Raw genomic sequence first — 57671 nt, forward strand, 5'->3', positions numbered from 1 at the left:
GATCCGGCGAACTCCACCAGCAGCTCGTTGACCGCCTCCGGCTCGTCCACGTGGGCCGGGTGCCCGGCCCCCGGGACCACGGCTGAGCGCGCGAGCGGGCTGAGCGCGGCGGTGGCGGCGGCGTGCCCGGAGGGCCAGAACTGGCTCTGCTCCCCGGCGACGATCAGCGCCGGGACGGTGATCCGGGCGACCACGTCCCGCCAGTCCTGGCAGGCGTGGTCGAACATCAGCGGGAAGGTGTCCGGGGTGATGTCCCGCTTCGCGCCCTTGCCGCCGGCCGCGCGGATCTTCGCGTCCAGCTCCTCCTCGCTCTGCCAGGCCCGGCCGTGGCCGGTGCCCAGGAGGTTCGAGGGGTCGAAGAAGAAGGTCCCGAGGTTCTCCAGGGTCAGCCCGTAGAAGCCGTTGCTCCAGCTCGGGTCGTTGATCATCTTCGGGCTCTGGTCGATCGTCACGATCCCGGACAGCAGGTCGCAGCCGAACAGGCTCGCGTACGCCCAGGCGTGGCTGGCCCCCATCGACTGACCGACCAGCAGCACCCCCTCCAGCCCCAGGTGCACCAGCAGCTCCCGCACGTCCTCGCCCCCGCGCGACATCCGCAGTCCGTACGGCGGCCGGTCCGAACTCCCGGCCCAGCGCCGGTCCAACGACACCACCCGGTACCCGGCCCCGCGCAGCGCCCCCCACTGCAGCGCCCAGTCGTCGGCCGGCTGCCCGTAGCCGGAGACCAGGACGACCGGGCGTCCCTCGCCCTCGTCGTAGTAGTGCAGCGAGACCTCGTCGTTGGTGGTGAATCGCGGCATGGGACGGCCTCCGGTTCGTGTGCGGTGAGCGCGAATCGAGTCTGGAACACGAACCGGGGGCCCGCCACGCGTCGCGTCCGGTGGCGGGACACCCGATCGGGCCCGCGGCCGGGGCCGTACGGCGTAGCCTTCGGGCATGGCAGAGAGCAAGGCCGTGCGGGCCGCGAAGCCGAGGAAGCCGGAGACGCACCTGGGGATGGTGCGGCGGGCACGGAGGATCAACCGGGCGTTGGCGGAGGTGTACCCGTACGCGCACCCGGAGCTGGACTTCGAGAACCCCTTCGAGCTGCTGGTGGCCACGGTGCTGTCGGCGCAGACGACGGACCTGCGGGTGAACCAGACGACCCCGGCGCTGTTCGCCAAGTACCCGACGCCGGAGGACATGGCGGCGGCGGTGCCGGAGGAGCTGGAGGAGATCATCCGGCCGACGGGCTTCTTCCGGTCCAAGGCCAAGTCGCTGATCGGGCTGTCGATCGCGCTCCGGGACGACTTCGGCGGTGAGGTGCCGGGCCGGCTGGCGGACCTGGTGACGCTGCCGGGCGTCGGCCGCAAGACCGCCAACGTGGTGCTGGGCAACGTCTTCGGTGTTCACAGTTCAGCACGACACATCTGCAACCGCGCAGGCCGCCCGGCCAGGGCCCGGCGCTGCATCCTCGGGGAGGCCCAGGGGGTTCGTACATCAGGTCGATAGACTCTCGCGAGTGAACGCTCCCGTACGAACCATCCCTGGCCGACGAGTCGAGGTCGACCCCGAGCTCATCGAGGCGATCAACCGGATCGCCGTGAGCTACGTCCGGCAGTCGTCGGCCAAGGCGGACAGTACGGAGGCTTCACCCGAGACCCAGCGGACGAAGAACGAGGAGGAGTCCCTGCGCTGGGGCACCTTCCGGCGCCACTACGAGGACATCGGCATCTCCGGCTGGGACGCCGACGCCGAGCGCGAGGGCTTCGAGGCGATGCTCGCCGACGCGCGGGCCGGCCTCTTCCAGGTCCTCATCGTGTACAATGTCAGCCGCTTCTCGCGGCGCGAGGTGGCCGACGCCATCCCGGTCGTCGCGGAGCTGCACCGCCTCGGGATCACCATCGTCAGCGTGATGGAGGGCGTCTTCGCGCCCAGGGACAGCATGGCGCTGATCTACCTGATCATGCGTCTCGACGCCTCCCACCAGGAGTCCGAGAACAAGAGCCAGGCCGTCCGGGACGTGAAGGCCGCCCAGCGTGATGCGGGGAGTTGGCTCGGCGGTGCCCCGCCGTACGGTCTTCGCGCCGAGAAGGAGATCCACGGCAAGCTCGCGATCTACCGGCTCTTCCACGAGGACGAGGAGACGGCGAACCTGCGCCAGATCTGGTCGACGATCAAGCTCCACAAGGACAAGCCGATCAAGCCCGGGAAGAAGCACCCCGGCTCCCTGTCAGGCATCTGCACCGACATGAACGAGAAGGGCATCCCGACGAGGGGGCAGCGCACGGGCAAGGAGCGGGCCGACTCGCAGTGGCACAGCCGGACCCTCAAGGGCATCCTCCTGAACCCCGCGATCGCGGGCATGAGCTACGAGACGCTCTACAAGGTCAAGGAGGACGGGACACTGACCAAGACGGTCGAGGGCTACCGGATCAACCGGGACGACGAAGGACGCCCGATCATGATCTGTGAGCCGATCATCCCGCCGGCCGAGTGGTACGAGCTGCAGGACTGGCTCGCAGGCCGAGGACGCGGGCAGGGACTCTCCCGCGGCACCTCCCTGCTAGCCAGCCTGAAGAACGAGGACAAGGAGCCGATCCTCACCTGCGAGTGCGGACGCCCCATGACCAGCCTGAACGCGGCAGCCACAGACCCGAAGGTCAAGCCGGTCTACCGCTGCACCCGGGCGCCGGGGGCGGCCACCGAGGATGAGCACCAGGGCGGCAACGCCATCATGATGCGGCACCTCGACGAGTTCGTGGCTCGGCGCATCTTCGCGCTGATCCTGGCGTCCGAGGACGACCCGGAGGTGCTTCCCGTGATCGCGGCTGCCACCAAAACCTTCGCGCGGTCGCAGGAGAGTCCGGAGGTCGCTGCCGAGCGCAACGCCCTGGTGGCGGAGCGGGCGGACGCCACGAGGGCACTGGTAGAGCTGTACGACGACCTCGACGCCAACGTCTACAGCGGCAGGATGGGCCGCGACCGGTTCCTCTCGAAGAAAGCCAAGGTCGAAGCCCGCATCGACGCGGCCGAGACCCGACTGGCAGGCCTGCGCGTACCGGAGGAGGTGGTCCTGCCGCTCTCCGAGTGGCTGTCTGCCGATCCGGAGGCCGACCCCGTGGGGGAGGGGTCGTGGTGGCAGGGCGCCGACCGCAACGCCCGCCGGAGCTTCGTCAGCCTCTTCGTCCGGAGCATCGTCGTCTCCAAGGCCGAGAGCCGCTGGGGGCACTCCCGCACAGCGGCGTACGACGTCGAGCCGCGCGTTGGCCTGGACTGGGTGCGGGTCACGGGCGACGGTGAGGACGACCACCTCGCCGGGCAGGAGTAGCCGCTGGTGAACGACAAGGAGGGCAGCCCCGTTCGGGGCTGCCCTCCTTGTCAGCCCCAAGGGCCGAGCACGGTGAGGACCGGTATTCGGTAGGCGAGACAGGACCCGCCACCGACAGGGACATCCACGCGCCGGATGGCCAGCTCACAGAGAGCTGCTCCCTCGATGGCCGCGAGCTTGGCCCGCACCCCGGGCAGGGACTCGGCGAACTTCCAGGAAGCGGACTGGAAACGGAACTGGCCGAGGGCTGGCGCCTGGGCCAGGCGGAACCTGACGGTCGCACTGGGGTGCGGGCCACGTCCCGCCTTGGCGAGCGCCTTACGCTCCGCCATCAGCGCCGGACAGCCGCAGAGCTCCCCGGAGACCGACGCCGGCGACAGATGCACGATGCCGTCGCAGTGGTGGGTGAGCCGGCCTTGGCCCCAGAGCCGCATGTCGGCGGTGACCGCGCTGTTGGCGGCGAGGACGATCCGCACCTCGGACGCGCGGGTCTGCACGTCTACCGCACCGATGGCGCCGGGCGCACTTGGCGCGGGGGCAGTGCCGAGCAGCTCGGCGACGCCGGACCCAACTGCGAGATGGGACGTCGCGATGCGCCACGTGGCCAGGGACTCGGGGCGGTTGTCGAGCCTGCGGCCCATGTAGAACTGCCCTGCGGCTGGTTCCACTTCGGTGCGCCGATCCGCTGCGCCTGGGCTCGGCGCAGACGTAGTGACGACGTGGGACTTCCGCGCGATGGCGGTGGTGGGCATGGGTCTCCCGCTGGGCAGTCGGCGCTCGGGCTGATTGGCAGGCAGCACGTGCGTCGTTGGTGAAGGAAGGGGTGGTGTTCGCTCCAGAACCGGAGCAGGGGTGGCGCGAGCAAGGCGTCAGCGCCGCGGAGCCGGGCCACGCGCCGGTGGCGTGGTGGGGCGGCGGAGGAAGCTGGGCCCGGAGCGGAGCAGGGTGGAGCTCGGCGCGTGCGGGCGGCAGCTGGGGAAGACCGTCAGATCGGTCTGTGAAGTTCGGCGATGGAAGCCGGGTCGGTGGGGCCGTGCTGTGGCCGAGATGGCTCGACAGTCACGCGGGGCAGGGCTGCGGGACGGGTGGGGTGAGTGGCGGGCGGCTCCCTTCTTGGTGGTTAGTGGCCGGGCGGGGGCGGGTGCTCTGTTCTCGGTGGTGATCGAGTGGCGGACCGCCGTCCACTAAGTCGGCACAGTAGACGACACACCACTCGGACCGGAGAACGATCTTGGCCTTCTGCGGGCTGGCCGGTGGCTATCCCTGGGATGCAGGGCCTTGTGGCTGGTCTGCCTGCTGTTCGGCGTGCCGGAAGGTCGGGAAGCGGAGGAAGATCAGGGGGCTGGCCCGGACGGGGCCGCGTCGGCGGTTCTCCTCGGTGATGGCGCGGGCGATGCGGTCCTCGAGCTCCTTGGCGTGTTGGGGGAACGTCTGGCTGTACTGGTCGACGATCTGGAAGGCCGCGTCGGTGTTCTTCATCAGGTCCAGCAGCCTGCGGTACATGGCGGCCACGGCGTTGGTCATGTCGGCCATGTGCCGCTTGGAGGAGGACTCGGGCGGGCCGAGGAACTCCTCCAAGGTGAGGCCGAAGACCTTGGCGAAGCCGATCGCCTCGTCGAGGTTGATCCGCCGACGGGGCTCGCCGCTCTCGATCCGCCAGACCGACGACTGGTTCATGGGGTAGCCGGCGGCGGTCATGCGCTTGGCGAGTTCGCCGGTGCTCCAGCCGAGGTACTCGCGCTCCAGGCGGACCCGCTCGGCGGCATGCTCCTCGCTGAGCACGGGAGCTGCAGGGGAGCTCTCGGGCTGGCCCGGCTGGTCGGTCACTCGATTCACCTCGCATCGAATTTAGCTTGTTCTTGCATCGTCGCTAGGGTGAAGCTACAGTCATCCCTGGCGGATGGCAAGTCCATCCGAAATGCATCATCCCCTTGAGCCCCCGGAGCCCACCACGACCCCCGCTGCCGCGATACTCCCCGCCCGCCTTCCGTCCCCTACCCGGGCTGCCCGGGTGACCGCCTGGGACCGGCTCGCCGTCGCCCTGATCGGCGTGGCCGGCTTCGCCCTGTCCTTCGACGCGCTGCAGCAGATGGCCGTCGCCATCCACGTGCGCGGCCCGCTGGCGTACGTCTTCCCGCTCACGGTCGACGGGTTCATCGCCTACGGTGTGCGCGCCCTCTTGGTCCTGCGGGCCGCGCCGTGGCAGGCGCGCCTGTACGCCTGGTTCCTGTTCGCCGGTGCGACCGCCGCCAGCGTGTGGGCCAACGCCCTGCACGCCGTGCGCCTGAACCAGGTGCTCGACCAGGGCGACGGGCTGCAGCTCGGCGACGGCGTCGTCGCCGTCCTGTCGATGCTCTCCCCGCTCGCCCTCGGCGGCGCCGTCCACCTCTACATCCTCATCGCCCGCCACGCCGTCACCCCGCACCCTGCCCCGACCGGAGCGTCCGGTGGGACTTCCGCCGACCCCACGTTCTCGGAGCCCGGCGCGCCGGACCGGCCTATCGGTGGTCCGGTTGCACCCGCCCGGCCGTCCGCCGCTACCGGACCGTCTGGACCATCTGGCGGTCCGGAGGGTCCGGACGAGACTGCGGTCCGGTCCGCGCCCACCTTCTCCTCCGCGCCCGACGAGGTCGGTGGTCCGCTCTCGTCCGTCGCGGACCCGGTGCTGGTCCGGGCTGCCAGTGGTCCGGGGGTGGGGTCGGCAGAACTCTCCGGCTCCGAGGCGCGGACGGACGGCGGCGGTCCGGATGCCGATGGTGTGACCGAGCCGCCTCCTGCTGCTGGGGGTGGTCCGGGGCGGCGGACGGGTCGTCCGGCGGGGGTGTCGATGGAGCGGTTGCTGGAGGTCAGTCGGCCTGCGGTCCGGGCCCATGGCCGCCCGAGCCGTCCGGTGGTCGAGCGCGCGGTCCGAGAGGCCAACCTGCCCATGGGCAGTACCCGCTTCACGGTCCTGATGGACGAGCTCCGCAAGGAGTTCCCGCACGGTCCGGTCCGCGAGCACCCACCGGTCGACTGACCCCACCCCGGCGAACCGGTCCACGGTCCGGTGAGTCCGCTCGGACTTCTGCCGATGCGCAGAACTCCTTGGTCCTTCGGTCCGTCCGCAGGTGACCTGGTCGCTGCGGACGGACCGCGTTCCTTCGCCGTGCGCACGCCGGACCATCCCGCCTCTGGAGCATGGCGGCCTGCTCGCGAAGCCTTCCGCCCTCGTGCTGGGCATGGTCCGGACGCCGGCCAACCCGACCCCGACAACCCCTGGAGCATGCCCTGACCAACATCTTTCCCGCGCCTGACCGCCACCCTGCCGGTGGTGTAACCCCGCTCGACCGCACCGGAGTTGACCACCCACACGTCAACGGCGGAGCAAGCGAGTGCGTGCGGGGCCCCTACGGGGCCCCGCACGCGGACGCCCACGCCCAGGGGGGCGTGGACGTGCCGGTGCTGCCGGGGGCGGCAGCACCGGAGCTTCACCGCGGGGGCGCGGCGAAGCAGGAGAAGACGCCCGCCGTCGAGCCGCACCCGTCCGCCCGATCCGCCGAGCGCGCCCCGCGTGCCGACGTTCGCCGTACCAAGCGCCGCCGGCGCGACAACGACAACCCGAAGACGAAGAAGCTCGGCTTCCGGTGCACCGCGGAGCGGGAAGCGCAGATCAAGCGGCTCGCTCAGGAGGCCGGCCTGAACGTGGCCGACTACCTGGAGCGCCAGGCCCTGACCCCGGGCGGCGCCGGGACAGTGACCCGCGACGAGCAGCTCGACCAGGCCGTGCAGGCGCTGGACGCTGCCCGCTTCCAGGTCAGCCGACTCGGCGTCAACGTCAACCAGATCGCCTTCCAGCTCAACGCCGAGATCGGCGTCGAGCACGGCCCGGCGCAGGCCACCCTGGCCAGGGCCAAGGAGGCGGTGGCCGAGGTCCGCAGGGCGGTGGCCGGGGTGGACGCCACTGCGATGCGGGTGGCGAAGGCCGCCCGCCGGTGATCACCACCGCCCGCTCCGGGGCGGACACGCTCAAGGCGCTCAAGTACCTGTACGGTCCGGGCCGGCGCAACGAGCACACCGACCCGCACCTGGTGGCCTCCTGGGACGGCTTCGCCCCCGACCCGGGCCGCGACAGCGAGGCCACTCTGGCCCAGCTGCGAGACGCCCTTGACCTGCACGTCGTGCGCTACGGCCGTCCGGTCGCCAAGCACGTCTACCACCGCATGGTCCGTGCCGACCCCACCGACCGGAACCTCAGCGACGCAGAGTGGGGCGCGATCGCGCGCCGGGTCGTGGCCGCCGCCGGCATCGCCCCCGACGACGATCCGGACGGCTGCCGGTGGGTTGCCGTCCACCACGGGGACAACCACATCCACATCCTCGCCACCGTGGTGCGCGCCGACCTGACCCAGGCCCGCCTGCGGGGCGACCAGTACCGAACGGAGGCCGAGCTCACCAGGATCGAGCGCGAGTTCGGGCTCAAGGACTGGTCCGACACCCGAACCCGCGACTACCGGGCGGCGATCCCCAAACGCCCCAAGAGCCCGGAGCTGCGCAAGGCCGAGCGCCTCGGTCAGGAGGAGACGGGACGGGCCCGGCTGCGAACCGGGGTACGGCGAGCCCTCGCGGGGGCTGTGGGGGAGGAGGAGTTCCTCGCCCGCCTGGCCGCGCAGGGGATCCGGTGCGAGGTACGCCGCCTGCCCTCCGGCGACGCCAGGGGCTACAAGTTCGCCCTGCCCACCGGCGAGCCGGGCCCTCCGGTGTGGTTCTCCGGCAGCCAGCTGGCGGCCGACCTGACCCTGCCCAAGATTCACGAACGGTTCGCCGCCGGCATCGACCAGCCCGCGTCCCGCGACCCGGTCGGCCAGGGGAGGCCGACTGCTGTCAGGTACCGGGCCAGCACCAGCCTTGACCGAGCAACCGCCACCATCGACGATGACCCGCGTGCCGGTCAGGTCAGCGCGGTGGTCAGCGGCACGATCGAGGTCCTCGACACCCTCGCCCTTACCAGCCCGGTCCTGTCACGGAAGGAGATCAACCAGGCCGCCCGGGCACTGGAGTTCACCGCGATCGCCCGCACCCGAGCTGCCCGGGCCGAGGCCCGGGCGATGCGCTCGGCGGCCCGCGAACTCCTCTACGCCGGCACCACCACCGGCCGGGGCGAGGAGGGCACGGCCGCAGCCACGATCCTGGCCAGCCTGATCCTGCTGGCGATCGTCATCGCCAAGTGGCACGCCGCCCAAGGCCACCAGCACCAAGCCGCCGCCGCACGGGCAGCGGCACAGCACCTGCGGACCGCCTACGGCAGGCACGCGGGGCGGCCGATTGCCGTCCTCGACACCCAAGGCCGCCAACTGCCCCAGCCCATCCGGGAGCGGCACGAGACACAGGCCCGCCAGGCACTGCCCGCTGGCTTGGCCGTCCGGGTGCTCGCGGACCAGGGCTGGGCGGCGCTCGCCGCCACCCTGTCCGAAGCCGAGCAGGCCGGTTACGACCCAGAGGCCCTGCTCGCCCAGGCCGCCGGGCAGAGGGAGCTGGCCAGCGCCGACTCCCCAGCCACGGTGCTCACCTGGCGCATCCGTAGGGGCGCCCGCCTTCCGGTACCCGCACCGGCGGTCACCCCGGAGGAGCGCCGCACCGGTGCGGCCCTGTCCCGCACGGCTGGCAGCCGCTCCACCGGCACGCCGGCCGCCGCGGTCACCCCACCGCCGCCTCCGGCGCCGTCCGGCCCGGAGACTGCGCGCCGCACGCGGTGACCAACCCCGGTGGGCTGGGCGGGAAGTCCCTTCCCGCCCAGCCCACCGTGCCCTCCCTGCCGGCACCGAGGTGGCTGGCAGTCCCTTCCTCCTGTTCGCCTTCCACCCGATGGTGGCCGGGCAGATCCCTACCCCCAACCAAGTGCTGGAGACTTCTTCTTTGCGTTCGATCCCTGTTGTGCAGCGCACCGTGTTCTCGACGTCCCGCACCGCGGAGTTCCTGGACTGGCGGGCCCTGGAGTCCCAGACCGGCCAGTCCCGCGACCGGTTCGGCGATGTCGTGATCAAGGAACTGCTCGACAACGCCCTCGACGCGGCGGAGTCCGCCCGCGTCGCCCCCGAGATCGGTCTCGCGGTGTCGTCGGCCGATGGCGTGGCGCGCGTGTGCGTGAGCGACAACGGTCCCGGCATCCCGGCCGCAGTCATCGAGCGGATCCTGGACTTCACCCGCAACGTCTCCGACAAGGCGAGCCTGCGCTCCCCGACCCGCGGCATGCAGGGCAACGCGTTCAAGACCCTGCTCGGCATCCCCTGCGCGCTCGGCGTCACCGAGCCGGTGGTCATCGAGGCGCTCGGGGTGCGCCACGAGATCGCCCTGTCCACCGACCCCTGCGCGGAGGTCGCGATCCGCCACACGAAGGCGCCCTCCGTCCGCACCAGCGGCACGTCGGTCACGGTGCCGCTGCCGACCGGGCAGGTCACGGCTGCCAAGGCGGCCCGCTGGCTGCGAAAGTTCGCGCTCGTCAATCCGCACGCCCGCTTCGTTGACCACGGTCAGACCGAAGGCGGCGAGGGGGCCGGAATTTACGAGCCCACCGCGCCCGAGGGGTGGCGCAAGCCCTGGCCCACCGACCCGACCAGCGCACACCACTACGACGAGGCCGCGATGAAGAAGCTGGTCATCGCCCACATCAGCGAGCACCGCCTAGGCGGGGCGGACCTGACGGTTCGGGCGTTCACCAACACCTTCGCCGGGCTGACCGGCTCGGCCAAGGCCAAGAAGGTCGCCGAACAGGTCCCGGGGATCACGCACCTGTCCGGGTTCGAGGAGAACCTGGAGCAGGTGGCGGTGCTGCTGGCCGCGATGAAGGAGAACAGCAAGCCGCCCACCCCTTCCGACCTCGGCAAGGTGCCCCGCGACCACTACACCCATGTCCTGGACCAGGCGTTCGGCGTCGAGGAGACGTGGTTCGCACGCAAGCAGCTCACCGACGGGGCCGGGATCCCGTGGAGCATCGAGGTCACCGTCGCCCGCACCAAGCGCCCCGGCGCGGTCAGCTTCGCCGTGAACTACTCGGCGACCTTCGGCGACCCGCTGGCACGGACCCGCCTGGCGGGCGACAAGATCGCCGACACCGGGGCGCTCTCCTTCCTGACCCAGGCCGACGCCGTCCCCGACCCGAGCAACCAGCTCCAGCGCGCGGCGATCGTCCACCTGGTCTGCCCGGTGCCGCGGTTCACCGACAAGGGCAAGACCACGCTCGTCGTCCCGCGCGAGGTCGCCGACGCCTGCGCCAAGGCCCTCACCGACGCGAGCAGGGTGCTGGCCAAGGACAAGCGCTCCCGGCAGAGCACGGAGCGACAAGAGGCACGGGAGGCGGCGCGTCAGCGCGAAGCCGACGCCCGGGCCGCCACCCAGGCCGAGCCGACGGTGACCAAGAAGGACGCCGTTTTCGCGGTCATGCGCGAGGCCATCGCGCAGGCCCGGGGCGCGGATGGCCTGTCCTTCTCCTCCCACACCCTCTTCTACAAGATCCGCCCGCTCGCGCTGAAGCTCCTGCCTGCCGGCTCCAAGCTCAAGGCCCCCTACGTCGAGCAGACCCTGATCCCCGAGTGGGAACGGGCCAACGGCCCCATCCTGGGCCTGTACCGCGAACCCCGCGGAACCCTCCACCACCCCCACGACCCCGACGGGACGAAGGACGTGCACCTGGGCACCCGCGAGGTCGAGCGCTACCGGCCGCCGCAGTGGAGCTACAACAAGATCCTCGTCATCGAGAAGACGGGCCTGTGGCTACCGGTGCGCGAGTCCGGCATCGCCGACCGGTACGACATGGCGATCATCACCAATGAGGGCTACAGCACCGAGGCGTGCCGCGCTCTGCTCGCCAAGATGCCCCCAGGTGACGTGCAGATCTTCGTCCTCCACGACGCTGACCCCGCTGGCTACAACATCGCCCGCACTCTCGGAGAGGAGACCGCCCGCATGCCCGACCACCGCGTCGAGGTCATCGACCTGGGCCTGAGCGTCGATGACGCCATCGCCAAGGGCCTGGAAGCCGAACCCGACACCCGCCAAGCCGCTCTGCCCGCCCGGATCCTCCCCCACCTCACCGATACCGCCCGCACCTGGTTCACCGGCACGGCTTGTGACTGGAACCGCAAGGGCGGGCCCCGCAAGTGGCGTTACCAGCGCGTCGAGCTGAACGCCTTCTCCTCCCCCGAGCTCATCGCATACATCGAGGAAGGGCTCGCCCGCCACCACGCCACCGGCAAGGTCATACCCCCCGACAGCTGGCTGTCCGCCACCGCCGAAGGCTCTCTGCGCCACCGTGCCGCCACGGCCGTCGGAGAGGCGATCGACGCCATGTTCCCCAAGGACAGGCTCATCGACGAGATCCTGGCCGGCCTCGACACCGACCAGATCACCGCCATCAGCTCGACCGACATCGCCCAATTCCACACCCATCGTCCCGCCCTCTCCTGGGCGGACGCCGTCCCGATCCTCGTCGGCCAGCGCCTGTCCGACCACCCCGGCCTGCCCGCCCTCGCCCGCCAAGCCGTCATCAACTACCAGGCCACAGAACGCCAGTAGTCGGCACCCCGCACGGCTGCTACCCCCACCAGGGCGGCAGCCGTGCGGGCGTGGAAGGGTGCACCGATCGTCGTGCCGGTCGGGCGCCGAGGCGAACGCAGCCGAGGCGACCGCCCAGGTCGGCACCGCCAACTGGCTTGCGGAGAAGGTGTGATGTCGGTTCGATGTCTTCTTCGAAGTCCGGGAAGGGTGTGCCCGCCGGTCGTCTTGTGGTGCTTGCAACCGACACGGAAGGGCGCCGCATGACCAACCCCGCCGACCGCAACACCACCCTCGCCGTCCCCCACCCCGGCCCCCTCAACCCCCGCGGCATCACCATTACCTGCGCCGCCTGCAATGCCGCCTGCGACTGGCTGCTGATCCACGTCCACCCCGACCTGGTCTTCGTCCGCTGCCGCTGCACCCACGAATGGCTCGAACACGACCTGGAGTCCGCCGACGTCACCGAGGCCCGCGACGACTCCTTCGAGGAACGTGAGTGGGCGTCGTTCGAGGAGATGTACCGAGGACTCGGCTTCGACGGCCTCCTCGCTGGCACCATCTGGCACTAACGGGTCGAATTGCATCTGTTGCAACAATTCGGCATGCGCCGGTCAGGTGGCTGACGTGCAGCTCAGCCGGGGTTCGGGCCTTCAGCCTACGCCCCGACTGAGGTCGTTGACCTGCGCTGCGTAACCGATGCAACGATGTTGCGTTAGATGCAACATGGGAACGAGGTCGGTGGATCTCCCCGGCGCGGCGCATCTGGTGCTGGCCGCCGGGGTCATCCACCTTGATCCTGAGTCAGCTGTCTTCGACGCGATGGTGGACGGCTGGGGTCTGCAGCAGCGGGCGCGGTTCCTCGACGAGGACGACACGATCAAGCCCCGGCTGCGGTTGATACGCCGGTTCGCGGAGTTCACGAACCAGTACCCGTGGCAGTGGACGCCGTTGGAAGGTGAGGCGTTCCTGGATCACCTGCGACAGCGCGGGAAGCTCGCTTTCTCCACGGCTCGGACCTACCAGAACGCCCTTCGGATGTTCTGCGAGTACGTCACCGATGCCCGCTACGGCTGGCCCGATCGGTGCCACGAGCGGTTCGGGCAGCTGCCCGCGCAGATCTTCCACGAGCTGAACCAGATCACCCACGTCAGCCCGTACGAAGGCGATCCGCGCCGCCGGCCGCTGACCTACGACGAGGTCCAGGCGCTGTTCGACGCGGCGGACGGGATCGTGGAGGAGATCCGCGCCCGGCACCGCAAGGGATCGCTGGCCGCGATGCGCGACTCCGCGGTGCTCAAGACGGTCTACGCCTACGGGCTGCGCCGTCAGGAAGCCTGCTTCCTGGACCTGGCCGACCTTCGCCGCAACCCCAAGGCTGCCGACTACGGCCGGTTCGGCGCGCTGTTCGTGCGCTTCGGCAAGGCGTCCAGGGGCAACCCTCCCAAGCGCCGCACCGTACTCACGGTTCCCGAATTCGACTGGGCTGCAGGTGTGTTGGAGCACTACCTGGAGGAGGTCCGGCCGGGGTTCCTCCCGGACAGGCATCCGGCACTGTGGGTGACCGAGCGCAGGGGCCGGCTGTCGCTGCGGCGGCTGGACGCCGCGTTCGAGACCGCCCGCGAGCGGGCCGGGCTGCCCGAGGAACTCGACCTGCACTGCCTGCGGCACTCCTACGTCACGCACCTGGTCGAGTTCGACTACCCGGAGCTGTTCGTCCAGCAGCAGGTCGGCCACGAGTACGCCTCGACGACCGCGATCTACACCGGCGTGTCGGACGAGTACCGCAACCGGTTAGTGGAGAAGGCGTTGAAGGCACGACACGCCAACTTGTGGGAGGGGAAGCCGTGATCAAGAAGATGGGGTGCCACTGGCACCTGCGCCAACTGATGGCCGCCAAGGGCATGTTCCAGACCTCGGACCTTATCCCGCCGCTGGCCGAGCGGGGCGTTCAACTCTCCCGCGAGCAGGTGTTCCGGCTGGTCACCCAGACACCGCAACGGCTGTCGGTGGACACCCTCGCGGCCTTGTGCGACATCCTGGGCTGCGGCGTCGGCGACCTGCTCGAGGTGGTCGTCGTCAACGAGGAGGTCCGCAAGACCGGCACCGGTCCGGCCGCGCCAAGCGCCCCGCAGGTCCGCCGCACGACGATCCGCCGCCCGGGGACACCGTGAACCGGGACGAAGCGCTCGACGACGTGACCGCGATGGTCGCCGGGCTGCTGCCCGGCATACCGGCCACGGCGGTCCGGACGGTCGCCGACCGGGCAGGCGCCGGTGCCATCTGCAACGTCCGCGCCCACCTGCGGCGCCACCCCGACGCACTGACCTCGGGAGACGGCCGGATCCCTGCGGGAGTCATGCGCCTGGCGGTTGCGCTGAGGGAACTCGGCGCCGCGCAGGTGGTCGTGCCGGCCTGCGCCGACTGCGGGCAGCATCGGCCGCTCGACTACCGCCGTCCCGACCAGGCCAGGATCTGCACGCGCTGCTCGGAGAAGCGTCGGGTCAAGTTGTGCTCCCGCTGCGGCGAACTGGGAAGACTCCAAGTCCGTCTCGCAGAAGGCGGATTGTGCTCCCACTGCTACCGAACCGACCCCGCCCGGCGTGAGAGGTGCGCCGACTGCGGCAAGGCGAAACACGTCGCCACCCGCCGCCCCGACGGCACCGTTCTCTGCAGCGAGTGCTACCAGCCGCCCCAACACACCTGCGGGACCTGCAGGAAAGTCGGTCCGGCGAAGGCGTTCAACGAAGCCGGCGCGCTCTGCAAATCCTGCTACCAGCGGGCGCCGCGAGCCTGTGGCGGCTGTGGCCAGCAGCGTCAGATCGTCATCCGAGCCCGCGACGGCCGTCCGGACCTCTGCGCGTCCTGCTACAACGGCCCCATCCGCACCTGCTCGTCCTGCGGCAAGGACCGGCCCTGCCGCGGCCTCCGGACCGGCCGCTACCTGTGCTTGTCGTGCGCCCCGCGCTCGCAGGACACCTGCGCGCTCTGCCACAGGATGGCCGGAGTCAAGACCCGCTGGCCGCTGGGCCCCGTCTGCCAGCCCTGCTACAGCCGGACCAAGCGCCACCCCGGCGAGTGTCCCCTCTGCACCGCGGTCCGGCCGCTGATCGGCCTCGACACCAAGGACCGCCGAATCTGCGGCCCGTGCGCCGGCACCGACAAGCACTACAGTTGCGCCACCTGCGGCAACAGCGGCGACAACCGCCGCAAGAACCAGTGCCACCGATGCGCGATGCCCGACGAACTGCGGGCCGCCTTCGGCCAGACGGCCTGCGAGACCTTCCTCGCACCCCTGGTCGACGCCCTCCAACAAGTCGGCAACCCGCCCGCGGTCATGAACTGGCTCCACCGCGAAAACAGCGGCGCCGCCCTCCTGCGTGAACTGCTCGCCAGCGGCTACCCGCTCACCCACGAACTCCTCGACACCTTCCCCAACCGGGTCTCCGCCCTCTACCTGCGCAACCTCCTGGTCCAATCCGAAATCCTGCCCACCCGCGACGAGCGGATGGCCCAGGCCGAAGCCTGGATGAACCGCGTCCTCGAAGCGGTCCCCGACCGCCACCGGCTGATCCTCCAGCCGTATGCAACCTGGGTCGTCCTTCGACGAGTACGCCAACGCGCCCGCGACGGCCGCCTCACCGCCTCCGGAGCCAGCCACGCACGCACGCAGATCAACTGCGCACGCAACTTCCTTGCCTGGGTCGACAGTTTGAACCTGCAGCTGCGGACGGTCACCCAGACTGAGGTCGACTGGTGGATCGCCGACGGCGCCACCAGCCGTCTCCGTCTACGCGACTTCCTCCGCTGGACCAGCAGGACCCGCCTCAGCCAGGACCTCTTCGTCCCCGGCTGGCCAGACAGCGAGCCCGTCAACTTCCTCGACCAGGACGAGCACATCGCCCAACTCACCCGCTGCGTCAACGACGCCGGTCTACCGGCGGACGTCCGCGCTGCCGGGGCCCTCGTGCTCCTCTACGGCGTCAGAGTCACCCGCATCAGCCAGCTCAAGGCCGAGCACATCCGCCAGACGTCGGACGGAAGCAGCATCGAACTCGGTGCCAGCCCCGTGCTCATGCCACCGGCCGTCGAACAACTCGTGACCACCCAGGCCGAGGCCGCCCGCCGCTACCAGGCCACGCAGCCCGGCAGCACCGCCGAACGCTGGCTGTTCCCCAGCCCCCTACCCGGCCGACCCGCCAGCGCCCACCGCCTGTCGATGCGGCTCGTCGAGCACGGCATCGAGGTCCGCTCAGCGCGGAACACCGCGCTGTCCTCCCTCGCCGACGACCTCCCAGCCCCAGTCATCGCCGACCTCCTCGGCCTCCACATCAACACCGCCGAGCGGTGGTCGAAGCTCGCCAAGCGAGACTGGACCGGTTACCTCGAAGCCCGCGCGACCGAACTCCGCTGAACCGCTGCCGGCGCCCCGCGTCAAGGCCGCCGGCTGTGGTCCCACCAGACCGTCAACCCTGCGGGCGCCGTGCCCGGAACAGGACGTGGCCGCTGTCGCCCTCGGGGACGAACTCCTCGTGTGATACCTCCAAGCCGGCACGCACAAGCCAGGACCGATTCGTCGCCGCGTCCGCGTGACTCCACCACATCGCGGCTCCGCCGCCGAGCCAGTTCTCGTCGGTCCCGGTCCAGGCGTGATGCCCGGTGGTGGCCAGAAGCCAGCCGCCCGGCCGCAGCCACGATGCGATCCGCTCCAGCAGGGCGGGCTGTTCCTCGACCGGAATGTGGATCAGCGCGTACAGACAGATGACGGCGTCGAAGGTCTCCGATGGGAACGCCAGGGTCGTGGCGTCCGCTCGGATGAACTCGGCCTCGGGCACCAGCTCCCGAGCCCGCTTGATCTGGACATCGCTGATGTCGACGCCCGTGACACGGTGTCCCGCTGCGGCGAGCGACCGGGCCACGGGAACTCCGGTCCCGCACCCCACATCCAGGACGACGCCCGCATCGGGGAGCCGACCGAGCAGATCCTCGATCCACGATGCGTACTTCGTCTCGCTGCCGAACGCGCGCTCGTACTGCGCAGACAGCAAGTCGTACCCGCGCCGAACCAAGTCCTTCGGATCTTCAACATCCACAACGGCGCACCGTAGCGGGCCCCGGCTCGCGGAGCGACACCTTTTCGGCTGCCTCTGGGCTGGAACCGGCGGCCACCGCAGGCCCCGCAGAGATCAACCCCGAGGAATACGACACGGAAGGAATATCGGCTCTCCGCCAACCTAACCGCCCGAACTGGCCGGGAGGCGCTGCGCCTCCCGGCCACGGGGCACCGGAGGCGGTGCTCCGTGGCCGCTGCGAGGCAGCCGAGAGCAGTGGCCCGACTGTGCGTCAGCGATCCGAAGTGGCATGTCAGTCTTGCTGCTTGGCGACGTTGCCGCAGTGAGCTCTGCCATCGGCGAAGTGTGATGGTGGTCGCTCACTGATCGAGTCGATCATCGAACGGTGCGTGTGCTACGTTCCGAAGTCCAACCGAAAATAGGCGACCCCGGCGGTGCTACCAACACCCCGGGGTCCGGCAACAGGAGCGTCAACTCCCGATGCGTGTCCATCGTAGCGCCCACGTGCGCAACTTCACGGTGCTGCCCAACTGCGTGCTGCAGTACCGGCAGCTGTCCTACACAGCCCGCGGCCTGCTCGCGGACCTCCTTTCCCGCCCCGACGGCTGGCGCGAGGACGGCCGCCACATGGCCGACACCAGCCCCCAGGGACGCGGCGCGATCCGCAAGGCCCTCAAGGAGCTGACCGACGCCGGCTTCTACCGGGTCGAGAAGATCCGGATGCCCGACGGCACCATCCGCACCGAGACCCACGTCTACGACACCTCGCAGCTCGTCGTGCCGGGTGCCACCCGTCCGGTCTCCGGTGAAGCGACCACCGGCGGTGCTGACGCCCTTCCAAAGGACCGGTACCAAGAACCCTCCCTCCCCGATCCGCAGACCGCTCTTGCCGACGAGCCGCAGGCGAAGACGGGAGGGCGGGAGGAAGACCCCGAAGAGGACACCGACCGGCAGCCCGCGACAATGCCAGACGGCCCAACCCGCGAGGCGATCGCCACGCTGTTCCGGGCGATCCGCCCGGAACCCCGGCTGAGGCTCGGCGCGGCAGAAGCCGAAGCGCTCGCACCCCTGGTCGCTCAGTGGCTCGAACGCGGCAGCACCCCCGCCGATCTCGCCGCAGCCCTACTGCCGGGCCTGCCCACCCCGATGCACTCGCCCGCCGCAGTGCTCCGCAGCCGACTGGAGCGCAAGATGCCGCCCGTCCAGGAACCTGTGCGACCCGCAGCGGCCCGGTACGCCGAGTGCGCCAAGTGCCACGACCCAGTGCCCCAGCCCGGCATCTGCCGCCCCTGTGCGGGCGTTGAAGCTCGCCCGCCTGCCGTCGGTGGTGGCGAAGCCGCCACACGAGGCGGCGCAGCCCGCGCGCGAGCGGCCCTTCTCGCGACCAGAGCGGCAGCGCTGAACCTTGGAGGCCTGGCCAGTGCCGGGTAACCGAGAGTCCAGCCGTCATTCGCCAGGAGCACGTTGATCAAGCATTGCCGCCGCTCAAGCAGCGGCAGTGAGCTCCCGCGCCCGCTCTGCGAAGTCGACGACGAGGCGGTGGCGGCCGAACGGTTCCATGCGGCGCTGGAGGTCCTGGACAGCTTCGACGCAGCGGGAGGACTGCACCTGCCTGGCGAGGGAGAGCGTGCGGACGCCGGCGGCGTGGGCGGCTTCGAGGTCGCTGCGCTGAAGGTGCGAGACCGCCAGGGCTGCCTGCGACATCGCACCGCGGCGGGCCCGCTTCTGCTGCCGGGCGTGGTCGATGGAGAGGCGGGCGTGCTCGGCCACGTGGTCGGGCTGGTCGAGGTCCCGGAAGGTGTTGGCGTGTTCGCCGTGGAGGTAGGCGGCGTCGATGAACTTCGCCCACTCCGGCTCCTGCTCCGGCAGCACCTGCTCGAAGGCGGCCTCCGACCGGTTGATGGCCTGGGCCGCAGCCGCCTTGTCGCCGAGCTTGGCGAGGGCCCGGGCCTCCAGCGCCCACAGGTCGGCGAGGCAGGCAGGGGAGGACACCCCGGTCAGTCCGGCTCGGCCGGCCTGGGCAAGCCGACGTCCCTCCTCCGGGTGGCCGAGGAGGGTGGCCTGGTCGGCCATCCCGGCCAGTACGTGAGCGCCGAGCGCGGGGTTGCGCGATTCCTCGGCAAGGCGGAGCGACTGGATCAAGTAGCGCTGTGCGGTGCCGTGTTCGCCGTTGTCGTAGGCCATCCAGCCGAGAAGGTAGGTCTGTTCGGCTGCGGCCTCGCACAGCGCGCGGCGGACCGTCTCGGTGTAGGTACGCCGCAGGAGCGGGTACACGTGGGCGTTCATGTACTCGGCGAGCGCCAGCCGGCCCGAGCCGCCGCCCTGGAAGATGTCCATCTGCTGGAAGGCGCCGAACATGTTCCGGACCGCCGTGACGTCCTCCAGCCGTACCTGAGGTCTGGCCACCGGGGCCTGCTCCAGGGTGTTCAACAGCCAGTCACGCGAGGGCCCGACGCCGGCGACAGCGGCGAACGGGGCTATGGCCAGGAACTTGCGACGGTCCACGTCAGCTCTCCCCAGGTTGGTGACGGCCTCAACGGTAGCCGTGTAGGAGGAGTTGTACACCAGGGAGCGGTCGGCGGACGGAGCGTCAGAGAGCCCGAGATCGTAGGTGGTTACCCGGTAGCCGAACTCGGCGGAGAACACGTCGGCCAGGATGTCCGGCACGGGCTGGCGCGGAATCTCGCCGCCCAGCCAGCGGCGGACGCTCGTCGTGTCCGGCGCGATGTGGGGCTGGCCCCACTCCTTCGCCTTCGCACGAACTCGCCTGCTCAGCTCGCCCCGGCTCAGGCCGGACTGCTCCAGCATCCGCTCGAGTTTGGTGTTCGCCGACTTCATTGCCGTGGCCCCCAGCACGATCGGTAGCGGAAGTGACACTCTTCGACACCCCCACCGACAGTACTCCTGACTGCGCATCGGCGGTTACCTGGTTGCCCGAAGTGACCTGCACTGCTTGAGGAGTACTCCGCCATGAGAGCCGAGAGCACCGCAACTGAGATGTCGTCACTCGGCTCTCCGGCACGCTGCACCGCTCGTGGGGAGCCGATCTGTACGTTCCGGAGCGTCCCTCCGAAGGGCGGAGGCCGCTACCGGCTTATGCTCCCCGACATCCGACCGGAGCACATGGAGCCCATGCGCGAGATCGTCCGGGCGCACCTGCGGCTCTGGCAGAAAACCGAGTTGAGCTTCGTCGCCGAACTGGGCGTCACGGAGTTGCTCACCAACGTCTACAAGCACGCCCGCGGCGCGTGTGAGCTGGTGCTGTCGGAGACGGCAACCGGCCTCTTCGTCGGGGTAACCGACCTCGCCGACACGCTGCCGGTAGTCCGGGAACCGACGGATAACCGCGCAGACGGACGGGGGCTGTTCCTCCTCACAGTGATGACGGACGAGCTTGCAGTCGAGCCGCGTGGGATCGGCAAACAGGTCTGGTTCCACCTCAGCCCGGAGATCACGAACCCCGACGGGGAGGAGCGCAACCCGTGACACCGGCAACCATGCGCCCCGGCGTGGTCTATCGCCGTGTGCTCGGGCCCTGCAGCGGTACGCGGTCCGAACTCCTCGAGCAGGAGGTACTCCTCGACACGGGCGTCGCGCACCAACGCCTACGGCGGGCCGCCATCGGGCTCAGCCAGGCAGTGATCCGCAGCGTGGCCGTGGAACTCACGGTCTGGCTTGAGGACCGCGCAGTCCTCCCCACGTTGACCAAGGCGCTCGATGCCGGCCAGGGCTATGAACTGGAATTGTGCGGACCCGGAGTTCACACGGTGCTGTCCGCCCACCGCGTCACCCTGCTGCCACTGCTCAGCAGGCGCTCGTCCTCCTGCCCAGCCCTCCTGCTCCACGGACGCCGCACCTGGGCCATGGCCCGCGACAGGGCGGAATGAACGACCACCAGGCACCACCCCTTTCCGGAACGATCAGCCCCTTCACGACAGGAGTCATGGCCGATGCACGTCCAGCGCCGTTCTCGTGATCCCCGCTCGTTGTTCCCCGCCCGCTACCGCGACAGCCCGTTCGTCGAACTCTGCGGCAGGGCATTCGGCACACTCGACCGCCTGATGCCCGAGGCCAACCTGCCCCGAGTGCCGAGCCCGCGCGGCCCCCAGCAGACCCACCTCGACCTCCTGAAGCGGTACGGCCGGCTCCCCGAGGCCGGGGCCGCCGACCAGCACCAGCTGATCGAGGACATGACCGGCGACTTCCTCGCCGGAGCGGTCAACTGGCGCTGCCCGGAACTCCAGTACAACCTCGGCGCGGCCGTCAACGTGGTGGCCGCAGCGATGTACGCGGTCTCGCTCGACGTGAACGTCTACCTGATCAACGACGGCCTCGCCGGCAACGCCGTCGCGGCCGAGTCCGCCGTCAGCAGCATCCTCGCGGAGCTCACGAACGTGGACCCGCAGCGGGCGTACGGGCTGTTCACGTTCGGGGGCACCGGCACGATGGCCTACGGCATCAAGTCCGGCTTACGGAAGGCGTTTCCGGACTCGGCCCGCACCGGCGTGCCGAGCAGCGCTCGTGTCGTCATCACCGAGGACGCCCACTTCTCGCACGCCACCGCGGCGGACTGGCTCGGCCTGGGTGCCGAGCAGCTCGTCGTCCTGCCCGCCGGCGATGACCGCCGCACGAGGATGCAGGGCGTCGAGACCCTGCTGAGGGCCGAACTTGACGCCGGACACCAGATCGCGACCATCATCATCAACGGCGGCACCACCTACGACCACGCCATCGACGACATCGCCGCGATGGCCGACCTGCAGGACCGCCTGGTCTCGGACTACGGTCTGCCGTACCGCCCACACCTGCACGTGGACTCCGTGGTCGGCTGGGCCTGGCTGATGCTCACCGACGAAGCCCTCGACGACCTGGAGCCCGGCTCGCCCGCCGTAGCCGCTCTGCGCGAACAGCAGCGGCGCATCCAGGCCCTCCGCTACGCGGACTCCTGGGGCGTCGACTTCCACAAGGGCGTCGGTGCCTGCCCCATCGACTGCAGCTTCGTGCAGTTCAACGACCGCAGCGACTGCGCTGTGCTCCGGAGGGGCGGCACAGCGGGCAGCGAACTCCACCAGCTCGCCCAGGACTTCAGCGTCTTCTCGCCCGTCGACTACACCTTGGAGACCTCCCGCGCTGGCGGCAAGGCCATCGCCGCACTCGCGAGCCTGCACAGCCTCGGCCACCAAGGCTACGGGACGATCCTGGCCCGCCTGGTCGACGCCGCCTTCTTCTTCCGCACCGCCGTCGCTCAGCAGGACGGCATGACGGTGCTCAACCCGCACGCGCTCGGCTACCAGACGATGGTCCGCCTCCACCGGCCCGACCGGCCCGTGGCCGACTGGCGGCACGAGATCCTCAACTCGTCGGCGCAGGCGGCCTCCCTCGTGCAGGACGGCAACCGCTACCTGCGGGCCTTTTTCGAGTGGGACCAGGAGACCCGGATGGACCACAACGCGGGTGGCGTCGTCTACTCGTTCAGCAGCCGCTACGTCACCACCGCCGGCGGAGTCCCGATCTCCGGCCTGAAGTTCTACCCCACCAGCCCGTTGATCGGCCGCGAGCACATGAAGGCCGCCGTCGACCTGCTCGCCGAGCGCAAGGCCGCCTTCGACCGGACCGTGTGGCACAAGTGATCCACACGGCCACGGCCGTCCCGCCGAGCGGGCCCTCAGCCGAGGGCCCGCTCGGCGGCGCGTTCCAGGACCGGGGTGAGGAAGCGGTCCGTCAGCTCGTCGGCGAAGGCGAACACTTCGCGGGTCACGGCTGGCCTGTGGTCCGCCCGCCAGTCTGTGACCAGCTCGGAGAGGTCGGTGGTGATGTCGCCGAAGTAGGCTGCGTTGCGGGTCACGCGCTCGGGCCTGGTGATGCACTGCTGGAGCAGGTAGTTCTTCACGACGTACCGGCGCAGCGGTGCCATGTCGAGCCGGTCGGCGAAGTGGTCGAGCACGGCGTGCTGGTCGCCGTTCTCGGAACGGTAGTTCTCGATCTCCCCCGTGTAGCAGCTGCCGCTGAACAGGGCTTCCGGCTCGTGGAGCATGCGGCGGGCGCTCGTCTCGTAGGCCGGGGCCTTGACGTACGCGATGTCGATGCTGTCGAACTCGGCCCGGAACATGAACGGCCAGCCCACTGCAGGGATTTCGTGGGTGCCTGCCTCGTCGTAGTACTCGGGGTGGAAGCCGCCGAGGCGCTGGTAGGTCTGGGACTCCATCACGAAGGCGCAGTCGGAGACGGGACGGCCGAAGTCGCGGAACACCTGCTCGGTGAACAGCGGTCGGTCGTCGGCGCGGACGTAGCTGTCGACGATGCTCTGCGGGAAGAAGATGGTCCCGACGTGCTCGATGTAGCGCCGGGTCAGGGCCGGGCAGCGGCGCCAGAAGTCCGCCTCGAAGAATCCGGCCGTGGAGACCACGGTCGTCCCCTGCCTGGTCTCCTTCTCGACAGTGGCCAGCCAGGTGGGCGGAAACAGCGTGTCCGCGTCGCCACTGACGATGTACGGAACGGGAGTTGGCCGGTCGAGGAGGTAGTCGATCCCGGTGTTGCGCTGGATGACCATCGAGCGGGTCGTCTCGGTGACCACCGTGCACCGCAGGCCGGGGAACTTCGCTGCGGTGGCGGCCACGACCTCGGCCGTGCCGTCGTCGCCCGGTGCGTCGGCTATGACGATCTCGTACTCGTCCCGCGGGATGGGTCGGCCGTGCTCGTCCTGCTGGTTGGCGATGCTCTCGATCGTGCGGCCGATGTACTCGGCCTCGTTGAGCGTGGGGATGACGAAGCCGTACCGGCTCACCAGGTACCTCCAAGGTGGTTGGCGTCGTGCAGTGATTGGCACTGGCCCAGGGCTTCGGCCGCGCTCCAGAACTCGTCATACGAAAGGGTGCTGGCCAGCCGGCCGAGAGCTCCTTCGTCGCGCCGGAGAACGTCGGCGAGGGCCGGGTACCGGCAGTCGACCACCCCGGTGCGAAGGCATTGGGCCAGGAACTGCTCAGGGTCGGCGGCTCGCTGGACGGCGCCGGCCAGAGCCCGGGTGTGGGCGTGCTCGGCCTGGCGGCCGTGGAAGTCGTCCGAACTGGCCCACCGCCCAGCTGCGGTGACGAGGGCGGGGAGGGCCGCGGCCAGTCGGCCCGTTCCTTCGAGGTCGATGCCGTACTTGGCAGCGAGCCTCACCGCCCGGTTGAGCAGGAGCAGCGGGTTCTCGCTCTCGATCTCGCTCACCAGCCCGGCGTCCCGCACCGGCAGGGAGGTAAGGACACCGTGCGGGTCGACGTAGGTGGCCGAGGGGTGGTGCCAGCGCACGCACTCCACGTCGAAGTGGCCGATGCCGTCGAGCGTCTCCACGAAGTTGAGGTCGAGCACACGACCCCGCCACTCCACGTCGAACATCACGACCGGCTGGTCGAGCCGGATCCAGTACTCGCGCGGCGCGGAGAGCTCGCTGACCTCGGGGTGGACGAGGAGCCGGGACCGGCACCGCCAGGCCTGGGCGAGCCCGACGATCGCCACATCGACGTCGTGGCCGGCACGGTGCGGGTCGGCGAGCAGGTCCAAGGCGGCGCCGCCGTAGACGACCAGCTCGTGAGTCTGAAGCAAGTCGGCAAGCTCGGTGAGGAGTTCGGCCTGTGCGGGTGGGAGCTGCCGGGGTAGCGCGGGATCGCTCATGCGGATGCTCCGTCTCGACGTGCTGTCGGACTTCCCAGGGAGCAGTAACCCTCCCACGCGCAGGGCCGCCTTGGCGGTGGTTCATCCCGCTTTGGCCTGATCTGTCCCTGCTGAGGGCGCAGAGACCCCACCGCAGCAGCACAGCAACAACGCGCGTCACACGAGACGCAGTAAATGACCACCCAGACGGGTGGGTTACATGTGCAGTGGGTGAATTGACGCCAAGCCGACGTCCTCGGCCCCAGCAGCCGCCTTGATCACGGCCTCGTGACTCACGACCACGAGCGGCCCCGCTGCCGAGTGGCACGCCACCACCGCCTTGAGGCGCGCGGCCATCTCAGCGTCCGTTTCCCACTGCCGGTCCGTCGGCAGCACGCCCGAGGAGCGCCACAGCTCGTACTCGCCGATCGCGCGCCGCACAGCGTCGGCCGTCACCGGAGTCCGGCCGTCGCGGACCGGCAGCCAGTCGTGCAGCGCGGGATCGACCCGCAGCTCACACCCGAAGGCGGCGGCCAGCAGTGCACCAGTCTGCAGCGTGCGTGTGTACGGCGAGGCGACCACCAGCGCCGGCTGGGTACCGCTCAACTCCGCTGCCGTGGCCAGCGCCTGGGTGACTCCACGGGCCGTCAGCGGGGCGAAGTCGCGCCGCGCCCCCTCGTAGACAGGGGCGTGCGGCGCGAGCCTGTCGTAGTCGGCCTCCCCATGGCGAACCAGGAAGGCTGTCGCGCCGCCGCCCCCACCCATCTCTGCAACTCCCCCTCGTGCGCTTACTCGCCGCCGAACCGCGTGCGCCAGGTCTCCAGGTCCTCATCGGTGATCTTGGCGAAGAGAACCGGCGGCACGGTGAAGCCCGTCCCCGCGGGCACGAAGTCCAGCACCTGGGCTTCCTGCGCGCTCACCCACGCCTGCGTGCGAGCCGGAGCGTCTTGGGCGAGCGCGAACGACTGGCGGACGGCCTTGCTGCTGGCCGGGATGAACGGCTCCGAGACGACCGAGTAGAGGTAGATCAGGTTCATCGCCGTGCGCAGGGTCAGCGCGGCGGCCTCGGGGTCGGTCTTGACCTGGAGCCAGGGCGCCTTCTCGTCGAGGTAGGCGTTGCCCGCGCTCCAGAGCGCGCGCAGACTCTGCGCTGCCTTGCGGAAGTTGAGGGCGTCGAGGTTGCTCTCGTAGTCCGCGAGCAGTTCGGCGATCTGGGCGCCGAGGCGTTGCTCGGCCTCGCCCGCTTCGTGGCCGGCGGGGACGTCGTCGCCGAAGCGCTTGCGGCTGAAGGAGAGCACGCGGTTGACGAAGTTGCCGAGGGTGTCGGCGAGGTCCTTGTTGACGACGGAGGCGAACAGGTCCCAGGTGAAGCTGGAGTCGTCGGACTCGGGGGCGTGCGCCATCAGGAAGTAGCGCCAGTAGTCGGCGGGCAGCAGCTCCAGGGCGACGTCGGTGAAGATGCCCAGCTTCTGGCTGGTGGAGAACTTACCCCCGTAGTAGGTAAGCCAGTTGAAGGCCTTGACGTAGTCGACCTTCTTCCACGGCTGGCGCGAGCCGAGGATGGTGGCGGGGAACATCACCGTGTGGAACGGGACGTTGTCCTTGGCCATGAACTCCGTGTAGCGGACGGTGTCGTCGGCCTCGTACCACCAGGACTTCCAGTCCCGGGTCTCGCCGGCCGGGGCGGCGTCCGCCCACTCCTTCGTCGCGCCGATGTACTCGATCGGGGCGTCGAACCAGACGTAGAACACCTTGCCCTCGGCGGCCAGTTCGGGCCACACGTCGGCGGGGACGGGGACGCCCCACTCCAGGTCGCGGGTGATCGCGCGGTCCTGCAGGCCCTCGGTCAGCCACTTGCGGGCGATGGAGGAGGCGAGCACCGGCCAGCTGTCGCCGTTGGCGGCGATCCACTCCTCGACCTGCTCCGTCAGCTTCGACTGGAGGAGGAAGAGGTGCTTGGTCTCGCGGACCTCCAGGTCCGAGCTGCCACTGATCGCGGAGCGGGGCTCCAGCAGGTCGGTGGGGTCGAGGACACGGGTGCAGTTCTCGCACTGGTCGCCGCGGGCCTTGTCGTAGCCGCAGTGTGGGCAGGTGCCGACGATGTAGCGGTCGGGCAGGAAGCGCTCGTCGGCGACCGAGTACACCTGGCGGATCGACCGCTCCTCGATGAAGCCGTTGGCGTGCAGCTCGCGGGCGATCTCCTGGGTGATCTCCCGGTTCTGCGGGGAGGAGCTGCGGCCGAAGAAGTCGAAGGACAGCTGGAAGCCGTCGTAGACGGCCTTCTGCTGGTCGTGCGCCTGTGCGCAGAAGTCGGCGACCGGCAGGCCGGCCTCCTTGGCGGCGAGCTCGGCGGGGGTGCCGTGCTCGTCGGTGGCGCAGATGTAGAGGACCTCGTGACCGCGCTGACGCAGGTAGCGGGAGTACACATCCGCCGGGAGCATCGACCCGACCATGTTGCCCAGGTGCTTGATCCCGTTGATGTACGGAAGGGCGCTGGTGATCAGGTGCCGAGCCATCCTCGGATGCTCCAATTTCTCCTGCACGCACCCCAGTTGGGAGTGCCGTGACAGGCGCAGTCTGGGGGCCGCAACGAGGTACCAACATGAAGATTCAGACCTCGGGCTGCCACACAGAGCGAAGGTCTACTGTGGGCCAGCCCATCCTACCGACACCTACCCACGTGCCTGTGCGGTTTCTACCGTGGCCCAGCTTCTACAAGGCAGCGACGTAGGCAAGTCAGCCGCTCGGGACAGGCGGCCAAGCGAGCCCCGAGCGGCGACAGTGCCGCGGTGAACGACCCACGGCCCTGAAGAGCCTAGCGCCTGCACGCCATCCGCTGAGCGACTCGATCCTTCGGGGCGCGTTGAGGTTGCCTACGCCAAGTCAGAGTGCCACCCAGCAGCCGCTGCCGCCGTCGCCTGCAACGCCAAGATCAGCGGCGAGCGGCGATCGCCGGTCATGGCGAGCTCACTGCCGCTGAGTGGCTGGTGAGCCAGCTTCCGCTGTGTGCTCGATCAAGGACGACTTGGATCGCGAACGGCCCCCAACCGCAGTCAGAGCACTGTAACTTTGTGGGCGCGCACGATCACGATCCGCTGGAGGGCCCCGCGTGAACGCCAAGATCACCACCTACGTGTACCCGGCGTACCAGACGCAGCAGACGCCGTCGGGGAAGCCCCTGGTGCTCTTTGCTGCGCGGGCGACCGAGATCTCTGACTGGGTGGGAGTTCCCCAGCGCAGCCGGCTCCAGGACGAGCAGACCATTGGGTTCCAGCGGCAGGAGAGCAAGACCCGGATCCGCGAGCTCTCCAGCTTCTATCATGACGAGCGCAATGTTGTGCAGAATCCGCTTCTCGCGGCGCCTCAAGGCCTGGATTTGGTCGAATTCATCCCGGAAGATGGACACCCGCAGTTCGGGACGCTACGAATCACGAGCCGCGACTTTAGCGATGATTCACTGCTGGACCTCATGAAGCAGGTTGTGCAGCGGCTGGAACTGCGCGTTCCAAGTCTCGCAGAGATGCCTCTCGATCAGATCCGTATGGCGTCAATAATGGAGCGGGGGCGCCTTGAGCATGGCCTGGATGATTCTGGCGAGGTAGACGAAGACGAAGATGTTGATGAGGCTAACGCCGCAGGCGTTGACGATTCCGATGCTGCTAGCGTTCTGCTGACGGACGAGACTCACATCACCGACTTCTACACTGAGCTCAGGGGCCGAATCAAGGTACTCGAAGCCCTTGATGAGAGCGCCAATCCCGAGCGTGTCCTCGGCTTTGATCGAACCGCCATGATCAGCTACCTGAAGCCGGTTATGCTTGTAGATGGACAGCATCGGCTCAAGGGTGCGGTACTCGCCGCTGAAATGCTGACAGAGACCGACGAGGGGAAGGAATACCTTCTTAAGTCGGCGGAATTGGGCATGGATCCGGGCGAGGCGAGTTCATCCTTCGTTGCTGAGCATGTTCGACAGCTTCCGGTGTCAATGCTCATGGACGATAGTCCGAGCGAGCACGTTTTCCAGTTTGTAGTGGTGAATCAGAAGGCCACCCCGCTGAATAAGGCACTCCTTGGCACGATCGTGTCGACCAGCCTCAGTAAGGAGGAGTTGGAACCGGTCGCACAGCGACTCAAGAATGCCGACATCAAGCTTGAAGATTCTCAGGCTATCGCCTATCTGACGCGTTCGGACGACAGCCCCTTTAAAAATCTCGTGCAGACGGGTATTTCCGGCGATCAGAATACCTCCCTTCAGTGGTCTGTCCTCACGAGCCTCGTCAATATCTTCCGGAAGTTTTCTGGCGGAAAGCTCTATGGCGAAAAGAATGACTGGGCTCGAGTTTGGGCGAAGCATCATCTTGAAGACAGTGCTTTTGTGTCGCAATTCGAAACGCAGGATGAGCGGCTTGCTGAGTGGGCTCGTGCGGATGGCCCGTGGCGCGACGTATTTGTTCGCTTTTACTCGAACATTAGGGACAAGTTTGGCTCCTCCGACATGGAAGCCTCCAATGCCTGGGGTAATTCTCAGCGAAATCTTTTCAATAAGGTGAGTTTGACGATTCTGGCGGCTGACTATTTCGAGTATTTGCGATCCCAGAAGAAGACGCTGAGTAGTGTCGGCGATGTGGATGCCACGATGGAATCGTGGCTCGAAGACGTAAGTCCTGCCTACTTTAACAGGAACTGGAACGTTTCCAAGAAGGATGTTCCGGCGGTTCGAAACCGCTGGGCCAAGCTCTGGGTTGACTATCGTAAGAACCCGGAGTCACTTCCGAAGGAAAGTCTGTACAACCCCGTCAGTGGGGTGTGATGCAGCCTCAGCATGTCGCGGGTTTCATCGCTGAGATCCAGAAAGCGCTTGCGAGTAACTGGTCAGATGAGCGCCTCAAGGCGCTTTCGGACCGCACTGTTCCAGAAGAGGTTTCTGGGCAGCACGGCTGGTTGCTGCGGGGAGATCTGTCTACAGTATGGGGGCGTTGGTTCATCGAGAGTCTCGTGGACCTGGCTCCGTTCCAGTTGGACAGCAATCTCAATATTGCTCACGTGCATGCACAGGTCCTAGCGCACTTCAACCAGGCCAGCCCCCATTCTCCGAAAGATGAGCGCGACAAGTATGCCAGAATCCTGACGGATTTTGCGTGGCAGCTCGTGCAGGCTCGGCGCGACCGTAAACGCCTGACGATAACCGTCGCCATGCGCGACGAACTGTGGGCACAGGCGCAGCCGGATCCGCGCTGCTACCTATGCGGATATGAATTCGGATCAGAGGCTCGGGGCAAGTTCCTGGGCGAGTCTGGGGATCTGCCAATCGTGCCGAGCTTGGTCGATTTCACTCGGCCCCGTACGCGGCCCGCCCACGCCTGCATCGAGGTTGATCACGTTACTCCGGTTGCTCAGGGTGGCAAGACGGAAACCTTCAACCTGCGGCTCGCCTGCGGCTGGTGCAATTCAGTGAAGAACAGATATACCAACATCTACGATGCGATTCCGTGGGCTTCAGGGATAGTGACGCTTCCCGAGTTGGGTGCTGTCACGCAGCCTCAGGCACTGTGGGTACTGCGCACGGTGGCCACGCGCCGGCGCTGCGAGTCTCCCGATGGCTGCCCAGTCCGCATCGAGGATGCTGAGCTCTTTGCTGCTCCGAGAAACCCAAAGGGTGCCATGACACCAGTTAACGTGGGCGTCTACTGTCAGCAGCACGATCCGTGGGCCGTGGCCCGCTGGATCGGGCCTCAGCGCTTGGCAGACGCTCTCGTCAAATAGCATTTTCTATTTTTGGCTCCGGATCTCTTGCTTAATCTTGATCGGGGGGCCGTGCCTCGTGGTGGAGGCCGACTAGTTCGGGCGTGGCGGCTCCTAAAATGTGCAGCGCCGAGGTTCGAGAATTCTGCAGGGCATAGCACAACCTGGGGAGGGGTTGTGGAAGATTCGAGATGGGCGAGCGAGCGGCATCGAACGGCTATCGGGCGATCAGGGCTTTCGGTGCCGGCCCGCCAGGCTCTTGCAGACGGCCAACTGCACCCAGATCACACGATTCTGGATTTTGGGTGCGGCCGTGGCGACGATGTACGGGCTCTGAAGCGGTTGGACCGTCAAATCACCGGGTGGGACCCGCACTTCCAGCCACACGCTCAGAAGCGTCCGGCTGACGTTATCCTCATGACTTATGTTCTCAATGTGATCGAAAACCCGGCAGAGAGGCGTGACACGCTCCGAGCGGCGTGGGCGTTGACAAAAGCCGTGTTGGTTGTGTCGGCACGCCTTACATGGGAACGCTCCAAAGTGCACGGCGATCAGGCTGCTGATGGAGTTCTGACAAGTCGTGGCACCTTTCAACACCTGTTCGCCACACATGAGCTCCGGTATCTTGTTGAGGATGTCACCGGCTCGCACTGTGTGGTGGCTGCGCCTGGGATCATCTACGCGTTCAGGGACGAAGCAGCCCGGCTCGGCTACCTCGCACAGCGCATCTCTCCCCAGTTGAGCTGGATAGTTTCCGATGAGGCTGGCGGTGCCGTCAAGGCTTTGGTGGAGTACGTCGAACACCGGGGCCGGGCACCACGGTTGGAGGAGGTGCCAAGGCTGGTCGCAGAAGTTGTCGCCCAGCTTAAGCCAGCCGCTGTGCGGAGGCTCCTCCGTGAAACGGCTCGCCAGGAGCTAGTCGACGCTGCGGCACGCAGGTCCACCCTGGATACCCTGCTGTTCCTGGCACTCGAACTGTTCAACGGCAGAGGGCGATTCACGAGTCTTCCGCTATCTGTCCAGCTGGATATCCGGGCCTTCTTTTCCTCCTATGCGGAGGCATGCCAGCGAGCCGACCGCCTTCTGCTCAAGCTGCGCGATGACTCATACGTCCGAGGCGCCATGTCGGCCTCTAGGGTGGGCAAGCTAACGCCGACGGCGCTGTACGTCCATCAGCGTGCCCTGGGCGCGATGCCGGCTGTCCTTCGGCTTTACGAGCATTGCGCTTCGATCGCAGCGGGGCGCCCCGCAGAGTGGACAATCGTTAAGCTCAAGCACGATGGGCGAGCAGCGAGCTGGCTGCACTACCCCGAATTCGACTCGGATCCGCATCCGCGGATCCGCAGTGAATACCAGGTCGACCTCCGGTCGCTCGAGACTTCTCATCGATCATATGAGGGGTCGACAAACCGCCCTCTAGTGCATCGCAAGCATGAATTCCTTGCCCCAGATGATCCGGATGCCGCACGTTACAGGCGTCTGACGGACTTTGAGGTTAGGGCTGGCCTATACGCCAGGCCGCACCTGATCGGAACGGAAGGCGGATGGGAGGCGGAGCTCGCCCGCTGTGGTCGGCACCTGAAAGGACATCGCCTGGTCAAGCGGCGACCAGATCAGGCTTCCGGTTGAAGCTTGAGCACCTCGGCCACAACAGCATCAACGTCGAGGTCATTCAGCTGACTGGGCAGCCAGGACAGCCGCAGCCCGTTCCTGGCCGTGTGCTCGCGAAGGCCCATTGCCGTCAAGACGTGGCTTGGAGTGTATGAGGCGCTTGTGCAGGCTGAACCCGTCGCCACTGCGACCTGGTCCTGCAAGGCAACGATGAGTGCCTCAGCGTCCAGATCGGCGAAGGAGACGTTCAGGATGTGCGGAACGGTGTGGGCGGGGTCGCCGTTGATGGTGAAGCGAGTCTGAGCGAGCGCCGTGAGGAGGACTTCCCGGATCCGCTCTGACTCCTTCTTCCACTGCGCGTGCTCACTGTGGAAGAGCCGGGAGGCTTCGGCAAGTCCCACGATCAATGGCACCGGAAGGGTGCCTGGACGTAGCTTCCGCTCCTGTCCGCCGCCGAACATGATGGGCTCGAGAGGGACCTTGTTCCAGCCGCGGCGGCGCAGCACGAGCGCCCCGACGCCCTTCGGTGCACCAATCTTGTGGCCGCTGATGCTGATCATGTCGATGGGAGCCTTGAGGTCCTCGATCACTTTTGCGTAGCCCTGGGCGGCATCGACGTGAAGGTAGGTAGGTGTCTTCTGGAGCTCGCGGGCCAGGTCGGCGACGGGTTGGATAACGCCAGTCTCGTTGTTCACGTGCATGAGTGAGACGAGCAGGGTGTCCGGCCGCAGACGCTCAAGGACGGATTCGAGGGAGATCCTGCCACTGGGGCCTGGCTTGATGTACTCGACCTCGAAGCCGCGAGACGCCAGGTGCTCGAGAGGCTCGAGAACGGCCTTGTGCTCGATCGCCGACGCGATGATGTGACGCCGGCCACTTTTTTCCCCGAACGGGGCAAGGCCGAGGATCGCGATGTTGTTGGACTCTGTTGCTCCGCTGGTGAAGACGAGCTCTTCTGGCTTGGCGGCTACCGTCCTTGCGAGGTACTCCCGGGCTTGCGCCACGGCACGCTTGGCGCGGGTGCCGTACTCGTGGGTCCGGCTGCCGGCGTTGCCGAACTCCTCGGTCATCCAGTGGAGCACTACCTGCGCGACACGCGGGTCGACGGGGGCGGTTGCTGCCACATCCAGGTACGTCGCCATCAGCAGACCCCCAGGCAGTCTTTGGTGCGTAGGACACGTCTCAAACGTTAAATCGGTGACGTGGCTACGATACCCTTGCGTAGGTGGGCACGCGTACAGCTATCAAGACAGGCAGTAGGACGTCAGCGGGCTTCGAGTACGTCTTCCCTGCCATCCGAGGGGTACAGGCGGGGCGGGAGTTCTACGTCTCCATGTGCCCACTGCGGCTGATCCCCAAGATCTTCCTGTTCGACGACGAGGAGCTCGCCGCCGAGGTCAGAGCACAGCGTGTGCTCAACAAGGGAAGACTCCCCGCTCTCGCGAAGTACATCCTGGACAACCCAGACAACTATGTCTTCAGCGCCCTCACTGCGTCTGTCGATGGCGAGATGATCTTCGAGAGCATCCACGACGAAGGTCCTGGCATGCGCGCCGGCCAGATCCGCATCCCCATGGACGCTCGCTTCCTGATCAACGATGGCCAGCATCGCCGGGGCGCGATCGAACTGGCCCTCAAAGAGAACCCCGACCTCGGTGACGAGACCATCGCGGTGGTGTTCTTTCACGACACAGGACTTTCGCGCTGTCAGCAGATGTTCGCGGACCTCAACAGACATGCGGTCAGGCCACCGCGGTCGATCGGTGTGCTCTATGACCACCGCGATGAGGACTCGGCGCTTGTCCGCCTCTTGGTACTGCGGTCATCGGTGTTCACCGGCCATGTGGAGATGGAGAAGAGCACCCTCTCTTCAAGCTCGCGCCGGCTCTTCACCTTGAGCGCTCTGTACTTCGCTACCCAGGCGCTGCTGCAAGGGATTGAGCTGGCAAGCCAGGAGCAGGCGGTGTCCCTGGCGCAGACCTTCTGGGAGACGGTCGACGCGGCCATCCCGGAGTGGCGCCTGGCGCGCGAACGCAAGCTGTCCGCACCGGAGATCCGGCGGGACTTCATCCACAGTCACGGCATCGCCCTGCATGCTCTTGGCCGTCTCGGAAACACACTCCTGCGGGAGTCGACGGACCCGGCAGAGTGGGCGCCGAGGTTGGCGCCGCTCAAGCAGGTGGATTGGTCCCGCAGCAACCAGGACTGGGCCGGCAGAGCCATCGTGGCGGGCCGGGTCTCCAAGAACCATCAGAACGTGACGCTGACCGTGAACTATCTGCGCCATCATCTGCAGCTTCCTCTCGGCGTTGAGGAGCAGCGGGTCGAGGAGGCGTATATGCGAGGAGACGAATGACCACCCTCCCACTCATCCAGGTGCGACGCCCGCTCTTCGGAGGCCGCAAACTTGCGGAGGTCGTGGGGGAACTCGCTGAGGAGATCCGCGAGCTCTACACCGCGGACCAGGTGCCGTGGGTCGTCGGCTACAGCGGGGGCAAGGACTCCACAGCAGTCCTCCAACTTGTCTGGCTCGCGCTGCAGGGACTGCCGGCTGATCAGCGAACGAAGCCGGTTCACGTGATTAGTACCGACACGCTTGTGGAAAACCCTGTGGTCGCCATGTGGGTAAAGCACTCCCTGGAGAAGATGCATCAGGCAGCTGTGGATCAGGATCTTCCGATCCAGCCACACCGTCTGACGCCGGAGATCAAGGACAGCTTCTGGGTGTCCCTGATCGGTCGGGGCTACCCTGCGCCGCGCCCGAAGTTCCGCTGGTGCACCGAGCGCTTGAAGATCAGGCCGTCCAACGCGTTCATCCGCAGCGTCGTGCAGGAGCATGGCGAGGCCATCCTTGTGCTGGGCATCCGCAAGACAGAAAGCCAGGCGCGTGCCCGGGCCATGGCGAAGCATGAGGAGCGACGTGTTCGCGACCGCCTCTCGCCGAACGGCAACCTGCCGAACTCCCTCGTCTACAGCCCCGTGGAGGAGTGGACCAACGAGGACGTGTGGGCCTTCCTCATGCAGCAGGAGAACCCCTGGGGGTACGACAACAAGGACCTCCTGACGATGTATCAGGGAGCCTCGGCGGATGGCGAGTGCCCGCTCGTCGTCGACAACACCACGCCTTCCTGCGGTTCGAGTCGATTCGGATGCTGGACATGCACCCTCGTCGAAGAGGACAAGTCCATGTCAGCCATGATCCAGAACGACGACGAGAAGGAGTGGATGCTTCCGCTCCTGACTCTGCGGAACAAGCTGGACGCGCCCCTTGGGCTCGACGAGGAGACAGGCAAGCCGCTGCCCGACAAGCCCATTCGCGACTTCCGGCGCATGAACGGCAGCGTGATGCTCTTCGGGGACGGTGAGGACGTCGTGCACGGGCCGTACAAGCAGTCGGCTCGGGAGGAGTGGCTGCGGGACCTCCTGGAAGCGCAGACGTGGGTGCGCGAGCACGCCCCTGAGAACGTGCGGGACATCGAGCTGATCACGATGGACGAGCTGCACGAGATCCGTCGGCTCTGGGTGTTCGAGAAGCATGAGGTAGAGGACTCCGTTCCAAGAATCTACCGTGAGACCACGGGAGATGAGTTCCCCGGGCGCACCCTGGATTCTCAGCTGGTCCTGGGCGCCGATGAAATGAAGATCCTTGAAGAGATTTGCCAGGGCGATACCCTGCATTTCGAGACGACCCGAGCCCTCCTTGGGGTGGAGCGGAAGTACCGCACCATGACGCGCCGTTCAGGCCTTTTCAAGGCGTTGGAAGAGACCATCAAGAAGGGCTACTACGCCGACCGGGAGGACGCCCTCGCCTTTGCGCAGCGAAAGAGGGCTCTTCGGACGCGCAAGTTCACCACGCCCAGCATCTTCGACGAAGAGACCAGCGCCGATGCTCCTGCATAAGATCACTTTGGAGAACTTCGGGGCCTACCGAGGTCGTCACTCACTCGAACTGACTCCGAAGAAGAATCAACCGATTGTACTGATTGGCGGCCTGAACGGCTGCGGCAAGACCACGCTGCTCGATGCGATCCAGCTGTCCCTGTATGGCCGGCGTGCCAACTGCAGTGCCCGTGGCGGACGCAACTACGAGATGTTTTTGCGTGAGAGCATCAACAGGCAGGTTGAGGCGGGGGAGGGTGCGTCAGTCGCGATCGAGTTCTCAATCGCGGTAGAGGACGAGGAGCGGTTCTACACCGTTATCCGTAATTGGGGTGCCGATGGCAAGGATGCCTTGACGGTTGAGATTAACGGAGTTGCCGAGCCGGTTATCGCCGGTGGATGGCTCGAGCATGTAGAGGAAATTCTTCCCTTCGACCTTTCTTCCCTGTTCTTCTTTGATGGGGAGAAGATTGAGGCGCTCGCCGACCCGGAGCAGGCCGGTGCCGTCATTCGTACTGCAGTCCGATCGCTCATGGGGGTTCATGCAGTCGAGCAGCTGCGTACTGACTTGGGTGCCTTGCAGCGTCGCCAGGAGATGACGCCCAAGGATCAGGAACTCATGGCCGTGCTCGAAGCCCGCGAGGCTGAGTATGAGGCGGCTGTGGGAGCAGTGGATGCGGAAGTTCAGAAGCGCAGCAGGCTCAAGGCGACTCTGGACCGTCTCCAAGGAGAACTGGAGCAGTCAGAGCGTGATTTCGAGCGCGAAGGGGGGCGACTCTTTGAGCGTATGAAGGACCTTGAGGTGGACCGTGAGCGCGTTAAGTCACAGGTCGAGGCTTCTGCATCGGCTCTGGTGAACGCTGCAGCGTCCTCGCTCCCTCTCCTTCTGCTGCAGGACCAACTGGAGACGCTGAGCAAGCAGGCCGAGCAGGAGAGCGAGGCGTTCAAGGCGATTCAGGTCGTGGAAGTGCTGGCGGACAGGGATAAGTGGCTCCTTGGTCTGCTTGATGGCCTCCCGGACTCCACTCGCCAGTCCGTGTCGCGGAAGCTCACGGCGGACCGAAAGAAGCGCACCTCCGTCGCTAGCTGGGAGCATGGGTTCCGCCTTCCGCACGACGCGGTGGCCCAGTTGGCGGTTCTGCGTCAAACGCTTGCGCACGACCTGAAGCGGTCACGAGAGCTCCTAGACGAGTCTGCGGGTTTGCGGGACGAATTGGACACGCTCGACCGGCAGCTCTCGAGCGTCCCCGACCAGACTCGTGTCGAGTCGATCATGGCCAAGCGACGAGAACTCCATGACGGAGTCGCTGTGGCAAGAGCTGACCATGAGCGCGCGAGTGCAATCATCGACGACCTGAAGCGACGACGCGATCAACTGGAAGCTGCTGTAACCCGTGCCCGTAAGGAAGCGGGCGATTCCACGTGGGACGCGGAGGCTGCAAAGAGGCTCTTCGACTATGCCGAGCGTACGAGAGGAACTCTCGCGCAGTTCAGTGGCGCACTTGTCAAGCGTCACATTGGGCTCTTGGAAGTAGCGGTCCTGCAGAGCTTCGATGAGCTCATGCGCAAGCGAGGTCTGGTCAAGAATCTTCACATTGATCCGGAGAGCTTCGCCTTGAAGCTTTGGGACGAGGAGGGTGAGCAGCTCAACCTTGGTCGCCTCAGCGCCGGTGAGCGACAGCTTCTCGCGATCTCACTCTTGGCCGGTCTGATGAAGGTGGCAGGCAACCGCCTCCCCAGCGTCATCGACACTCCACTGGGCCGGCTCGACAGTCAGCACCGCCAGCATCTCGTCGACCGCTACTTCCCCAAGGCCGGCCGCCAAGTGCTGTTGCTCTCCACCGATGAGGAGATCGACGAGCACCTGCTGGCTCGCCTGAAGCCTTCGATCTCGCATACCTACATGCTGGTCCACGATGACACCGAGCTCACCACTGCTGTCGTGCCCGGATACTGGTGGACCTCGGGAGCCGTCCATGTCGCTTGAGATCATTCGCCTGTCGAAAACAGCCCGTGATCAGCTCGTGTGGATCAAACGGCACACTGGAATCTCCCATTGGAACGTGCTGTGTCGTTGGGCGCTCGCCGTTTCTCTGAAGGATCCCAGCACGCCGCTGGTGCGAGAAATCGTCACGGACTCGAATGTGGAGATGAGCTGGCGGACCTTCGCCGGTGAACACGGTGACATCTATCTGGCGCTGATCCAGCAGCGCTGTGTGTCCGACGGCGAAGAACCGACCGATAAGAACGTTGCCAACACACTTTTGGTGCACCTCCATCGTGGAGTGGGGTACCTCCACGGGATGCGGGACATGAGAAGCATCAACGAGCTGGTCGCCCTCGCCGCTAACTGAAGCCTGAGGTGGGGTCGGGCGCACCGCTCGGCCCCACCGAGTCATCGTTGCCGTGGCGGGGGGCAGTCGTGTAGCAAGGCGGCCCGCGGTAGCCGGTCTGCTCGGCTGACTTGGCGAGGCGACCACAGCCTGGGTTGGGTAGCCGAGGCGGCTGTCCCCGCGCGGCTTGCACTGATGGACGTGAGCTGCTGCCCGCGCTGCCGCCGGTGATACGGAATGCAGCCCGTGTAGCTGGCGTGGCGGCGTAGCCTTCGTGCATGGCAGAGAGCAAGGTCCGGAAGGCCGCAGCTAAGTCGGCGGGAACGGTGGCCGCAAAGCCGTGGAAGCCGGAGTCGCATCTGGCGATGGTGCGGCGAGCTCGGAAGATCAACCGGGCGTTGGCGGAGGTGTACCCGTACGCGCACCCGGAGCTGGACTTCGAGAACCCCTTCGAGTTGCTGGTCGCGACGGTACTGTCGGCGCAGACCACCGACCTGAGGGTGAATCAGACGACGCCGGCCCTGTTCGCGAAGTACCCGACGCCGGAGGACATGGCGGCGGCGGTGCCGGAGGAGCTGGAGGAGCTGATCCGCCCGACGGGGTTCTTCCGGAACAAGGCGAAGTCCCTGCTCGGCCTGTCGGCTAGGCTCCGGGATGACTTCGGTGGCGAGGTACCGAAGACCTTGGAAGACCTGACATCACTGCCTGGTGTCGGCCGCAAGACCGCCAACGTCGTTCTCGGAAACGCACGTGATCCTAAAACGGGAGAACCCTTCGGCGTCCCCGGGATCACCGTGGACACCCACTTCGGGCGGCTGGCCCGGAGGTTCGGCTGGACCGAGGACGAGGACCCGGTGAAGGTCGAGGCCACCGTGGCGGAGATCTTCCCGAAGTCGGAGTGGACGATGCTCTCGCACCGGGTGGTCTTCCACGGCCGCCGGATCTGCCACGCCCGCCGCCCGGCCTGCGGCGCCTGCCCGATCACCGAGCTCTGCCCGTCGTACGGGGTCGGCGAGACCGATCCGGAGAAGGCCGCGAAGTTGCTGAAGTACGAGAAGGGCGGCCAGCCCGGCCAGCGGCTGAGGCCGCCGGCCGACTACCCTGGCGAACCCGCCCGTCCGGCGGGGTGGGTGGCCGTGGGTGCGGGTGTGGGCGCGGGGGAGGCTGAGGCGGAGTGACCGGTCGTCAGATGGTGCGGGTGGAACGGGACGGACTGCCGGAGTGGCTGGTGCCGGTGCGCGAGGCGGCGGAGACCGTCCGCCCGGAGCAGCTGAGCCGCTTCCTGCCGCCGGCCGAGGGCGGACGCGCGTCGGCGGTGCTGGTGCTGTTCGGTGACGGACCGTCGGGCCCCGACCTGCTGCTGATCGAGCGGGCCCGGGCGCTGCGCTCGCACGCCGGCCAGCCCTCCTTCCCCGGCGGTGCGCTCGACCCGGAGGACGGCGACCCGCAGGGCGACGGCCCGGTGGCGGCGGCGCTGCGCGAGGCCGAGGAGGAGACCGGGCTGGACCCGAGCGGGGTGCAGGTCTTCGCCACCCTGCCCGCGCTCTACATCCCGGTGAGCGGCTTCGTGGTGACCCCGGTGCTGGGGTGGTGGCGGCGGGAGACGCCGGTCGCCCCGGTGGACCCGGGCGAGACCGGCGCGGTGTTCCGGGTGCCGCTCACCGAGCTGACCGACCCGGCCAACCGGGCCCGGCTGCGGCACCCCTCCGGCCACGTCGGCCCGGCCTTCGAGGTGGCGGGGCGGCTGGTCTGGGGGTTCACGGCCGGGGTGATCGACCGGGTGCTGCACTTCAGCGGTCTGGAGCGGGAGTGGGACAGCTCCCGCACGCTCAGCCTCTGACGGTGGCCTGGGCTCCGGTGGCGTCCTGTGTCCTGACGGCGGCCCGCGTCCTGACGGCGTCCTGCGTCCTGACGGCGGCTCGCGCTCCGAAGGGGGCCCGCGCTCCGAAGGCGGCTCGGGGCGGGCCGGGGCCCGTGCGGCGGCGGGGGTCTTCACGGCACCCGTCCCCGGCTTTGTCCAGGCCTTCGGCCATTCGGGCGGCCGCCCGTGGGAGGGTAGCCGGGTGAACGTCCTGGATCTTCTGCTGATCGTCGCCGCGCTGGGCTTCGCCGTGACCGGCTACCGGCAGGGCTTCGTGGTCGGCGTGCTGTCGGTGCTCGGGTTCCTGGGCGGCGGTCTGATCGCCGTCCAGCTGCTGCCGCTGCTGCTGCGCCACCTTGACCCCGGCACGGTGGCCTCGGTGGTCGCGGTGCTGGTGGTGATCGTCTTCGCGGCGATCGGCCAGGCGGTCACCACGCACTTCGGCTGGAAGCTGCGCGGCCACATCGGCCGGCGGCCGGCCCGCACCCTGGACGCCGTCGGCGGCTCGGTGGTCAACGTGATCTCGATGCTGCTGGTGGCCTGGCTGATCGGCTCGGCCCTGGCGGGCACCTCGATGCCGACGGTCTCCAAGCAGGTGCGCAGTTCGCAGGTGCTCGGCGGGGTGCAGGCGACGCTGCCCGCCTCCGCGCCGAACTGGTTCCGCGACTTCACCCAGGCCCTGGCCAGGAACGGTTTTCCCCAGGTCTTCAACCCCTTCGAGCGGGAGCAGATCACCGAGGTCAGCCCGCCCGACCCGGCGCTGGCGGCCAGCCCGGCGGTGACCCGGGCCCGGCAGAGCCTGGTGAAGGTGGTCGGCACCGCCACCGCCTGCGGCAAGACCCTGGAGGGCACCGGCTTCGTCTTCGCCCCGCACCGGGTGATGACCAACGCCCACGTGGTCGGCGGCGTCGACGAGCCGACGGTGCAGGTCGGCGGCACCGGCAAGCTCTACGACGCCACCGTGGTCCGCTACGACTGGCAGCGCGACATCGCGGTGCTGGACGTGCCCAAACTGGACGCCCCCGCGCTGGAGTTCGTCGCCGACGAGGCGAAGAGCAACGACAGTGCGATCGTGGCCGGCTTCCCGGAGAACGGCGCCTTCAACGTCCAGCCCGCCCGCATCCGCGGCCGGATCAAGGCCACCGGATCGGACATCTACCACCGCGGCCAGGTGGTCCGGGACATCTACTCGATCCGTTCCCTGGTCCGTCAGGGCAACAGCGGGGGGCCGCTGTTGAGCCCGGAGGGCAAGGTCTTCGGCGTGGTGTTCGCCAAGTCGCTGGACAGCTCGGACACCGGGTACGTGCTGACCGCCGCCGAGGTGCAGGGCGAGGCGGCCGCGGGCGCGGCCGCCACCGGGCGGGTGGACACCGAGGGCTGCGCGCTCTGAGGGCGGCCGCCGGCGGGACGGCTCCTGCCGCGACCCGCCGGGACCCTCCCCGGCCCTCCCCGACCCGCCGCGACCTTCCCCCGACCTCCGTTGTTCCGTGGACCGTGGCTGGTAGCGTCGGCCCGTGCTCACCCGTTCGGCTCAACTGCCGTGCGGTGCGGACGAGCCGACGACGGGTCAGTCAGCTGGGACGACGGAGGACGACCGGCCATGATGGGTCACTCGCACGCGGTCAGCGGGGCGATGCTGTACGCGGGCACCGCACCGTTCCTGGCACCGATGCTGTTCGACGTCCACCTGGCGCCCGCCGACGTCCTGATGGGCACCGTCCTGGCGGCCGGCGCCGCGCTGCTGCCGGACCTCGACCACCACGACGGCACCATCGCCAACTTCCTCGGGCCGGTCTCCAAGGTGCTCTGCCGCTTCGTGGCCTGGGCCTCCGGCGGGCACCGGCACGCCACCCACTCGCTGCTCTTCGTCGCCCTGATGGGTGGCGGCACCTGGGCGGGCATCAGCTACCTGGGGCGCAACTTCACCCTGGGCATGACGTTCTTCCTGCTCGCCCTGGCCATCCGGGCCCTGCGGCTGCACCCGCCCGGCGACGGGCCGACGATGTGGATCACCATCATCGGCCTCTCCGTGCTCGGCACCGCCGGGATGGACACCTGGCTCCCCAGCGCTCCCGGCTGGCTCCCGTACGCGGTCGCCCTCGGCACGCTGGCCCACCTGCTGGGCGACTGCCTCACCAAGAAGGGCGCGCCGCTGCTCTGGCCCCACAAGGAGCGCTACGAGACGGTGCTGATCAAGCGCAGCGGCAACGCGGTGGAGACCAAGGTGCTGGTGCCGATCATGTCGGTGGCCACCTTCGTGCTGCTCTGGTTCACCGCCGTCTCGCCGACCGTGCTCAACTAGGGGCCGGCAAGGAGGCTCCGCCAGCCCTCGCGTCGCACAGGCCCCTACAGCCCTTGCGTTGTACAGCCCTTGCGTCGCAGGCGCGTCTAGCCCTCGCGGCGGAGGCGCGCCCCGACCCAGCGGGCGCGCCGCCCGAGGATGCGCGGGATGCCCAGCGGGTGCTCGTCCCCGGCCTGGCGCTGGCGGCCGATCCGGCTGTGGCCGTCGTACTCGCGGGGCCAGTCGACGGCCGGGGTCTCGGGGTAGGGGTACTGCGGGCTGTCGGCGCGGCGGCGTCGGCGCGCGACAGCTTCGCGATCGGGCATCCAGGTCATACCGGATGGATGCCCCCGTGCCGGGCGGGCTAATCGCCACCGGACGGTCGCCTGGCCTATGCGATTGTCATATGAACCTGCCGATATGAGACTCCGTCAGGACGGTCTACGGGCTCCGTCAACCTCCGGACGGAGGCCCGCCACTCCGTCAGGACCGTTGTCAGGTCGGCCGGTCGGGCCCCCTACGGCTGGTGCTCGCGCACCCAGGAGACCAGCTCCGCCGAGAACTGCTCCGGCACCTCCTCGTGCGGGTAGTGCCCGACCCCCGGCAGCAGCCGCCAGCGGTACGGCGCCTCGACGTACTCCCCGGCGCCCAGCGCGGTGTGGGAGAGCAGCACCGGGTCGGCCGCGCCCTGCACGTGCAGGGTCGGTGCGGTGACCGGGCGCTTCATCCGGCGGGCGAACTGGATGCCGTCCGGGCGGGCCATCGAGCGCAGCAGCCAGCGGTACGGCTCGATCGAGCAGTGCGCGGTGCTGGGGATCTGGATGGCCTGCCGGTACGCGTGCAGGGCCTCCGGGGCCAGCTGGTTGGGGCCGGTCCAGGCGTTCAGGTACTCGGCCACCAGGGCGCCGTCGTCCGCCACCAGCCTGCGCTCGGGCACCCAGGGGCGCTGGAAGCTCAGGACGTGGTCGAAGGCCGCCATCTGCCGACGGTCCGTCAGCAGGGAGCGGCGCAGGTGGCGGGGGTGCGCGGCGGAGACCACGGTCAGGCTGCGGATCACCGAGGGCCGCATCACGGCCGCCACCCAGGCCAGCGAACCGCCCAGCGCGTGCCCGACCAGGTGGGCCTGCCGCTCGCCCAGCGAGCGGATCACACCGGTGATGTCGAGCGCCAGGTTGCCCGGGTCGTAGCCGCGCGGGGTGCGGTCGCTGCCGCCGATCCCGCGCAGGTCCAGCGCCACCGCGCGGAAGCCGGCGTCGGCCAGCGCGGTCAACTGGTGCCGCCAGGCCCACCAGTACTCGGGCCAGCCGTGCACCAGCAGCACCAGCGGGCCCTCGCCGACCTCGGCGATGTGGAACCGGGCGCCGTTGGCCGCCAGGTCGCGGTGGGTCCACGGCCCGGCCGAACGCAGTTCCCACGGCGTCTCGGCGATCTCGGCGGCTCTCGTTCCGGGGTTCGGCCTGTTGGCGGTCAGCGACATACCGAGAGCCTGTCACACCCGGCAGTGGAACGGCCGCCCGGCACTCGGTCCGGGCGCGGATGGCCCTGGCGGGCGGCGGACGGCCTTGGCGGGCCCGGTGGGCGGCCCCGGTGGGTCCGGTGGGCGGCCCCGGCGGGTCCGGTGGGCCCGTGGGCCGGTGGAGCTCCGGCCCCGGTCGGCGTCCTGACGACGGATCAGCGGATGCGGCCGAGACCCCGGTCGATCTCCTCCTGGGTGGCCGGGCGCGGCCGGGCGTTCTTCAGCACGTCGGCGGTCTTCTGGGCGCCCTCGATGGTGCGGCGCGGCTTCTCGATCCGCTTGAACGAGCGCAGCGCCAGCAGGCCGAGCAGCACGGCCAGCAGCAGGTAGGCGCCGGCCACGATCAGGAACGACCAGCCCAGCGAGAGGCCCAGCGCGTGCAGCCCGAACGCGGCGGCGGCGCTCAGCATCGGCACGGCGGCCAGCGCCACCACGCCCGCCACGATCAGCGAGACGCCGCCGGAGACGCCGCGCTTCACGTCCTGACGGATCTCGGCCTTGGCCAGTGCGATCTCGTCGTGCACCAGTGCGGAGAGGTCGGCGGTGGCCGCCGCGAAGAGCTGGCCCACCGAACGCTCGCCCTCGTAGGGCGCCCGGCCGTCGCTGGTCGGGTCTGCGGTTCCTGCGGGCATCAGCGGTTCTCCTTCGGCTTGGGCTGCGGTCCTAGGCGTTCGGTACCGACAGCTCTGAATCATGCCCCTACCGGCCAGTCCGGCACCACTCCGGGGCACCCCAGGGGCGACGGCGTGTCACCCGTCGGGGCCGCGGGGGCACCCGACGGGGCGTCAGCTGCCGTCGGGTCAGTTCGCCTGCTGCTGGTAGACGTCCGGGATGCCGTCGCCGTCGGAGTCCCGGTCCTCCTCCTCGCAGAGGGCGCGGTAGTGGCGGTTCCGGAGCTTGAGCAGCACGGTGGCGACCAGCGCGCAGAGCAGCGAACCGACCAGCACGGCAGCCTTGGCCCGGTCGGCCAGCGCCGGGTCGCCGGGGAAGGCCAGCTCGCTGATCAGCAGCGAGACGGTGAAGCCGATCCCGGCCAGCACCGAGACCGCGAACAGGTCGGCCCAGGTGAGTTGCGGGTTCAGCTCGGCCCGGGTGAAGCGGGCGGCCAGCCAGGTGCCGCCGAAGATGCCGACGGTCTTGCCGACCAGCAGCCCGAGTACGATGCCGAGCGGCGTCGCCTCGGTGAACACTTCCGCGAGTGCCGGCCCGGACACCGTCACACCGGCGGCGAAGAGGGCGAACACCGGCACCGCGAAACCGGCCGACAACGGCCGCACCAGGTGCTCGATGTGCTCGCCGGGAGAGACCTTCTCGCCCTCTTCGCGGTGGCACCGCAGGATCAGGCCCATCGCCACACCGGCCACCGTGGCGTGCACCCCGCTCTCGTGCATCAGCGCCCAGATCGCCACGCCCAGCGGCACGAACAGGTACCAGCCGTGCACCCCGCGGCGGTGCAGGAACCAGAACAGCACCAGCCCCGCGAAGGAGAGCCCGAGCGCCCAGAACTTGATGCCCGAGCTGTAGAACACCGCGATGATCAGGATCGCGATCAGGTCGTCCACCACGGCCAGGGTGAGCAGGAACGCCCGCAGCGCGGACGGGAGGTGACTGCCCACCACGGCCAGCACGCCGAGCGCGAAGGCGATGTCGGTCGCGGTCGGGATCGCCCAGCCGGACGGGTGGCCGCCGGCCCCCGCGTTGGCCAGCGTGTAGACCACCGCGGGCAGTGCCACACCGCAGACCGCGGCCACCACCGGCAGCGCCGCCGCCGCAGGATTGCGCAGCTCACCGGCCACGAACTCGCGCTTCAGCTCGATCCCGGCCACGAAGAAGAAGATCGTCAGCAGGCCGTCCTTGGCCCAGGAGTCCAGGGACAGGTCGAGGTGGAGCGGGGCGGACGGCCCGACCGTGAACTCCTTGACGCTCTCGTAGGCGCCCGGCCAGACGTTCGCCCAGACGAGGGCGGCGGTCGCGGCCAGCAGGAGGAGGACACCACCCACGGTCTCGGTGCGCAGGGCGTCGGCGATGTACGTCCGCTCGGGGAGCGAGAGCCGGCCGAGGAGCTGACGGCGGAGCGGGGCGGGCGGCGGAGTGGCCGACGGAGTGGGGGGCGTGGACGGCGTGGGCGGCGGCGTTGCCACGGTGGCGGACCTCCAGGGCGGGGCGGCGGGTGCGGCCACGGGCGTGGACACACGGGTGGTGTGGTGCCGACCAGACTTCCCGGCGCGCCTCAGAGATCTTGTTGTGTTTTTGACAGCTTATCGGGCTCGGTCCGGGAACCCTGAGGCGGCGTCCGGTTTGCCTATTTTATGAACACCGCCGCCTCCCGCTCGTGCGCTCCTGCCGCACTGGCGCCGCGCCGACGCCATGCCGACGCGGTGCCGTCGCCGCGCCTGCCACGTGCCGGACGTGCGCCCGCCCGTGCGCTCGCTCGAATGGCCGCAGCGTCGTGCGACGCTCCCGGGGCGTTCCTAAGGTCAGGGCAGTGTGCCGCCCAGAACGGGCGCCGGCTCGTCCCTCCGGGAGCACGTGATGGTCAGTCAGCATCCCACCCCCACCCCCATACCAGCGCCCTCCGCGCCGCCGCCCTCCGCGGCGCTCTCGCCCGAACTCGCCCAGCTGCTCCGGCCGCTGTTCAGCGGGGCGGCCCCGGGCGGCGGCATCGCCGTCGCCGTCATCCGTGGCGGCGAACGGACCGTGGTCTGCCGGGGCTACGCCGACCGCTCCGGCTCCCGCCCGGTCCGGGCCGACACCCGCTTCGCCCTCGGCTCCGTCACCAAGACCTTCACCGGACTGCTCCTCGCCGAGATGGTGGCCCGGGGCGAGGTCAGCTACGAGGACCCGATCGACCGCTACCTCCCGGCCGACGCGCTCCCCGGTTACCCGCAGGAGCGCCCGATCACCCTGCTCCACCTGGCCACCCACACCTCCGGACTGCCCCGGCTGCCGGTCGGCCTCACCCCGGCGGCGGTGCCGCGCTGGTTCACCGACCCGTACGCGAGCTTCAGCCGCCCGCACCTGCTGCGGGCGCTGCCCCGGACTCCCGTGCGCGGCATGCCGGGCGCGCAGTACCGCTACTCCAGCCTGGGCTGCGGACTGCTCGGCCTGGCGCTGGAGAACGCGGCCGGCCTCCGGTACGAGGAACTGCTGGCGGGCCGGGTCTGCGGCCCGCTCGGCCTGGTCGACACCTCCTGCGCGGAGGACCGCGAACCGACCTCCGGCTACCGGCGTGGACGCCGGGTCTCCTCCTTCCGTCTGCCGGCCCTGCCCGGCGCGGCTGCGCTCAGCTCGACGGCGGACGACATGCTGCGCTACCTCCAGGCCCACCTGGCGGTGGACGCGGTGCCGATCCCGGAGCGTGGCGGTGCGGCGGCGGCGCTGCGCTCGGCCCTGCGGGACGTCCGGCTGCCCCGGGTGGAACGCCGGCGGGGCAGCGGGGGGAGGGGCGGGGTGCGGATCGCCCTGACGTGGAACCAGCGCCCGGTGGAGGACGGCGAGTTGCTCTACCACGCGGGCTCGACCGGCTCGGCCCGCGGCCGGGTCGGACGGGGCGACAGCGCCGGGAGCGGGGCGCCGTCGGCGGTCTTCGCGGGCTTCAACCCGGTGGCCCAGGTGGGGCTGGTGGCGATGGCCAGCACCCTGCCCGGGCTGCGGCGGCGCTTCACCCAGACCGCGTACGGGACGCTGCGCCGCCTGGCGGCGGGGTAGCGGCTCGCGGGCCGGGCCGGGCCGGGCCGGCCGGTCCCGGGTCAGTCGTTGGTCTGGTCTGGTCTGATCTGATCCGGGTCGGCTCGGACCGGTCGGGTCTGGGGCCGGTCCTGGTGGTGCCCGGTGCCACGGGCACCACCAGGACCGTCTCCTCCGCCGGGGCGCGGCCCTGGCGGGGTGTCAGCTCGTTCTCGCGCCGACCGGTGGTCAGCCCTGGTCGTTGGCCGGGAGCTGGGACTGGATGGTGTTCATCACCGAGGCGTCGGCGAGGGTGGTGGTGTCACCGACCTCGCGGCCCTCGGCGATGTCGCGGAGCAGGCGGCGCATGATCTTGCCGGAGCGGGTCTTCGGCAGCTCGCTGACCACCTTGATCTGCTTCGGCTTGGCGATCGGGCCGAGGGTCCTGCCGACGTGGTTGCGCAGGTCGGCGATCAGCTCCTCGCTCTCGGTGGCGTTGCCGCGCAGGATCACGAACGCCACGATCGCCTGGCCGGTGGTGGCGTCGGTGGCGCCGACCACGGCGGACTCGGCCACGGAGGGGTGGCCGACGAGGGCGGACTCCACCTCGGTGGTGGAGATGTTGTGGCCGGAGACGAGCATGACGTCGTCGACCCGGCCGAGCAGCCAGATGTCGCCGTCCTCGTCCTTCTTGGCGCCGTCACCCGCGAAGTAGCGGCCCTCGAACCGCGACCAGTAGGTGTCGATGTAGCGCTGGTCGTCGCCCCAGATGGTGCGGAGCATCGACGGCCACGGCTCGGTCAGGACGAGGTAGCCGCCGGAGCCGTTCGGCACCTCGTTGGCCTCGTCGTCGACGACGGTGGCGGCGATGCCCGGGAGCGCGCGCTGGGCGGAGCCCGGCTTGGTCTCGGTGACGCCCGGCAGCGGGCTGATCATCATGGCGCCGGTCTCGGTCTGCCACCAGGTGTCCACGATCGGGGTCTTGCCCGCGCCGATGTGCTCGCGGTACCAGACCCAGGCCTCGGGGTTGATGGGCTCGCCGACGCTGCCCAGGACCCGAAGGCTGGACAGGTCGAACTTGGCGGGGATGTCGTCGCCCCACTTCATGAAGGTGCGGATCGCGGTCGGCGCCGTGTAGAGGATGGTGACGCCGTACTTCTGCACGATCTCCCAGAACCGGCCCTGGTGCGGGGTGTCCGGGGTGCCCTCGTAGATGACCTGGGTGGCGCCGTTGGCGAGGGGGCCGTAGACGATGTAGGAGTGGCCGGTGACCCAGCCGATGTCCGCGGTGCACCAGTAGACGTCGGTCTCCGGCTTGAGGTCGAAGACCGCGTGGTGGGTGTAGGCGGCCTGGGTCAGGTAGCCGCCGGAGGTGTGCAGGATGCCCTTCGGCTTACCCGTGGTGCCGGAGGTGTAGAGGATGAAGAGCGGGTGCTCCGCGTCGTGCGCCTCGGGGGTGTGCTCGGTGGACTGACGCTCCACCAGCTCGTGCCACCAGAAGTCGCGGCCCTCGGTCCACTCGACGTCCTGACCGGTGCGGCGGATGACCAGGACCTTCTCGACGCCCTCGACCTTGGTCAGCGCCTCGTCGATGGCCGGCTTGAGCGCGGAGGGCTTGCCACGGCGGTAGCCGCCGTCGGCGGTGATGACCACCTTGGCGTCGGCGTCCTTGATGCGGGAGGCGACGGCGTCGGCCGAGAAGCCGCCGAAGACCACGGAGTGGGTGGCACCGATCCGGGCGCAGGCGAGGATCGCGACGACCGCCTCGGCGATCATCGGCAGGTAGACCGCGACCCGGTCGCCCTTGCGGACGCCGAGCTCCAGCAGCGCGTTGGCGGCCTGCGAGACCTCGTCCTTGAGCTGGGCGTAGGTGATGGAGCGGCCGTCGCCCGGCTCGCCCTCGAAGTGGATCGCGACTCGGTCACCGTTGCCGGCCTCGACGTGCCGGTCCACGCAGTTGTACGCCACGTTGAGCTTGCCGTCGGCGAACCACTTGGCGAACGGCGGGTTCGACCAGTCCAGGGTCTCGGTGGGCTCGACCGCCCAGCTGAGCCGACGGGCCTGCTCGGCCCAGAAGCCGAGCCGGTCCTCGGAGGCCTGCGCGTACGCGGCCGCGGTGACGTTCGCGTTGGCCGCCAGCTCCGCGGGCGGGGCGAAGCGACGCTCCTCCTTGAGCAGGTTGGCCAGGCTCTCGTTGCTCAACGCGCACTCCTCATCGAGTCTCAATGCTGCGGGGAACCCCGTGCGGAGGGATTGTCCCGTGTGTCCCAGCGCACAGCTCACCAGGCGAACCGGCATGTTGACAAGAGGCGCCCGTTAATTGGTGTAGACCTTTGACCGGCACGTGACCAGGGGGCGAACACCGGGCGCGGGATGGCCCGGGCAGGGCGAGGAGGCTGCGGGCCTCCGGCCTGCGACGGGTGGTTCCGATGGGCGGGGAGCGTCGGCGGGGGCACATCGGCACAGGCTGTGTCAGATGGCGGTGGCACCCGACGGGGATGCCGACGGCACCGGATGGGGTGAGACCGCGGAAGGCATTGACGGCTCGTCAGGCCGGTGCTCCGCTGTCAGAGCGGACGGGGCCGGCCGGCACAGGGTCGGCCGCTCCCCACCGTGGCAGGGGGACAGTCATGCCCACCGCACCGGTCCCGCCGACCGAGCCCTCCTCCCCGCTCTCCGACCCGTCGTCCGGTACGCCTACCGCCTCCCCTTCCGATCTCCTCTCCCCGCCCGCCGGCGGACCTTCCGCCATGTCCTCCGACGCACCCGCCTTCTCGTCCTCGGGAGCGGCGGCAGCCGCCGAAGTGCGGCCCCTCCCGGGCGACTTCGCGGTGGTCCGGATGGGCGGCCACGGCGGCCGCGCGATCCGGATCGGCCAGTGGCTCAACGGGGACGGCTTCGCCGACTTCGAGCACGCCTTCGTCTACGTGGGGAACGAGGAGCTGGTCGAGGCGCAGCCGGGAGGGGCCGAACTCCGCCCCCTCTCGGTCTACACGGACGGACGGCCCATCCGCTGGTCCACCGGCCGCGTCCCGCTGACGGATGACCAACGCCGGTCGATCGTCGCCGCCGCCCTCGGGTACATCGGCACTCCGTACAGCGTCGCCGACTACTTCGCCCTGGCCGCGCACCGGTTCCACCTGCCGGTCGGCCTGCTGATCCGGGCCTACGTGGCGGACAGCCGGCACATGATCTGCTCCCAACTGGTCGACCAGTGCTACCAGGACGCGGGTGTCCAACTCTTCGCCGACGGCCGCTGGCCCGGCTACGTGACACCGGCGGACCTGGCCAACCTCCTGGCCGCGTAACGGGGGGAACCGGGCGCGGCCAGGAGCAGCTGCTCAGGCCGCGAGCGACCGGTCGGCCATGTCCTCGGTGGTCGGGTGCCCGGTGGTCGGGTGCTCGACGACCGCCCCGCGCCGGGCATCCGACGGGTCGTCAGTGCCGGGCTGCCGTTCGGAGACCGGGACGAAACGGCCGATCGCCGGATCGAGCACGTACGTCTGGGCGTCGGCGAAGTCGAAGTACATCCCGACCAGGCGGAGGCTGCCCTCGGCCACCCTCCGCTCCACCGAGGGGTGGGCGAGCAACTGGTCCAACTGCTGGACCACGTTGGTGATGCAGAGCTGCTCGGCCTCGTCGCTGACCGGCCGGTGGGCGAACTCGGCCGGGACCCGGCGCAGCCGGGCCAGCGATCCCCGGCCGTTCCGCAGCCAGCGGGCGAGCGGGGTGGGCGGGCCGGACTGCTCGTGCACGCCGTCCAGCAGGGCCTTCATCGCCCCGCAGCCCGAGTGCCCGCAGATGGTGATGGAGCGGACCTCCAGCACCTCGACGGCGTACTGGACGGCGGCGGCCACCGAGTCGTCGGCAGCGCCGGGCTCGTAGGGGGCGGGCACCAGGTTCCCGACGTTCCGCACGGTGAAGAGGTCACCCGGGCCGCTGCTGGTGATCATGCTGGTGACCAGCCGGGAGTCGGCGCAGGTGAGGAAGAGCTGGGAGGGGGTCTGGCCCTCCCGGGCCAGCCGGGCCAGCTCGGGACGGACCAGCGGGGCGGTGTGCTGCTGGAAACCGCGCACGCCCTCCAGCAGGCGCCCGTGTGGATCGTCCTCGGCCTGCTCGATGCAGTGGTGGCCGACCCACGGGGTCCAGGCACGGCAGCGGTGCGGGCCGGGGGAGCTGCCCGAGCGCACGGTGCCGTCGGGGTCGAGCACGTCGTCCTCGTGAGGCTCCGTCAGCATCGAGACCCGGCCGCCGCCGGCCTGGTGGCCGGTCCGCCAGGTGTGCATCTCCTCGTAGGCGGCGTGGTCGAGGAAGGAGCCGTCGTGGCGGACCGTCACGGCGGCACCGGGCGGGATCTCGGCCAGCGTCCGGCTGAGCCGGGGCACCACGGCGAAGGTCAGCGGGCCGTGGGTGCGGACGGTGTAGGAGCCGTCGGGCTCGGCCAGTACGTCCACGTGCGCCCTGGTCAGGCGGTGCAGGGCGAGCACGCCCGCCACGGCGCAGCCGACCAGCACGCCCAGCGGCACGCCGACCACCACCACGCCGAGCACGGTGACCAGGTAGACCGGGAACTCCCGGTGCCGGTGCACCCGCCGGATGTGCGCGAAGCTGACCATCTGGAGGCCGACCACCAGGACCAGCGCGGCCAGCGCCGCCAGCGGGATGTACCGGAAGCCCGTGGCCAGGGTCAGCGCGGCGATCAGGACCCAGACGCCGTGCAGCACGGAGGACCACCGGGTGGCCGCCCCGGCGCGGATGTTGGCGGTGGAGCGGACCGCGCCGCCGGCCACCGGGAGCCCGCCGAGCAGGCCGGAGACCACGTTGGCGATGCCCTGGCCGCGCAGCTCGCGGTCGAGGTCGACCGGGCCGGGAGCCATCCGGCCGACCGCGACGGCGGAGAGCAGGGACTCCACCCCGGCCACGACCGTCATGGTGAGGGCGGCGGCGAGCAGCGTCGGCCAGTGCTGCACCAGCAGGGAGAGGGAGGGGAGGGCCGCGACGCCGTGCTGCTCCCAGGTCGGGAGCTCGACCTTGGCGAGGGTCAGACCGAGGGCCGCGGAGAGGCCGGTGGCAGCGCCGACCGCGATCAGCGCGGCCGGGATCCTGGTGGCCTTGGAACCGATCTGCCCGGCCCGGCCGGGGAGGCGGCCCAGCCGGGGCCAACCGAAGAGCAGGGCGATGGCCAGGGCGCCGACGCCGAGGGCGGGGAGGTGGGCGGCGGAGAGCTGACCGGGGAGCGCGATCAGATTGGCCAGGGCGGCGCTCTGCGGGGATCCGCCCAGCACCACGTGGAGTTGGGCGATGGCGATGGTCAGCCCGACACCGGCGAGCATGCCGTGCACGATGGCGGGGGAGACGGCGAGCGCCGCGCGGGCCACCTTGAGGGAGCCGAGCAGCAACTGGAGCAGCCCGGCGGTGACCACGACCGCGCAGGTGAGCTGCCAGCCGAACTGGGTGATCAGCCCGGCCACGACCACGGTCAGTGCGGCGGACGGACCGGTCACTTGCAACGGGACGCCGCCGATGGCGCCGGCCACCAGACCGCCGACGGCCGCGGCCACCAGGCCGGCGGTCAGCGGGGCGCCGGTGGCGAGGGCGATGCCCAGGGAGAACGGAACGGCGATCAGGAAGACCACCACGGAGGCCGGGAGGTCCCGCAGGAGGGAGGCCCGCGGGGTCGGGGCCGACGCGGCCGCCAGGGGCGGGGCGTGGTCGGTGGTGTCGGAGGCGATGGGTGCGGAGGAGATGTCGAGGGTCATGGTTGCCCGTCTTTCCGGGGGAACGAACGCAGTCAGGTCCGGAGCTGTGCTCGGGGGATCGGATCGGCTGTCGTGGGTCGCGACGGTGTGGCGGGGATGGTGGTGTCCACCCTTGAACAATCAAGACTCGGTAAACCGAGAGTAATGAGAGCTTCGCACAGCGTAAAATCGAGTGGTAGATCAGAGTGTTGGATTCACTCGAATGGGGAGTAGTCGAACCACTCGGGAATATGGGAGGGTTTGCGCCCGCAGGGCCACTGGCTCCGCCCCGCGTTCCTTCTGGGCGCCAAAGCCGACGAGGGTGACCCCCGTATGGGGGTCACCCTCGTGTCCTGGCAGCCGTTCTGATGCGGCGTCAGACGCCTGCGGCGTCCAGCCGGCCGGCCCGTGCGGGTCCGAGCAGGAAGCCGCGGTCCACCTGGGTGGCCAGGTCGATGCCGGTCTTGGCGTTGCCCCAGCTCTCCGCGTTCCGCAGGTGGAAGTGGACGGCCTGCTCGGTGTACCGCTGCGGGTCGCGGGCGTCGAACGCCGCGTCGGCCTGCTCGCGGAGCAGTTCCAGCACGGCGCGGTTGGCGGGCTCCAGCTCGCGCAGTGCGGGCTCCGCGCCCTGTTCGAGCCGGCGCACCCAGTCCGACTGGCCGAAGCAGGCCAGCAGGTCGTCGCCGACCTCGCGGCGGAGGAAGGCCAGGTCGTCCTGGCCGTGCACCTTGTTGCCCACCACGCGGAGCGCCACCCCGAAGTCCCGCGCGTACTCCTTGTACTGGCGGTAGACGGAGACGCCCTTCCGGGTCGGCTCGGCGATCAGGAAGGTCAGGTCGAAGCGGGTGAACAGGCCGGAGGCGAAGGAGTCCGACCCGGCGGTCATGTCCGTCACCACGTACTCGTCCCGGCCGTCCTGCAGGTGGTTCAGCAGGAGCTCGACCGCGCCGACCTTGGAGTGGTAGCAGGCCACGCCGAGGTCCTCCTCGGTGAACGCGCCGGTGGCCATCAGGCGAACCGAACCCTCGTCCAGGGCCACCGGCCGCGCGCAGGCGGCGTAGACCGGGTTCTCCTCCACGATCCGCAGCAGGCGGGAGCCCCGGCCGGGCGGGGTGGTCTTGATCATTTCCTCGGCGGAGCGGATCAGTGGGTTCTCCCCGCGCAGGTACTCCTTGATCTCGGGCAGGTGTGCGCCGAGCGAGGGGAGTGCGGCGGACTGGTGATCCGTCAGGCCGAGTGCCGGGCCGAGGTGTTGGTTGATGTCGGCGTCGACGGCGATCACCGGGCGTCCCGCTGCGGCGAGGTGGCGGATGAACAGCGCGGACAGCGTGGTCTTGCCGCTGCCGCCCTTGCCCACGAAGGCGATCTTCATCTTGTGGCTCCGGCTCTGGGGCTGACTCTCGGACTGGAACGGACCGGCTGGCGCCGATTGGCTGGAACGGACCGGATCGGCCTGCCGCGCGACCGGCGATCGGGGGTCGGCCGTTCTTGGTAACCGTTATCGTCACCGATAGCCGTCATGCTAGCGAGGCCGTGGAGACCGGGGAGGGCAGGTCGTACGGATTGCCTCGAACGGGTGATGGCGGGGTTGCTGTGGAGTCCTGGGGGGTGGGTTCATTACCCTCGGGTAGGTGACCACTGGAACTGATCCCCTCGCCCCGCTGGCCGTCCTCCCCGGAGTCCCCGAGGTCGTCGCGGAGGTGCGCAAGGCCGCGGACCGGCTCTACGGGCACCGGGTGATGCGCCGCCGGGCCGCCGAGGTGACCTCGGAGTCGGCCCTGCGCGGGGCCCGGGCCTCGGCCGCGCTGGACGGCGCCGACTGGCCGTTGGAGGAGGTGCGCCGCCGCAGCGACTTCGGCGCCGACGAGCAGGCCCGGGTGGTGGGCGGCGCCCTGCGGGTCTCCGCCGAGGTCGGGCAGCTGCTCAGCATCTGGCGGCACTCCCCGCTCCAGGTGCTGGCCAGGCTGCACCTGCTCGCGGTCGGCGAGGGCACCCCCGCCGACCAGGCAGGCCGGCCGCGCCGGGACGGCGAGGTGGCCGAGGCACTCTTCCCGCTCGAGCTCAAGGCGGTCGAGGGGCCGGCGGTGGACGGTGAGCCGTTCACCGGCCAGCTGCCGCCCGCGCCCTCCGCCGCCGAGGCGGCCGCCAGGCTGGACCAGCTGGCGCAGCTGCTGGTTGCCCGCGCCGACCGCACCCCGGGGTCGGGCGCGCCCGCACTCGTGGTGGCCTCCGTGGTCCACGGTGAGCTGCTCGCCCTGCGGCCCTTCGCCTCGCACAACGGCGTCGTCGCGCGCGCCGCCCAGCGCATCGTGATGATCGCCGAAGGCCTGGACCCGAAGGCGATCTGCCCGGCCGAGGTCGGTCTGGCGGAGCTGGGCACGGCGGCCTACCAGGAGGCCCTGCTGGGCTACACGAGCGGCACCGCGGAGGGCATGGCGGCCTGGATCACGCACTGCGGACGGGCGGCGGGGCTGGGTGTCCGGGAGAGCACGGCGGTCTGCGAGGCCATGCAGCGCGGGATGGTCTGACCGGGGCGGTGCCGGCCGGTCGGGCCGGCCGTGGTCTGACGGGAGGTCAGCCGACCGGTCGGCGGACGTAGTTGCGGCGGCGCCTGATGCTTCCGGGCGCCGCCGCTGGTACAGGTACCGGGTGACCAAGCATGCACCGTTTAGTGCCCATCAGGTGGGGATCTCCTGCCCGTTCACCTGGTGCGGCGGCCCGACAGCGGGTCGGCTGCATGTGGGTGCTCAGTTATCTGTACGCGGTCCGTGGGGCCTTGATGTGCGTTGTCGGTTTGACCTTCCGGGGTCCTGACCGGGTCTCGCGGGCCGTAAGTCATTTCTACCGCGATTCCGGGCAAAGGGGAACCCGAAACGAGAGCTTTCTTACTCTTTGTCCTTTTCGGCTGACTTTCCGGATCGACTCAGGCCACCAGTCGCCCGCCGCCCGGGCGGCGGCGCTTGGACGCGTACCAGAGCAGCCCGGCGGTCACGGCCGCGGTGCCGAGGGCGACCGCGAGCAGGGCCGGCCGACTCGGGGCGCCGAACTCCGGGAGGCGGCGGCGGAGTTCGACCGGCCGCTCGAAGCGGAGCACCGGCCAGTCGCGGGCCACGGCCTCCTTGCGCAGGGCCCGGTCCGGGTTGACCGCGGAGGGGTGACCGACCGCCTCCAGGAGCGGCAGGTCGGTCGAAGAGTCGCTGTACGCGTAGGAGTTGGCCAGGTCGTAGCCCTCGCGGCCGGCCAGCTCGCGGATCGCCTCGGCCTTGGTCTCGGCGTAGGCGTAGTACTCGATCTCGCCGGTGTAGCGGCCGTCCTCGACCTGCAGCCTGGTCGCGATCACGTGGTCGGCGCCCAGGAGCTGGCCGATCGGCTCGACGACCTCGGAGCCGGAGCTGCTGACGATCACCACGTCGCGGCCCGCCTGGTGGTGCTGCTCGATCAGCGAGGCGGCCTCGTCGTAGATGATCGGGTCGATCATCCCGTGCAGGGTTTCGGCGACGATCTCGCGTACCTGCTGCACGTTCCAGCCCTTGGTGAGGGCTGAGAGGTACTCGCGCATCCGCTCCATCTGGTCGTGGTCGGCGCCGCCGGCCAGGAACAGGAACTGCGCGTACGCGCTCTTCAGGACGGCTCGACGGTTGATCAGGCCGCCCTGGTAGAACGGACGACTGAACGCCAGGGCGCTCGACTTGGCGATGATCGTCTTGTCCAGGTCGAAGAACGCGGCCGTGCGCGTCGTTCCGAACGGACGGGCAGGCACCGCCGGAGCGGCGGATTCCGGAGCGCGGGTGTCGGCGCCCGGTGCCGGAGCGGGGGCGGAGTTCTCGCCGTGGTCGGCGGTGTCGGCGTTCTCGGTGGTGTCCACGGGATCAGAGGATAGATGGCCGGGTGAAACACCCCGCCATATGGCGTACTCGTGAGCGCGCGGGTTTGTGTTTCTGGGCCTTCGGGTACACCATGGAAGTCACGGATCGTTCGCGACCGTGCTAACCCGGTCCGGCTCCTCCCCCCCGAGTCGGACCGTGGATAGACGACCCCCGCTCTCCCCCCCGGCGGGGGTCGTCGCACGTCCGGGGCCATTTTGCAGGCCTGTCGGGCCCTCGGGGGTGGTCGTGGGGGATCTCTTCCGGGCTTCGCGGCTCCTGTCGCCCGGGTCGTCGGCCGATACGACTTCGTCACTCTGCGTGTTGATCCCGCATCACGGTTACGCGGTCGCTAACCAGCCTCCATTGCCACTGTTCGAAAGCTTCCGGATCTTCTCCGTGACGTCGTCCTTGTCAATTCATTGCGCAATCACCCCCCGTGTGAGTGAACCCGGTTATCCACAGCCCCGAGTTGTCCACAGGCAATCGGGCAGGAACTGACGGACCGTTCGTTCACCCGCACCGTGGTGTCCGGTCGGGTACCGCCCGACCGGACCACGCCGGGGAGGCAGCCATGTCGACGCCCACCACCGAACGGCCGGCCCTGCCGGGGCCGCTGATCGTCACCGAGGACGAGGCCC

The 57671-nt window shown here is 69.1% G+C and carries 46 protein-coding genes and 1 pseudogene (2 of these 47 only partly in view); 29 read left to right on the forward strand and 18 right to left on the reverse strand.

Features of this window, described 5'->3' with window-relative positions:
• Positions 1–800, reverse strand: the 5' portion of a protein-coding gene (locus tag ACIA8O_RS11905; protein WP_396293515.1) for an alpha/beta fold hydrolase. It extends 10 nt beyond the left edge of the window; the window shows 800 of its 810 coding nt (coding positions 1–800); its start codon is at positions 798–800; the stop codon falls past the left edge of the window.
• A gap of 136 nt (positions 801–936) precedes the next feature.
• Here ACIA8O_RS11905 and nth (ACIA8O_RS11910) point away from each other — a divergent pair.
• Both nth (ACIA8O_RS11910) and ACIA8O_RS11915 read left to right on the forward strand, forming a co-directional pair.
• Positions 937–1389 (forward strand): annotated as a pseudogene (gene nth / locus ACIA8O_RS11910) (endonuclease III domain-containing protein); the annotation flags it as partial.
• A 112-nt stretch (positions 1390–1501) separates the two neighbouring features.
• Positions 1502–3310 (forward strand): recombinase family protein, encoded by a 1809-nt coding sequence (locus tag ACIA8O_RS11915; protein WP_396293516.1) that lies wholly within the window; start codon positions 1502–1504, stop codon positions 3308–3310.
• A gap of 50 nt (positions 3311–3360) precedes the next feature.
• On the opposite strand, the gene ACIA8O_RS11920 is transcribed toward ACIA8O_RS11915, so the two are convergent.
• Positions 3361–4062, reverse strand: a complete 702-nt coding sequence (locus ACIA8O_RS11920; protein WP_396293517.1) for a hypothetical protein — start codon at positions 4060–4062, stop codon at positions 3361–3363.
• 505 nt (positions 4063–4567) lie between these two features.
• Positions 4568–5137 carry a helix-turn-helix domain-containing protein gene (locus ACIA8O_RS11925; protein WP_396293518.1) on the reverse strand — a complete coding sequence of 190 codons (570 nt, stop codon included), beginning with the start codon at positions 5135–5137 and terminating at the stop codon, positions 4568–4570.
• Between the two features lie 184 nt (positions 5138–5321).
• Here ACIA8O_RS11925 and ACIA8O_RS11930 point away from each other — a divergent pair, with 184 nt between their 5' ends.
• From ACIA8O_RS11930 to ACIA8O_RS11965, 8 genes are all read left to right on the forward strand, one after another.
• Positions 5322–6326 carry a DUF2637 domain-containing protein gene (locus ACIA8O_RS11930; RefSeq protein WP_396293519.1) on the forward strand — a complete coding sequence of 335 codons (1005 nt, stop codon included), beginning with the start codon at positions 5322–5324 and terminating at the stop codon, positions 6324–6326.
• Between the two features lie 359 nt (positions 6327–6685).
• Positions 6686–7285 carry a plasmid mobilization protein gene (locus ACIA8O_RS11935; RefSeq protein WP_396293520.1) on the forward strand — a complete coding sequence of 200 codons (600 nt, stop codon included), beginning with the start codon at positions 6686–6688 and terminating at the stop codon, positions 7283–7285.
• Positions 7282–9042, forward strand: coding sequence for a hypothetical protein (locus ACIA8O_RS11940; RefSeq protein WP_396293521.1), 1761 nt, complete (start codon positions 7282–7284; stop codon positions 9040–9042). The genes ACIA8O_RS11935 and ACIA8O_RS11940 overlap by 4 nt, the downstream gene beginning before the upstream one ends.
• Positions 9043–9220: 178 nt before the next feature.
• The gene (locus tag ACIA8O_RS11945; RefSeq protein WP_396293522.1) at positions 9221–11857 is read left to right on the forward strand and encodes an ATP-binding protein; all 2637 of its coding nucleotides are present in this window, start codon (positions 9221–9223) and stop codon (positions 11855–11857) included.
• 242 nt (positions 11858–12099) lie between these two features.
• Positions 12100–12408, forward strand: coding sequence for a hypothetical protein (locus ACIA8O_RS11950; RefSeq protein WP_396293523.1), 309 nt, complete (start codon positions 12100–12102; stop codon positions 12406–12408).
• 169 nt (positions 12409–12577) lie between these two features.
• Positions 12578–13687 (forward strand): tyrosine-type recombinase/integrase, encoded by a 1110-nt coding sequence (locus ACIA8O_RS11955; RefSeq protein ID WP_396293524.1) that lies wholly within the window; start codon positions 12578–12580, stop codon positions 13685–13687.
• On the forward strand, positions 13684–14010 hold the full coding sequence (locus ACIA8O_RS11960) for a helix-turn-helix domain-containing protein (RefSeq protein WP_396293525.1): 327 nt from the start codon (positions 13684–13686) through the stop codon (positions 14008–14010). Before ACIA8O_RS11955 ends, ACIA8O_RS11960 begins: the two co-directional genes overlap by 4 nt.
• Positions 14007–16250: a hypothetical protein gene (locus ACIA8O_RS11965; protein ID WP_396293526.1), complete on the forward strand. Its 2244-nt coding sequence runs from the start codon at positions 14007–14009 to the stop codon at positions 16248–16250. The genes ACIA8O_RS11960 and ACIA8O_RS11965 overlap by 4 nt, the downstream gene beginning before the upstream one ends.
• A 52-nt stretch (positions 16251–16302) precedes the next feature.
• On the opposite strand, the gene ACIA8O_RS11970 is transcribed toward ACIA8O_RS11965, so the two are convergent.
• Positions 16303–16929: a class I SAM-dependent methyltransferase gene (locus ACIA8O_RS11970; protein WP_396293527.1), complete on the reverse strand. Its 627-nt coding sequence runs from the start codon at positions 16927–16929 to the stop codon at positions 16303–16305.
• Between the two features lie 483 nt (positions 16930–17412).
• Here ACIA8O_RS11970 and ACIA8O_RS11975 point away from each other — a divergent pair, with 483 nt between their 5' ends.
• The gene (locus tag ACIA8O_RS11975) at positions 17413–18339 is read left to right on the forward strand and encodes a hypothetical protein (protein ID WP_396293528.1); all 927 of its coding nucleotides are present in this window, start codon (positions 17413–17415) and stop codon (positions 18337–18339) included.
• A 54-nt stretch (positions 18340–18393) separates the two neighbouring features.
• Here ACIA8O_RS11975 and ACIA8O_RS11980 read toward each other — a convergent pair whose 3' ends face one another.
• A complete protein-coding gene (locus tag ACIA8O_RS11980) occupies positions 18394–19746 on the reverse strand; it encodes a transcriptional regulator (RefSeq protein WP_396293529.1) in 1353 nt (450 codons plus the stop codon).
• 285 nt (positions 19747–20031) lie between these two features.
• Between ACIA8O_RS11980 and ACIA8O_RS11985 the strand changes: the two genes are divergently transcribed.
• The 3 genes from ACIA8O_RS11985 to ACIA8O_RS11995 all read left to right on the forward strand — a co-directional run bounded on the left by ACIA8O_RS11985 (position 20032) and on the right by ACIA8O_RS11995 (position 22538).
• On the forward strand, positions 20032–20394 hold the full coding sequence (locus tag ACIA8O_RS11985) for an ATP-binding protein (protein WP_396293608.1): 363 nt from the start codon (positions 20032–20034) through the stop codon (positions 20392–20394).
• On the forward strand, positions 20391–20795 hold the full coding sequence (locus tag ACIA8O_RS11990; RefSeq protein WP_396293530.1) for a hypothetical protein: 405 nt from the start codon (positions 20391–20393) through the stop codon (positions 20793–20795). Before ACIA8O_RS11985 ends, ACIA8O_RS11990 begins: the two co-directional genes overlap by 4 nt.
• A 174-nt stretch (positions 20796–20969) precedes the next feature.
• A complete protein-coding gene (locus ACIA8O_RS11995) occupies positions 20970–22538 on the forward strand; it encodes a pyridoxal-dependent decarboxylase (protein WP_396293531.1) in 1569 nt (522 codons plus the stop codon).
• A gap of 35 nt (positions 22539–22573) precedes the next feature.
• Here the strand turns inward: ACIA8O_RS11995 and ACIA8O_RS12000 are convergent, their stop codons facing one another.
• The 4 genes from ACIA8O_RS12000 to metG all read right to left on the reverse strand — a co-directional run bounded on the left by ACIA8O_RS12000 (position 22574) and on the right by metG (position 27056).
• A complete protein-coding gene (locus tag ACIA8O_RS12000; RefSeq protein ID WP_396293532.1) occupies positions 22574–23692 on the reverse strand; it encodes a glycosyltransferase family A protein in 1119 nt (372 codons plus the stop codon).
• Entirely contained in the window at positions 23689–24561 is an 873-nt protein-coding gene (locus tag ACIA8O_RS12005; protein WP_396293533.1) for a hypothetical protein, read from the reverse strand. The genes ACIA8O_RS12000 and ACIA8O_RS12005 overlap by 4 nt, the downstream gene beginning before the upstream one ends.
• A 195-nt stretch (positions 24562–24756) precedes the next feature.
• Positions 24757–25305, reverse strand: a complete 549-nt coding sequence (locus ACIA8O_RS12010) for a histidine phosphatase family protein (RefSeq protein ID WP_396293534.1) — start codon at positions 25303–25305, stop codon at positions 24757–24759.
• A 23-nt stretch (positions 25306–25328) separates the two neighbouring features.
• Entirely contained in the window at positions 25329–27056 is a 1728-nt protein-coding gene (metG, locus tag ACIA8O_RS12015) for a methionine--tRNA ligase (RefSeq protein ID WP_396293535.1), read from the reverse strand.
• Positions 27057–27649: 593 nt separating this feature from the next.
• On the opposite strand from metG, the gene ACIA8O_RS12020 reads away from it, so the two are divergent.
• From ACIA8O_RS12020 to ACIA8O_RS12030, 3 genes are all read left to right on the forward strand, one after another.
• Positions 27650–29350, forward strand: coding sequence for a hypothetical protein (locus tag ACIA8O_RS12020; protein WP_396293536.1), 1701 nt, complete (start codon positions 27650–27652; stop codon positions 29348–29350).
• The gene (locus tag ACIA8O_RS12025) at positions 29350–30303 is read left to right on the forward strand and encodes an HNH endonuclease (RefSeq protein WP_396293537.1); all 954 of its coding nucleotides are present in this window, start codon (positions 29350–29352) and stop codon (positions 30301–30303) included. Before ACIA8O_RS12020 ends, ACIA8O_RS12025 begins: the two co-directional genes overlap by 1 nt.
• A 156-nt stretch (positions 30304–30459) precedes the next feature.
• The gene (locus tag ACIA8O_RS12030) at positions 30460–31911 is read left to right on the forward strand and encodes a DNA phosphorothioation-associated putative methyltransferase (RefSeq protein WP_396293538.1); all 1452 of its coding nucleotides are present in this window, start codon (positions 30460–30462) and stop codon (positions 31909–31911) included.
• Here ACIA8O_RS12030 and dndA read toward each other — a convergent pair.
• A complete protein-coding gene (gene dndA / locus ACIA8O_RS12035) occupies positions 31896–33035 on the reverse strand; it encodes a cysteine desulfurase DndA (protein WP_396293539.1) in 1140 nt (379 codons plus the stop codon). The genes ACIA8O_RS12030 and dndA overlap by 16 nt on opposite strands.
• A gap of 83 nt (positions 33036–33118) precedes the next feature.
• Between dndA and dndB the strand changes: the two genes are divergently transcribed.
• The 8 genes from dndB (at position 33119) to ACIA8O_RS12075 (ending at position 42268) form a co-directional block, all read left to right on the forward strand.
• Positions 33119–34249, forward strand: coding sequence for a DNA sulfur modification protein DndB (dndB, locus tag ACIA8O_RS12040; protein ID WP_396293540.1), 1131 nt, complete (start codon positions 33119–33121; stop codon positions 34247–34249).
• Positions 34246–35793: a DNA phosphorothioation system sulfurtransferase DndC gene (gene dndC, locus ACIA8O_RS12045; protein WP_396293541.1), complete on the forward strand. Its 1548-nt coding sequence runs from the start codon at positions 34246–34248 to the stop codon at positions 35791–35793. The genes dndB and dndC overlap by 4 nt, the downstream gene beginning before the upstream one ends.
• Complete coding sequence (gene dndD, locus ACIA8O_RS12050) at positions 35780–37759, forward strand: DNA sulfur modification protein DndD (protein ID WP_396293542.1); 1980 nt, start codon at positions 35780–35782, stop codon at positions 37757–37759. Before dndC ends, dndD begins: the two co-directional genes overlap by 14 nt.
• Positions 37749–38126, forward strand: coding sequence for a DNA sulfur modification protein DndE (gene dndE / locus ACIA8O_RS12055; protein WP_396293543.1), 378 nt, complete (start codon positions 37749–37751; stop codon positions 38124–38126). Before dndD ends, dndE begins: the two co-directional genes overlap by 11 nt.
• 257 nt (positions 38127–38383) lie before the next feature.
• Entirely contained in the window at positions 38384–39283 is a 900-nt protein-coding gene (gene nth / locus ACIA8O_RS12060) for an endonuclease III (protein ID WP_396293544.1), read from the forward strand.
• A gap of 11 nt (positions 39284–39294) precedes the next feature.
• On the forward strand, positions 39295–39945 hold the full coding sequence (locus ACIA8O_RS12065) for an NUDIX hydrolase (RefSeq protein WP_396293609.1): 651 nt from the start codon (positions 39295–39297) through the stop codon (positions 39943–39945).
• A gap of 223 nt (positions 39946–40168) precedes the next feature.
• On the forward strand, positions 40169–41356 hold the full coding sequence (locus tag ACIA8O_RS12070; protein ID WP_396293545.1) for a MarP family serine protease: 1188 nt from the start codon (positions 40169–40171) through the stop codon (positions 41354–41356).
• 210 nt (positions 41357–41566) lie between these two features.
• Positions 41567–42268: a metal-dependent hydrolase gene (locus ACIA8O_RS12075; RefSeq protein ID WP_396293546.1), complete on the forward strand. Its 702-nt coding sequence runs from the start codon at positions 41567–41569 to the stop codon at positions 42266–42268.
• A gap of 86 nt (positions 42269–42354) precedes the next feature.
• On the opposite strand, the gene ACIA8O_RS12080 is transcribed toward ACIA8O_RS12075, so the two are convergent.
• The 4 genes from ACIA8O_RS12080 to nhaA all read right to left on the reverse strand — a co-directional run bounded on the left by ACIA8O_RS12080 (position 42355) and on the right by nhaA (position 45904).
• Positions 42355–42573 (reverse strand): hypothetical protein, encoded by a 219-nt coding sequence (locus tag ACIA8O_RS12080; protein ID WP_396293547.1) that lies wholly within the window; start codon positions 42571–42573, stop codon positions 42355–42357.
• Positions 42574–42764: 191 nt separating this feature from the next.
• Positions 42765–43724, reverse strand: a complete 960-nt coding sequence (locus ACIA8O_RS12085; protein ID WP_396293548.1) for an alpha/beta fold hydrolase — start codon at positions 43722–43724, stop codon at positions 42765–42767.
• A 194-nt stretch (positions 43725–43918) separates the two neighbouring features.
• Entirely contained in the window at positions 43919–44395 is a 477-nt protein-coding gene (locus ACIA8O_RS12090) for a phage holin family protein (protein WP_396293549.1), read from the reverse strand.
• 168 nt (positions 44396–44563) lie between these two features.
• Positions 44564–45904 (reverse strand): Na+/H+ antiporter NhaA, encoded by a 1341-nt coding sequence (gene nhaA, locus ACIA8O_RS12095; protein WP_396293550.1) that lies wholly within the window; start codon positions 45902–45904, stop codon positions 44564–44566.
• A gap of 391 nt (positions 45905–46295) precedes the next feature.
• On the opposite strand from nhaA, the gene ACIA8O_RS12100 reads away from it, so the two are divergent.
• Positions 46296–47471 carry a serine hydrolase domain-containing protein gene (locus ACIA8O_RS12100; protein ID WP_396293551.1) on the forward strand — a complete coding sequence of 392 codons (1176 nt, stop codon included), beginning with the start codon at positions 46296–46298 and terminating at the stop codon, positions 47469–47471.
• 207 nt (positions 47472–47678) lie between these two features.
• Here ACIA8O_RS12100 and acs read toward each other — a convergent pair whose 3' ends face one another.
• Complete coding sequence (gene acs / locus ACIA8O_RS12105; protein WP_396293552.1) at positions 47679–49631, reverse strand: acetate--CoA ligase; 1953 nt, start codon at positions 49629–49631, stop codon at positions 47679–47681.
• Between the two features lie 428 nt (positions 49632–50059).
• On the opposite strand from acs, the gene ACIA8O_RS12110 reads away from it, so the two are divergent.
• Positions 50060–50737: a hypothetical protein gene (locus ACIA8O_RS12110; RefSeq protein WP_396293553.1), complete on the forward strand. Its 678-nt coding sequence runs from the start codon at positions 50060–50062 to the stop codon at positions 50735–50737.
• Between the two features lie 33 nt (positions 50738–50770).
• On the opposite strand, the gene ACIA8O_RS12115 is transcribed toward ACIA8O_RS12110, so the two are convergent.
• Positions 50771–53188 (reverse strand): SulP family inorganic anion transporter, encoded by a 2418-nt coding sequence (locus ACIA8O_RS12115; protein ID WP_396293554.1) that lies wholly within the window; start codon positions 53186–53188, stop codon positions 50771–50773.
• 355 nt (positions 53189–53543) lie between these two features.
• On the reverse strand, positions 53544–54539 hold the full coding sequence (locus ACIA8O_RS12120) for an ATP-binding protein (RefSeq protein ID WP_396293555.1): 996 nt from the start codon (positions 54537–54539) through the stop codon (positions 53544–53546).
• A 259-nt stretch (positions 54540–54798) separates the two neighbouring features.
• Here ACIA8O_RS12120 and ACIA8O_RS12125 point away from each other — a divergent pair, with 259 nt between their 5' ends.
• Positions 54799–55695 carry an oxidoreductase gene (locus tag ACIA8O_RS12125; protein ID WP_396293556.1) on the forward strand — a complete coding sequence of 299 codons (897 nt, stop codon included), beginning with the start codon at positions 54799–54801 and terminating at the stop codon, positions 55693–55695.
• A 395-nt stretch (positions 55696–56090) separates the two neighbouring features.
• Here the strand turns inward: ACIA8O_RS12125 and ACIA8O_RS12130 are convergent, their stop codons facing one another.
• Positions 56091–56927 carry an HAD family hydrolase gene (locus ACIA8O_RS12130; RefSeq protein WP_396293610.1) on the reverse strand — a complete coding sequence of 279 codons (837 nt, stop codon included), beginning with the start codon at positions 56925–56927 and terminating at the stop codon, positions 56091–56093.
• A gap of 677 nt (positions 56928–57604) precedes the next feature.
• Between ACIA8O_RS12130 and ssd the strand changes: the two genes are divergently transcribed.
• Positions 57605–57671, forward strand: partial view of a septum site-determining protein Ssd gene (gene ssd, locus ACIA8O_RS12135; RefSeq protein WP_396293557.1) — the 5' portion only. 1034 nt of this gene lie beyond the right edge of the window; only the first 67 of its 1101 coding nucleotides appear in the window; its start codon is at positions 57605–57607; its stop codon lies off the right edge, out of view.

It is taken from the genome of Kitasatospora sp. NPDC051853 (assembly GCF_044452665.1).
Taxonomy (GTDB): Bacteria; Actinomycetota; Actinomycetes; order Streptomycetales; family Streptomycetaceae; genus Kitasatospora.

Coding starts and splice junctions, on each gene's coding strand:
- ACIA8O_RS12115 (WP_396293554.1), bottom strand. CDS start 53,188: ATGACCCTCGACATCTCCTCCGCACCCATCGCCTCCGACACCACCGAC.
- ACIA8O_RS11920 (WP_396293517.1), bottom strand. CDS start 4,062: ATGCCCACCACCGCCATCGCGCGGAAGTCCCACGTCGTCACTACGTCT.
- ACIA8O_RS11995 (WP_396293531.1), top strand. CDS start 20,970: ATGCCCGAGGCCAACCTGCCCCGAGTGCCGAGCCCGCGCGGCCCCCAG.
- metG (WP_396293535.1), bottom strand. CDS start 27,056: ATGGCTCGGCACCTGATCACCAGCGCCCTTCCGTACATCAACGGGATC.
- ACIA8O_RS12120 (WP_396293555.1), bottom strand. CDS start 54,539: ATGAAGATCGCCTTCGTGGGCAAGGGCGGCAGCGGCAAGACCACGCTG.
- ACIA8O_RS12080 (WP_396293547.1), bottom strand. CDS start 42,573: ATGCCCGATCGCGAAGCTGTCGCGCGCCGACGCCGCCGCGCCGACAGC.
- dndA (WP_396293539.1), bottom strand. CDS start 33,035: ATGGCGACGTACCTGGATGTGGCAGCAACCGCCCCCGTCGACCCGCGT.
- ACIA8O_RS12075 (WP_396293546.1), top strand. CDS start 41,567: ATGATGGGTCACTCGCACGCGGTCAGCGGGGCGATGCTGTACGCGGGC.
- nth (WP_396293544.1), top strand. CDS start 38,384: ATGGCAGAGAGCAAGGTCCGGAAGGCCGCAGCTAAGTCGGCGGGAACG.
- ACIA8O_RS11985 (WP_396293608.1), top strand. CDS start 20,032: ATGGAGCCCATGCGCGAGATCGTCCGGGCGCACCTGCGGCTCTGGCAG.
- ACIA8O_RS12085 (WP_396293548.1), bottom strand. CDS start 43,724: ATGTCGCTGACCGCCAACAGGCCGAACCCCGGAACGAGAGCCGCCGAG.
- dndC (WP_396293541.1), top strand. CDS start 34,246: ATGACCACCCTCCCACTCATCCAGGTGCGACGCCCGCTCTTCGGAGGC.
- ACIA8O_RS12100 (WP_396293551.1), top strand. CDS start 46,296: ATGGTCAGTCAGCATCCCACCCCCACCCCCATACCAGCGCCCTCCGCG.
- ACIA8O_RS12025 (WP_396293537.1), top strand. CDS start 29,350: ATGCAGCCTCAGCATGTCGCGGGTTTCATCGCTGAGATCCAGAAAGCG.
- dndE (WP_396293543.1), top strand. CDS start 37,749: ATGTCGCTTGAGATCATTCGCCTGTCGAAAACAGCCCGTGATCAGCTC.
- ACIA8O_RS12090 (WP_396293549.1), bottom strand. CDS start 44,395: ATGCCCGCAGGAACCGCAGACCCGACCAGCGACGGCCGGGCGCCCTAC.
- ACIA8O_RS12005 (WP_396293533.1), bottom strand. CDS start 24,561: ATGAGCGATCCCGCGCTACCCCGGCAGCTCCCACCCGCACAGGCCGAA.
- ACIA8O_RS12065 (WP_396293609.1), top strand. CDS start 39,295: ATGGTGCGGGTGGAACGGGACGGACTGCCGGAGTGGCTGGTGCCGGTG.
- ACIA8O_RS11950 (WP_396293523.1), top strand. CDS start 12,100: ATGACCAACCCCGCCGACCGCAACACCACCCTCGCCGTCCCCCACCCC.
- ACIA8O_RS12010 (WP_396293534.1), bottom strand. CDS start 25,305: ATGGGTGGGGGCGGCGGCGCGACAGCCTTCCTGGTTCGCCATGGGGAG.
- ACIA8O_RS12110 (WP_396293553.1), top strand. CDS start 50,060: ATGCCCACCGCACCGGTCCCGCCGACCGAGCCCTCCTCCCCGCTCTCC.
- dndD (WP_396293542.1), top strand. CDS start 35,780: ATGCTCCTGCATAAGATCACTTTGGAGAACTTCGGGGCCTACCGAGGT.
- ACIA8O_RS11980 (WP_396293529.1), bottom strand. CDS start 19,746: ATGAAGTCGGCGAACACCAAACTCGAGCGGATGCTGGAGCAGTCCGGC.